The sequence below is a fragment of the Salinisphaera sp. genome, from assembly GCF_002729955.1.
Taxonomy (GTDB): Bacteria; Pseudomonadota; Gammaproteobacteria; order Nevskiales; family Salinisphaeraceae; genus Salinisphaera.
In genome coordinates this window covers 1-57,183 of sequence record NZ_PBYA01000026.1, presented here as the reverse complement: position 1 = coordinate 57,183, position 57,183 = coordinate 1, and the positions used below count along the sequence as shown (strand labels likewise).

General features: G+C 64.7%; 53 protein-coding genes (1 of these 53 only partly in view). 31 read left to right on the top strand and 22 right to left on the bottom strand.

Translation table 11 applies throughout. The features are described 5' to 3' along the window. Positions 1 to 504 carry the 3' portion of an MBL fold metallo-hydrolase gene (locus CMN27_RS06395; RefSeq protein ID WP_293624941.1) on the top strand. The gene continues 372 nt to the left of window position 1, outside the view, so only the last 504 of its 876 coding nucleotides appear in the window; its start codon lies off the left edge, out of view; the stop codon is at positions 502 to 504. A 25-nt stretch (positions 505 to 529) separates the two neighbouring features. Here CMN27_RS06395 and CMN27_RS06390 read toward each other — a convergent pair whose 3' ends face one another. After that, positions 530 to 2,410, bottom strand: a complete 1,881-nt coding sequence (locus tag CMN27_RS06390; RefSeq protein WP_293624939.1) for a DUF3413 domain-containing protein — start codon at positions 2,408 to 2,410, stop codon at positions 530 to 532. A 212-nt stretch (positions 2,411 to 2,622) separates the two neighbouring features. On the opposite strand from CMN27_RS06390, the gene CMN27_RS06385 reads away from it, so the two are divergent. Both CMN27_RS06385 and CMN27_RS06380 read left to right on the top strand, forming a co-directional pair. Next, positions 2,623 to 3,309, top strand: a complete 687-nt coding sequence (locus tag CMN27_RS06385) for a TIGR00153 family protein (RefSeq protein ID WP_293624937.1) — start codon at positions 2,623 to 2,625, stop codon at positions 3,307 to 3,309. 39 nt (positions 3,310 to 3,348) lie between these two features. After that, a complete protein-coding gene (locus CMN27_RS06380) occupies positions 3,349 to 4,614 on the top strand; it encodes an inorganic phosphate transporter (protein ID WP_293624935.1) in 1,266 nt (421 codons plus the stop codon). A gap of 39 nt (positions 4,615 to 4,653) precedes the next feature. On the opposite strand, the gene CMN27_RS06375 is transcribed toward CMN27_RS06380, so the two are convergent. Both CMN27_RS06375 and CMN27_RS06370 read right to left on the bottom strand, forming a co-directional pair. Beyond that, the gene (locus CMN27_RS06375) at positions 4,654 to 5,616 is read right to left on the bottom strand and encodes an alpha/beta fold hydrolase (RefSeq protein WP_293624933.1); all 963 of its coding nucleotides are present in this window, start codon (positions 5,614 to 5,616) and stop codon (positions 4,654 to 4,656) included. Next, positions 5,616 to 6,647: a YihY/virulence factor BrkB family protein gene (locus tag CMN27_RS06370; RefSeq protein WP_293624931.1), complete on the bottom strand. Its 1,032-nt coding sequence runs from the start codon at positions 6,645 to 6,647 to the stop codon at positions 5,616 to 5,618. Before CMN27_RS06370 ends, CMN27_RS06375 begins: the two co-directional genes overlap by 1 nt. A gap of 150 nt (positions 6,648 to 6,797) precedes the next feature. On the opposite strand from CMN27_RS06370, the gene CMN27_RS06365 reads away from it, so the two are divergent. Beyond that, complete coding sequence (locus CMN27_RS06365) at positions 6,798 to 7,247, top strand: YbaN family protein (RefSeq protein ID WP_293624991.1); 450 nt, start codon at positions 6,798 to 6,800, stop codon at positions 7,245 to 7,247. Here CMN27_RS06365 and CMN27_RS06360 read toward each other — a convergent pair. After that, positions 7,180 to 8,169, bottom strand: a complete 990-nt coding sequence (locus tag CMN27_RS06360) for a hypothetical protein (RefSeq protein ID WP_293624930.1) — start codon at positions 8,167 to 8,169, stop codon at positions 7,180 to 7,182. The two genes, CMN27_RS06365 and CMN27_RS06360, sit on opposite strands and share 68 nt — an antisense overlap. A gap of 165 nt (positions 8,170 to 8,334) precedes the next feature. Here CMN27_RS06360 and CMN27_RS06355 point away from each other — a divergent pair, with 165 nt between their 5' ends. The 3 genes from CMN27_RS06355 to CMN27_RS06345 all read left to right on the top strand — a co-directional run bounded on the left by CMN27_RS06355 (position 8,335) and on the right by CMN27_RS06345 (position 12,142). Beyond that, complete coding sequence (locus CMN27_RS06355; protein WP_293624928.1) at positions 8,335 to 8,640, top strand: carboxymuconolactone decarboxylase family protein; 306 nt, start codon at positions 8,335 to 8,337, stop codon at positions 8,638 to 8,640. 234 nt (positions 8,641 to 8,874) lie between these two features. Then, positions 8,875 to 10,683 (top strand): chloride channel protein, encoded by a 1,809-nt coding sequence (locus tag CMN27_RS06350; RefSeq protein WP_293624927.1) that lies wholly within the window; start codon positions 8,875 to 8,877, stop codon positions 10,681 to 10,683. 139 nt (positions 10,684 to 10,822) lie between these two features. Then, entirely contained in the window at positions 10,823 to 12,142 is a 1,320-nt protein-coding gene (locus tag CMN27_RS06345; RefSeq protein WP_366515413.1) for an NCS2 family permease, read from the top strand. Here the strand turns inward: CMN27_RS06345 and CMN27_RS06340 are convergent. Further along, entirely contained in the window at positions 12,116 to 12,922 is an 807-nt protein-coding gene (locus tag CMN27_RS06340; protein ID WP_293624923.1) for an alpha/beta fold hydrolase, read from the bottom strand. The two genes, CMN27_RS06345 and CMN27_RS06340, sit on opposite strands and share 27 nt — an antisense overlap. On the opposite strand from CMN27_RS06340, the gene CMN27_RS06335 reads away from it, so the two are divergent. Next, the gene (locus tag CMN27_RS06335) at positions 12,917 to 13,273 is read left to right on the top strand and encodes a MerR family transcriptional regulator (RefSeq protein ID WP_293624921.1); all 357 of its coding nucleotides are present in this window, start codon (positions 12,917 to 12,919) and stop codon (positions 13,271 to 13,273) included. The genes CMN27_RS06340 and CMN27_RS06335 overlap by 6 nt on opposite strands. Here the strand turns inward: CMN27_RS06335 and CMN27_RS06330 are convergent. Further along, the gene (locus CMN27_RS06330) at positions 13,270 to 14,385 is read right to left on the bottom strand and encodes an AI-2E family transporter (RefSeq protein WP_293624919.1); all 1,116 of its coding nucleotides are present in this window, start codon (positions 14,383 to 14,385) and stop codon (positions 13,270 to 13,272) included. The two genes, CMN27_RS06335 and CMN27_RS06330, sit on opposite strands and share 4 nt — an antisense overlap. A gap of 216 nt (positions 14,386 to 14,601) precedes the next feature. Here CMN27_RS06330 and CMN27_RS06325 point away from each other — a divergent pair, with 216 nt between their 5' ends. The 3 genes from CMN27_RS06325 (at position 14,602) to CMN27_RS06315 (ending at position 17,805) form a co-directional block, all read left to right on the top strand. Next, a complete protein-coding gene (locus CMN27_RS06325; protein ID WP_293624918.1) occupies positions 14,602 to 15,318 on the top strand; it encodes a c-type cytochrome in 717 nt (238 codons plus the stop codon). Positions 15,319 to 15,323: 5 nt separating this feature from the next. Then, on the top strand, positions 15,324 to 16,529 hold the full coding sequence (locus tag CMN27_RS06320; RefSeq protein WP_293624917.1) for a cytochrome c: 1,206 nt from the start codon (positions 15,324 to 15,326) through the stop codon (positions 16,527 to 16,529). A gap of 85 nt (positions 16,530 to 16,614) precedes the next feature. Continuing rightward, positions 16,615 to 17,805 carry a heparan-alpha-glucosaminide N-acetyltransferase domain-containing protein gene (locus tag CMN27_RS06315; protein WP_293624916.1) on the top strand — a complete coding sequence of 397 codons (1,191 nt, stop codon included), beginning with the start codon at positions 16,615 to 16,617 and terminating at the stop codon, positions 17,803 to 17,805. A 54-nt stretch (positions 17,806 to 17,859) separates the two neighbouring features. Here CMN27_RS06315 and CMN27_RS06310 read toward each other — a convergent pair whose 3' ends face one another. Continuing rightward, positions 17,860 to 19,554 (bottom strand): 2-isopropylmalate synthase, encoded by a 1,695-nt coding sequence (locus CMN27_RS06310; RefSeq protein ID WP_293624915.1) that lies wholly within the window; start codon positions 19,552 to 19,554, stop codon positions 17,860 to 17,862. Positions 19,555 to 19,720: 166 nt separating this feature from the next. On the opposite strand from CMN27_RS06310, the gene CMN27_RS06305 reads away from it, so the two are divergent. From CMN27_RS06305 to CMN27_RS06295, 3 genes are all read left to right on the top strand, one after another. Beyond that, complete coding sequence (locus tag CMN27_RS06305) at positions 19,721 to 20,206, top strand: Lrp/AsnC family transcriptional regulator (RefSeq protein WP_293624914.1); 486 nt, start codon at positions 19,721 to 19,723, stop codon at positions 20,204 to 20,206. Positions 20,207 to 20,325: 119 nt separating this feature from the next. Beyond that, the gene (locus CMN27_RS06300) at positions 20,326 to 20,466 is read left to right on the top strand and encodes an entericidin A/B family lipoprotein (RefSeq protein ID WP_293624913.1); all 141 of its coding nucleotides are present in this window, start codon (positions 20,326 to 20,328) and stop codon (positions 20,464 to 20,466) included. 132 nt (positions 20,467 to 20,598) lie between these two features. Then, a complete protein-coding gene (locus CMN27_RS06295) occupies positions 20,599 to 20,892 on the top strand; it encodes a hypothetical protein (RefSeq protein ID WP_293624912.1) in 294 nt (97 codons plus the stop codon). Between the two features lie 13 nt (positions 20,893 to 20,905). On the opposite strand, the gene CMN27_RS06290 is transcribed toward CMN27_RS06295, so the two are convergent. Then, complete coding sequence (locus CMN27_RS06290; protein ID WP_293624911.1) at positions 20,906 to 22,174, bottom strand: GGDEF domain-containing protein; 1,269 nt, start codon at positions 22,172 to 22,174, stop codon at positions 20,906 to 20,908. A 123-nt stretch (positions 22,175 to 22,297) separates the two neighbouring features. Here CMN27_RS06290 and CMN27_RS06285 point away from each other — a divergent pair, with 123 nt between their 5' ends. Continuing rightward, entirely contained in the window at positions 22,298 to 23,050 is a 753-nt protein-coding gene (locus CMN27_RS06285) for an SDR family oxidoreductase (RefSeq protein WP_293624910.1), read from the top strand. A 195-nt stretch (positions 23,051 to 23,245) separates the two neighbouring features. Then, positions 23,246 to 24,349, top strand: a complete 1,104-nt coding sequence (locus CMN27_RS06280) for a PA0069 family radical SAM protein (protein ID WP_293624909.1) — start codon at positions 23,246 to 23,248, stop codon at positions 24,347 to 24,349. 21 nt (positions 24,350 to 24,370) lie between these two features. Here CMN27_RS06280 and CMN27_RS06275 read toward each other — a convergent pair whose 3' ends face one another. Continuing rightward, positions 24,371 to 25,321: an alpha/beta hydrolase gene (locus tag CMN27_RS06275; RefSeq protein WP_293624908.1), complete on the bottom strand. Its 951-nt coding sequence runs from the start codon at positions 25,319 to 25,321 to the stop codon at positions 24,371 to 24,373. 350 nt (positions 25,322 to 25,671) lie between these two features. Next, on the bottom strand, positions 25,672 to 25,860 hold the full coding sequence (locus CMN27_RS06270) for a hypothetical protein (protein ID WP_293624907.1): 189 nt from the start codon (positions 25,858 to 25,860) through the stop codon (positions 25,672 to 25,674). Between CMN27_RS06270 and CMN27_RS06265 the strand changes: the two genes are divergently transcribed. Together CMN27_RS06265 and CMN27_RS06260 are read left to right on the top strand one after the other, a co-directional pair. Next, on the top strand, positions 25,859 to 26,245 hold the full coding sequence (locus tag CMN27_RS06265) for a DnaJ family domain-containing protein (RefSeq protein WP_293624906.1): 387 nt from the start codon (positions 25,859 to 25,861) through the stop codon (positions 26,243 to 26,245). The genes CMN27_RS06270 and CMN27_RS06265 overlap by 2 nt on opposite strands. Then, positions 26,242 to 26,757, top strand: coding sequence for a GNAT family N-acetyltransferase (locus tag CMN27_RS06260; RefSeq protein ID WP_293624905.1), 516 nt, complete (start codon positions 26,242 to 26,244; stop codon positions 26,755 to 26,757). The genes CMN27_RS06265 and CMN27_RS06260 overlap by 4 nt, the downstream gene beginning before the upstream one ends. A 49-nt stretch (positions 26,758 to 26,806) precedes the next feature. Here CMN27_RS06260 and CMN27_RS06255 read toward each other — a convergent pair whose 3' ends face one another. Beyond that, positions 26,807 to 28,072, bottom strand: coding sequence for an SH3 domain-containing protein (locus CMN27_RS06255; RefSeq protein WP_293624904.1), 1,266 nt, complete (start codon positions 28,070 to 28,072; stop codon positions 26,807 to 26,809). 311 nt (positions 28,073 to 28,383) lie between these two features. Beyond that, complete coding sequence (locus CMN27_RS06250) at positions 28,384 to 30,285, bottom strand: AMP-binding protein (protein WP_293624903.1); 1,902 nt, start codon at positions 30,283 to 30,285, stop codon at positions 28,384 to 28,386. 166 nt (positions 30,286 to 30,451) lie between these two features. Between CMN27_RS06250 and CMN27_RS06245 the strand changes: the two genes are divergently transcribed. The 5 genes from CMN27_RS06245 to CMN27_RS06225 are packed head-to-tail and all read left to right on the top strand — an operon-like array spanning position 30,452 to position 35,729. Next, positions 30,452 to 32,629, top strand: coding sequence for an ABC transporter substrate-binding protein (locus CMN27_RS06245; protein ID WP_293624902.1), 2,178 nt, complete (start codon positions 30,452 to 30,454; stop codon positions 32,627 to 32,629). Continuing rightward, the gene (locus CMN27_RS06240; protein ID WP_293624901.1) at positions 32,629 to 33,603 is read left to right on the top strand and encodes an ABC transporter permease; all 975 of its coding nucleotides are present in this window, start codon (positions 32,629 to 32,631) and stop codon (positions 33,601 to 33,603) included. Before CMN27_RS06245 ends, CMN27_RS06240 begins: the two co-directional genes overlap by 1 nt. Positions 33,604 to 33,660: 57 nt before the next feature. Next, positions 33,661 to 33,939: a type II toxin-antitoxin system RelE/ParE family toxin gene (locus CMN27_RS06235; RefSeq protein WP_293624900.1), complete on the top strand. Its 279-nt coding sequence runs from the start codon at positions 33,661 to 33,663 to the stop codon at positions 33,937 to 33,939. Further along, entirely contained in the window at positions 33,939 to 34,232 is a 294-nt protein-coding gene (locus tag CMN27_RS06230; RefSeq protein ID WP_293624899.1) for a HigA family addiction module antitoxin, read from the top strand. Before CMN27_RS06235 ends, CMN27_RS06230 begins: the two co-directional genes overlap by 1 nt. Before the next feature lie 33 nt (positions 34,233 to 34,265). After that, positions 34,266 to 35,729, top strand: a complete 1,464-nt coding sequence (locus tag CMN27_RS06225; RefSeq protein WP_366515412.1) for an ABC transporter permease — start codon at positions 34,266 to 34,268, stop codon at positions 35,727 to 35,729. A 30-nt stretch (positions 35,730 to 35,759) separates the two neighbouring features. Here CMN27_RS06225 and CMN27_RS06220 read toward each other — a convergent pair whose 3' ends face one another. After that, a complete protein-coding gene (locus CMN27_RS06220) occupies positions 35,760 to 36,638 on the bottom strand; it encodes a sulfite exporter TauE/SafE family protein (protein WP_293624897.1) in 879 nt (292 codons plus the stop codon). A 187-nt stretch (positions 36,639 to 36,825) separates the two neighbouring features. On the opposite strand from CMN27_RS06220, the gene CMN27_RS06215 reads away from it, so the two are divergent. Both CMN27_RS06215 and CMN27_RS06210 read left to right on the top strand, forming a co-directional pair. Beyond that, entirely contained in the window at positions 36,826 to 37,464 is a 639-nt protein-coding gene (locus tag CMN27_RS06215) for a hypothetical protein (protein ID WP_293624896.1), read from the top strand. Between the two features lie 276 nt (positions 37,465 to 37,740). Further along, positions 37,741 to 39,756, top strand: coding sequence for a dipeptide ABC transporter ATP-binding protein (locus tag CMN27_RS06210; protein ID WP_293624895.1), 2,016 nt, complete (start codon positions 37,741 to 37,743; stop codon positions 39,754 to 39,756). Between the two features lie 18 nt (positions 39,757 to 39,774). On the opposite strand, the gene CMN27_RS06205 is transcribed toward CMN27_RS06210, so the two are convergent. From CMN27_RS06205 to CMN27_RS06190, 4 genes are all read right to left on the bottom strand, one after another. Continuing rightward, entirely contained in the window at positions 39,775 to 40,926 is a 1,152-nt protein-coding gene (locus CMN27_RS06205) for a TAXI family TRAP transporter solute-binding subunit (RefSeq protein ID WP_293624894.1), read from the bottom strand. Positions 40,927 to 41,016: 90 nt separating this feature from the next. Continuing rightward, a complete protein-coding gene (locus CMN27_RS06200; RefSeq protein WP_293624893.1) occupies positions 41,017 to 42,186 on the bottom strand; it encodes an acyl-CoA dehydrogenase in 1,170 nt (389 codons plus the stop codon). 122 nt (positions 42,187 to 42,308) lie between these two features. Next, entirely contained in the window at positions 42,309 to 43,526 is a 1,218-nt protein-coding gene (locus CMN27_RS06195; protein ID WP_293624892.1) for a CaiB/BaiF CoA-transferase family protein, read from the bottom strand. Further along, positions 43,517 to 45,247, bottom strand: a complete 1,731-nt coding sequence (locus CMN27_RS06190) for an acyl-CoA dehydrogenase family protein (protein ID WP_293624891.1) — start codon at positions 45,245 to 45,247, stop codon at positions 43,517 to 43,519. The genes CMN27_RS06195 and CMN27_RS06190 overlap by 10 nt, the downstream gene beginning before the upstream one ends. Positions 45,248 to 45,356: 109 nt before the next feature. Between CMN27_RS06190 and CMN27_RS06185 the strand changes: the two genes are divergently transcribed. Next, a complete protein-coding gene (locus CMN27_RS06185) occupies positions 45,357 to 46,235 on the top strand; it encodes a LysR family transcriptional regulator (protein WP_293624890.1) in 879 nt (292 codons plus the stop codon). Between the two features lie 72 nt (positions 46,236 to 46,307). Here CMN27_RS06185 and CMN27_RS06180 read toward each other — a convergent pair whose 3' ends face one another. Together CMN27_RS06180 and CMN27_RS06175 are read right to left on the bottom strand one after the other, a co-directional pair. Further along, complete coding sequence (locus tag CMN27_RS06180) at positions 46,308 to 48,545, bottom strand: PhoX family phosphatase (RefSeq protein WP_293624889.1); 2,238 nt, start codon at positions 48,543 to 48,545, stop codon at positions 46,308 to 46,310. A 292-nt stretch (positions 48,546 to 48,837) separates the two neighbouring features. Continuing rightward, entirely contained in the window at positions 48,838 to 49,365 is a 528-nt protein-coding gene (locus tag CMN27_RS06175) for an O-acetyl-ADP-ribose deacetylase (RefSeq protein WP_293624888.1), read from the bottom strand. A 64-nt stretch (positions 49,366 to 49,429) separates the two neighbouring features. Between CMN27_RS06175 and CMN27_RS06170 the strand changes: the two genes are divergently transcribed. Then, positions 49,430 to 50,755 carry a DUF2254 domain-containing protein gene (locus tag CMN27_RS06170; protein WP_293624887.1) on the top strand — a complete coding sequence of 442 codons (1,326 nt, stop codon included), beginning with the start codon at positions 49,430 to 49,432 and terminating at the stop codon, positions 50,753 to 50,755. Between the two features lie 66 nt (positions 50,756 to 50,821). Beyond that, the gene (locus tag CMN27_RS06165) at positions 50,822 to 53,029 is read left to right on the top strand and encodes a S9 family peptidase (protein ID WP_293624886.1); all 2,208 of its coding nucleotides are present in this window, start codon (positions 50,822 to 50,824) and stop codon (positions 53,027 to 53,029) included. Positions 53,030 to 53,170: 141 nt separating this feature from the next. Here CMN27_RS06165 and CMN27_RS06160 read toward each other — a convergent pair whose 3' ends face one another. Next, entirely contained in the window at positions 53,171 to 53,668 is a 498-nt protein-coding gene (locus tag CMN27_RS06160; protein WP_293624885.1) for a metallophosphoesterase family protein, read from the bottom strand. A 103-nt stretch (positions 53,669 to 53,771) separates the two neighbouring features. On the opposite strand from CMN27_RS06160, the gene CMN27_RS06155 reads away from it, so the two are divergent. Continuing rightward, entirely contained in the window at positions 53,772 to 54,503 is a 732-nt protein-coding gene (locus CMN27_RS06155; protein ID WP_293624884.1) for a ParA family protein, read from the top strand. Positions 54,504 to 54,512: 9 nt separating this feature from the next. Here the strand turns inward: CMN27_RS06155 and CMN27_RS06150 are convergent, their stop codons facing one another. Next, a complete protein-coding gene (locus tag CMN27_RS06150) occupies positions 54,513 to 55,418 on the bottom strand; it encodes a haloalkane dehalogenase (protein ID WP_293624883.1) in 906 nt (301 codons plus the stop codon). 158 nt (positions 55,419 to 55,576) lie between these two features. Here CMN27_RS06150 and CMN27_RS06145 point away from each other — a divergent pair, with 158 nt between their 5' ends. Both CMN27_RS06145 and CMN27_RS06140 read left to right on the top strand, forming a co-directional pair. Then, positions 55,577 to 55,960 carry a DUF3015 family protein gene (locus tag CMN27_RS06145; protein ID WP_293624882.1) on the top strand — a complete coding sequence of 128 codons (384 nt, stop codon included), beginning with the start codon at positions 55,577 to 55,579 and terminating at the stop codon, positions 55,958 to 55,960. A 58-nt stretch (positions 55,961 to 56,018) separates the two neighbouring features. Further along, positions 56,019 to 56,876, top strand: a complete 858-nt coding sequence (locus tag CMN27_RS06140) for a superoxide dismutase family protein (RefSeq protein WP_293624881.1) — start codon at positions 56,019 to 56,021, stop codon at positions 56,874 to 56,876. 94 nt (positions 56,877 to 56,970) lie between these two features. Here CMN27_RS06140 and CMN27_RS06135 read toward each other — a convergent pair. Further along, the coding region (locus CMN27_RS06135) for an OST-HTH/LOTUS domain-containing protein (protein WP_293624880.1) at positions 56,971 to 57,183 on the bottom strand (213 nt) is incomplete at its 5' end.

The window sequence follows — 57,183 nt, the reverse complement described above, 5'->3', positions numbered from 1 at the left end:
GGCGACGACAATCCGGCCTTTCCCCGGGCCGAGGTGCTCGTGCCGGCCGGCGAGCTGGCGTTTTGGCGCGGCGCGGTGCCGGACGATGCCGGTGACATGCTCCGTAGTCATTTCGCCAACGCCCGGCGCGTGTTCGATGCCTGTGCGGCGAATCTGCGCGCGATCGAAACCGACGAAATCCGGCCCGGCGTGACGCGTTATCCGCTGCCCGGCCATACGCCGGATCACAGCGGTTATCGCATCGAATCCAACGGCGAGCATCTGCTCATTGCGGCCGATATCGTGCACCTGCCGCAGATCCAGTTCCCGCGCCCGGATGCGCAGGTGATGTTCGATATCGACCCTGAACAGGCGGTGCGCTCGCGCCAGGCGCTATTCGCCAAAGTCGCGGCGAGCGGCGAGCTGATCGCCGGCCACCATATCGACTTTCCCGGCATCGGCCACTTGGTGGCCGACGGCGCGGGTTATCGCTTTCTGCCGCACGTGTGGTCGCCGTTCGTTTGAGACGAGCCGGCGGCGGGCACGGCAGCTAATCCGTATCCCGAAACCGGGTCATCTGTTCCAGCGTGGCCTGAATGGCGGCCGGTGAGGGGCCGTCTTCGCGGGGGCGGTAGTCGCGGTCGAGCGCTTCGGGGCGGCCGATGGCCGGGAAGTCGATGAAGCCGTTTTCGGTCATCGCTGCATGGCCGCGGTACTGGGCCATGATCATCGGCAGGCGCTCGGCCGGTTCGAACAGGTCGTGGCCGGTGCTGGTGGCGTCGTAGGCGTTGGTTACGCCCAAGGCGTGCTCAAGCAGCGTGGGGGCGACATCGAGGCTGCTGGTCAGGTATTCGGTCCGGGTGCCGGGCTCGGTGCGGCCGGGCCAGTGCACGATCATCGGCACCTGCGTCTGGTAGCGGCTGTAGTCGCCGTTGTGGCCCCAGTAGTTCAGGCCCAGGTCGTTGAACTCCTGGCCGTGATCGCCGGTGATGACGACGATGGTGTCGTCCATCAGGCCCTTCGCTTCCAGCGTATCCAGCGTTTTGCCGACGAGGCCGTCCACGAAGTGCACGGAGTTGCGATACAAGTTGTGCAGGCCGGTGGGGTCGGTGTCTTCATCCAGCGATAGGTAGTTGACGCTGTCCCAGCTGGGCTGGAACGGGCGCGGGGCGTCGTCCGGCAGATCGTAGGCGTGCGGCGAGTCGTAGAACACCATGCCGAAGAAGGGTTGTTCGGCGTTCGGATCGCGTTTTTGCAGGTAGTCGATGAAGTCGCGGTTGGCGTCGATATCCCGCGTGGGCGAGTCGTTGCCTTCGGATTCCATACGCAGCTGCTTCATGCCGGAGAAGATGGTGCGATGAAATTCGGGCGAGGACAGCGGCGCGCTGCGAAAGATGCCGAAGTCGTAGCCCAGATCGAGCATACGGCTGACCAGCACCGGCCGGGTGTTCGTTTGCAGCATGCTGTGCCAGTAGGTGCCGGGAATGCCGTAGAAGAGCGTGAACATGCCAATACGCGTGGCGTTGCCGCCGCTGTAGTGGTTCATGAAGCGCTGATTGTTCGCCGCGAAACGCGCCATATGCGGCGATACCTGTTCGTTCATGGCATCGAAACGCCAGGAGTCGATGACGATGAACACGATGTTCTTCGGCTGGCCCGGCTTGGTGGTTTGCAGCGGCACCCGCGGGTAGTCGATGGAGCCATCGAGGGCGGTATCGCCGCCCCAGCTGGCCTCGGCCACGTCGAAGCCGCGTTCTTCGAGAAAATCCTTGGCGGTGAGCGGCTCGTAGCCTGGCAGCAGGCGCGTCTGGCGCGTCACGTTGCCGTCGCCCATGGCATCGGCATAGGCATGAAACAGGTTGGTGGCCAGCAGCAGTGCCACGCATGCCGTGGCCACGCCGTAGCCGAAGCGGCGCTCGCGGGTGGCCGCGACCAGCCGCCATACCGCCCAGCCCACGCCCCAGAGCGCGACGGCCACGCCCAGGCCGATGAGGGCGACCTGGATCTTCATCGCCAGCGAGAATTCAAAGGTTTCTTCCGAGGCGCCGGAGAAGAACAGCGACACCAGCGCGCCGTTCAGATGAAACCGGTATTGCTGGAATACCAGCGTATCCACCAGCAGCAGGCAGGTGAGCACCACCCCCACCGCCCAGGCCAGCGGCACGATGAGGTGCCGATAGGGCAACAGCAGGGCGAGCAGCATGACCGGCAACAGGCCGATGAGCGCGACCGACAGGAAATGTGCAAAGAACATCGCCACGCCGAAGCTGCGGGCCACCCCGCCGCTGGCCAGATCACCCACATCGAGATAGCGCAGGGCCACCAGCGACAGCACGAGGGTATAGGCAATCATGAGCCAGCCGAGCCAGCGCAATAGCGCGCCGCGCCCGGCGCCGGATGGAACGGGGTTGAGCATCGGGTACGAGTTCATCTGCAAAGTCGTGGAAGGATATCGGACATATATCAGCGCAAACGTTCCGCGCTACGACGTTATAAAGCGCAGGACATAAGGCCTCAGGACGTCGCGGGGCCGGTCGCCGCAAGCGCTCGTGGCGCGACGATGATGACGCAGGTCACCGGCGCCTGTCTTACGACTGACATACTGTGCGCCGAGCATGAACCGTCGCCGCATCCGGAGCCCGTATGGATCCCACCAAGAACAGCCCGTTTCCCAGCCTGTTCGGCAAGTCGCCGTTCGGGGCGCTGACCGAGCATATGCGCCAGGTGGAAAAAGGCTCATCGCTGCTGATGGAATTCATCGAGCGGAGCCAGGCCGGAGACTGGGACGCGGCCGAGGCGCTGCATCAGCAGATCAACGACTGCGAGCACGAGGCCGACGATCTCAAGGATCGTATCCGGCTCAACCTGCCGAGCACGCTGTTCATGCCGATCTCGCGCGCCGACCTGCTGGTGCTGGTCGAAGCGCAGGACAAGATCGTCAACAAGATCAAGGATATATCCGGCCTGATGACGGGTCGGCGCATGCAGTTCCCGGATGCGCTTCAGGCGCCCATTCGGGCCTATCTGGAAACCACGCATGCCAGCGTGGCGCAGGCGCGCAAGGTGCTCGAGGAACTGGGCGAACTGCTGGACTCGGGCTTCGGGCGCAGCGTGGGCGAGCTCATCGCCGACATGGTCGCCGAGCTGGGCCGGCTGGAAAACACCTCGGACGAGCAGCAGGTGGCCATCCGTCGCCAGCTGCTGCCGCTGGAAAGCGAACTGCCGCCGTTGGAGATGATGTTCATCTACCGGGTGATCGATGCGATCGGCTCGGTGGCGGATCGCGCCGAGCGCGCCGGCTCGCGCCTGCAGATTCTTGCCACCCGCTAAACACTTTCGGGCCCACGCCCTCGTTACAAGGATCGCCTGATGTCGATCATCGCCCAGAACGCCGAATTATTCCTGATTCTGGCGTGCGTTTTCGGTTTCTTCATGGCGTGGGGCATCGGCGCGAACGATGTGGCCAATGCCATGGGCACGTCGGTCGGCTCGGGGGCGATCACCATCACCCAGGCGGTGATCATTGCCGGCATCTTCGAGTTTTTAGGCGCGTGGCTGGCGGGTGGCGAAGTCACCCAGACCATCAGCGGCGGGCTGATCCGGCCGGAGGTATTCGCCGATACGCCGCAACTACTGGTCTACGGCATGCTCGCGGCGCTGCTCGGTGCGGGCTGTTTCCTGCTGCTGACATCCACCCTGGGCATGCCGGTATCCACCGGTCAGTCGATCGTGGGCGGTATTCTCGGCTTCGCCCTGGTCTCGGTGGGTACGGAGCCGGTGAACTGGGCAGAAATCGGCAAAATCGTGGCCAGCTGGATCGCCTCGCCGATCATCGCCGGCACGCTGGCCTTCCTGCTGTTCGAGTCGATACGCCGGCTGGTACTCAACCACGACAACCCGGCCGAGGGCGCGCGCCGCTATATCCCGTTCTATGTGTTTCTGGCCGGCTTCGTGATCTGTCTGGTCACGCTGGTGAAGGGCTTGAGCCATGTGGGCCTGGAACTGTCGACGCCGATGAGCATTCTCGGCGCGGTGGTGCTGGGCATCGGTGCGGCGGTAATCAGCCGGCTGTTGCTCAACCGCGTACAGCTGCTCGACACGCACCAGCGCTCTGATCGTTATCGCAACGTGGAGCGGGTGTTCGGCTTCGCCCAGGTGTTCACGGCCGCCACCATGGCGTTCGCGCACGGCTCCAACGACGTGGCCAATGCTGTCGGCCCGGTCGCGGCCATCATCAACGTGCTGAACAATCCGGGCCAGATCGGCGGCGAATCGGAGCTGGCCAGCTGGGTGCTGGTGCTCGGCGGCGTGGGCATCGTGTTCGGGCTGGCGACCTACGGCCACCGCGTAATTCGCACCATTGGCGCCAAGATCACCTCGCTCACCCCCACCCGCGGGTTTTCGGCGGAGCTTGCCGCGGCCACCACGGTCGTGCTGGCCACCTGGTTCGGTATTCCGGTATCCACCACCCAGACCCTGGTCGGTGGCGTGCTCGGCGTGGGCCTGGCCCGCGGCATTCGCGCGCTGGACCTGAGCGTCCTCGGCCGCGTATTCCTTGGCTGGCTGCTCACCCTGCCCGGCGCGGCGCTGTTCACCGCGGTGTTCTATTTCATCCTGCGTGCCGTGTTCGGCTAGGCAAGCGGCACGTCTTCGGGCGCTAGCGACAGGCCCGGGTCAGTCCGTGGCCAGCGGGCTGGCCAGAAACGCGCTCACACGATCGAACAGCTGGGGCGCACGACGCTCCAGCAACAAAAAATGGGTGCCGCGGCCGATTTCGTCGTACTGCTTGTAGGCGCTGCCCAGCCGGTCGTAGAGGCCCAGCCCATCTTCGCGAATCGCGGTGGCGTCCTGGCTGGCCCGAATCACCAGCGTGGGCACGTCGATATCGCCGGCTTCATAGCGGGCGCGGCCGTTGAAGGCTTCCCACAGGTCCACGAGAACGCCGTTGGGCGCGCGTACATAATCGGCCGGTTCGTCGCGCAGCATCTGCTCGTACCAGCGATCGAGAATCGCCGGGTCACGCCAACTGTCCGGATCCTCGACGGTGATTTCCGCATCCCAGCGTTCGCGGGCCTGCTCGATGTTTTCCGTGCGGTAGGCGCCCAGCGGGCGAAGGCGGTGGGGGTTGTCGCGATCCTCCAGGGCGTTGATGCGATCAAGCCGCTCGCAGCTGTAGACGGGGGCGAACAACACGAGTCGGTTGATGGTGCCCGGGCGGCTGGCGGCATACATGCCGGTGGTCATCGTGCCCCATGACCAGCCCACCAGGTCCACGGTCTCCAGGCCGGTGCGCTCGCGAATGGTGGCGATGGCATCGGCAATATCGGCCACCGCGCTTTCTGCCCGTGCAAACGGCGGATTGTCCTGGGCGGGTGCATCCAGCACCGGGCTGCGGGTGGAGGCGCCGTAGCCGCGTACGTCCAGCGCATAGGCGCTATAGCCGTCGGCTACGGCATGCTCGAGCCAGCTGCTGGTAGGCACGTCGAACATCACCCCAGGATAGGTCGCACCGTGCACGAACAGCACGGCCTTGGCCGGGGCATCGCTGGCGGGCGCATCCGCCCGCTTTTCGCGCAGATGGATACGCTCGTCGGGCGCCTCGGAACTGGCAATGAACAGATCTTCGCAGCGTGTCATCAGCCCGGCCCCGGTTTCTTGTCTTCAAAATCGATATCGTCGGCGCGCTTGGCGATATTGTCGGCCACGAAAGCGCCGCGCTCGCCCATCGGCTTGCCGCCGGAAGTGGTGGTGTCGTGCGCGGTCTGAAACTCCAGCTGGGCGTTGAGCTCGCCGCCCATGAGCATGATCAGCACGGTGATATACATCCAGGTGAGCACCACCACCACGGCCCCGAGCGAGCCGTAGGTGGCCGAATAGGTGTTGGAAAACGATACATACACCGAGAACGCGAGCGAACCGAGAATCCAGAACACGGTCACGATGGCCGCGCCGATGAATACCCAGCGCCATTTCGGCGGGCGACGACTGGGCGCATAGCGATACAGCCCGGCGATGCCGGTCATGAGCACCAGCGCCGCGCCGCCCAGACCCAGACCACGGCCGACCGCCACCATCCAGTCGCCAAACCCCAGGGCGGCGAACAGCAGCGGCACGCCGGCGGCCATGATCGCGACCGCGCTCAGCCCCAGTACGATGGCAAAGGTCAGCGCTAGCGAGACAGCGATCTTGACGAAGAAATTACGGGTTTCGCGCTCGGCATAGACCACGTTGAGCGCGATCATCAGCGCCGTGGTGCCCTTGCGTGCGCTCCACAGCGCCAGGCCCAGGGTGAAGAACGCGGCCAGCCCGAGCGAGGCCTGCGGCTTGGCGGCGATCTGCGTCATCTGGCCGGTGACCGTGGCGATCACATCCGGCGGCACCACCTCATCGAGCTGGTTGAGCTGCTCGACCACGCCGGCCGGGTCCAGAAACAGTCCGTAGATGGCCACGAACGCGGCAATACCAGGAAAGATCGCCAGCAGCCCGTAGAACGAGACCCCGGCGGCGATGATCGACAGATTATTGTCGTTGAAGGCGTGATAGACGCGCATGGCCACGTCGCGCCAGCCCTTGAAGGGAATATCCACGGGCGTGGACGCACGCCGGCCACGCCCGTCGGCGGGCGGTTGCTCCTGCGACGAAAGCTGCTCGGCATTATGACGGTGCACCATGTTCTCCCTGACCTCGATACCTGCCAAACACGAACGACGCGACCCGGACCGGCCCTGCGTCAGCATGACAGCGCCGATACACGCGGCGTAGCATCGCGCCATGCCTCGCCCCAGCCGCTACTCTAACCCAACGCTGCCGTGGTCACGATGCTTGAGCGCATGACGCTCAAGCAGTATCTGCTGGTCGCCGCGGCCGCGCTGCTGTTCGTACTCGGCCTGCTCGGGGTGTTCCTGCCGCTGCTGCCCACCACGCCGTTCATGCTCGCCGCCGTGGCGCTGGCCTCCCGCGGCTCGCCGCGCTTCGCGGCCTGGATACGGGCCAACCGCTATGCCGGGCCGGCCATCGTCAACTGGGAACGCGAACGAGCGCTCACGCTGCGTACCAAGCTCACCGCCCTGGCGATGATTGCCGCCAGCGTGGCCATCGTCTGGTGGCATATCGATTACCGGCCGTTGGCGATCGGCGTCACCCTGGGGCTGGCCTGTGTCGCCACCTTTCTGGCCACGCGGCCGACGCCCCGGCCGCAGGCTAGTCGAAGCGCAGGCTCTCGAGCATCGCCTGAATCCGGTCGCGATAACGGCCCGGAGCACCGCTGACCGTCGCGGTGACCTGATACTGGCGCTGCTCGCCGATGCGATACAGCCAGTGGGACACCGTATCGCCCATTTCACTCTGCGTGCTGTAGTGCAGCGCCTCGTAATCGCCGACCCGGCGGGTGTCGGCGCTGGGGGCGCCGTCGGCACGCACCGCTTCGGCGTATTCGGCCAGGGTCGCAATACCGGGCCGATGATCGCGAATGACGGTGAGCACAAAACCGTCGCTGATCTCGCTGGCGGCGGCATTGTCCGGGCCCAGCACCTTGAACGACACGCTGTCGGCGCCGTCACGTGATACCTGCGCGCCCTTCGGCCGTTCGATGGAAAAACCCAGCTCGGGGTTGCGATAGCGGGCCTCGGCATCGGTTTCTTCCGGGTCGGCCGCTGCCGCCGATACCGGCACGAAGCTCGACAGAATGGTATCGCTGACCGCCTCGGAGGCGCCGTCGACCACCATCACGGCGGCGCGCTCATCGGCCAGCGCGATCGCCTTGACCGCGCGTTGTGCGCCCGGCTCCTCCTGTACGAGCACCACGCTGCCGTCGGTATTGCGGGTTTCGCTGGCCGCACTCGGGTCGTCGAGCGCGTTCATGGCCAGCGCCCGTAGCGAACGCCCGCCCAGCGCCGTGGTGGATACGCGCAGGCTCAAACCGTGGCCCTGCAACAGCCGGGTATCGTTGTTGCCTTCTGCTTCGGCCGGCTCCAGTGCGCGCGGGTAGTCGAAGGCATAGCCGGCGCCGGCATCACGATAGTGGGCGAAGTTGTCGGAAGCGACGGGCTGCTCGGCCACGAGGCCGGACTCGCTCTGGGCCGCGGCCAGTACCACCCCGGCCGTGCATGCCAGCATCAGCAGCACGAGCGCGCCGATCCGGATGACGGGACGGTTGATCTTGCCCTGGTATCGCATGGCGTCGTTTCCCATTCGAGAGTGCCTTATCAACGACACCCGAGCGGCGCCAAGGTTTCCCCGCGAACACGACCTTGGTTGCGTTGACAGTCTCGTCGCGGCGCGCGCAGGGTCGATTGCGACGGTGCCAGAACCCAAGCAACAAGCCGGCACCGCCCCTAATCGATACCGGAGGAGAGCATGTACGACCGCAAGAATCTGGAACGCCTCGGCCAGCTCGACAGCGGCGCGCCCCAGGGCATGGACGCATTCTGGGCATTCGACAAGGCCGCCTTCGCCGAGGGCGCGATCGATGCCAAGACCAAGCAACTCATCGCCCTCGCCGTGGCCATGACCACCCAGTGCCCCTATTGCCTGGAACTGCATACCCAGGCGGCACGCGATGCCGGCGCCAGCGATGCCGAACTCAGCGAAACCGCGGTAGTGGCAGCGGCCATCCGTGCCGGCGGCGCGATCACCCATGCCACGCATATGTTCGACAAGTAGAAAAGCGCCACGAACAGGCTCGGCGGCGACCGCCATGGACGCCGCCGAGCCCGTGCACATGCCGAACACAGGCCGTGCGAGGCTTCGGATGAGGCCGCGGTTGCTGTATACTCCACACACCTCAGGACGGCCGCCAAACGGCATGCCCAGCGAAGCGGGCCACCCACGCCCGCTTCATGCGCGACACCCGTCGCCGCGGCGGCCGACTCGACGCTCAGCAAAGCAGGGATTGCATTGGCCCGGTCGCGCACTATCGAACGTTCCAGCCTCGTACTCAGCCTGCTGGCCGTGTGCGTGGGTGTGGCCGCCGGCTACGGCGCCTCGATATTCCGCGACCTGATCGCCGTATTCCACAACCTTGCCTTCTTCGGCGAGCTGTCGCGCCTCTACGACGCCAACGAACATACCGCGGCAAGCCCGTTCGGGGCCTGGATCATCATCGTGCCCATGCTGGGCTCGGTGGCGGTGACCTTTCTGGTGCAGAACTTCGCCCCCGAGGCCAAGGGCCACGGCGTACCCGAAGTCATCGACGCCATCTATTACAAGGGCGGGGTCATCCGCCCGAGTGTGGCCGGGGTGAAGGCGCTCGCCTCTTCCATTTCCATTGCCACCGGCGGCGCGGTGGGGCGGGAAGGCCCGATCATCCAGATCGGCTCGGCGCTGGGTTCGAGTATTGGCCAGGTCACGCTGTTACGGGAATGGCAGCGCAATACGCTGATCGCGGCCGGCGCGGCCGCCGGCATTGCGGCCACCTTCAACGCCCCGCTGGGCGGTCTGCTGTTCGCGATCGAAATCATCCTGCCGGAAACCTCCGGGCGTACGCTCATCCCGGTGGCCCTGGCCACGGGCGCGGCTTCGTTCGTGGGCCGGGCGCTGTTCGGCAACACACCGTCCTTCGATATTCCGGCGCTGGCCAACCAGGCGCTCGATTTGAACTCGCCGGAACTGTTCGGCGTGTATGTGGTGTTCGGCATCCTCATGGGGCTGGCCGCGCTGGTGTTCACGCGCAGCATCTATGTGTTCGAGGGGCTGTTCGAACGCATGCCGGGCAACAATTATTCGCGCCACCTCATCGGCATGGGGCTGGTGGGCGTGATGATGTATGCCTTCATGTCGCTCACCGGCGAGTACTACGTCGAGGGCGTAGGCTATGCCACGATCCAGGATATTCTGGAAAACGCGCTCACCTCGCCCTGGCTGTTGCTGCTGTTATTCGTGGGCAAGCTGCTGGCCACCTCGCTGACGCTGGGCTCGGGTGCCTCCGGCGGCGTGTTTTCGCCCGCGCTTTATCTGGGTGCGACGCTGGGCGGCGCCTTTGCGGTGGCCATGCAGCATCTCACGCCCTGGTTCGAGCTCGATGTGGCCACCATGGCCGTGCTGGGCATGGCCGCGGTGGTGGCCAGCTCCACGGGTGCGGCGCTGACCGCGATCGTGATCATCTTCGAGATGACGCGCGACTATCACGTGATCATTCCCATGATCATCGTGGTGTCGATTGCCTACTACGTCCGCCAGTTCCTGATGGCGGACACGATCTATACCTTCAAGCTCTCGCGGCGCAATCACCCGGTCCCGGCCTCGCTGGAAACCAATCTGTTCATGCTGCAGAAGGCGTCCGAGTTCGCCGACCCGCGCGTGATCCGGGTGGGCAACAACCGCGGGCTTGCGGAAATTCGCCGTCGCTTCAAGCGCTTCGGCCGCCAGGCCCCGAACGTGCTCGTGCTCGACGCCGAGCAGAAAATTCAGGCGATCTTTTCCACCCGGCGGCATTACCGGCTCACCCGACGCGCCAGGATTCGCAGCTGGGCCGACGAACATATGGAAACCGACTACATCGTCGCCGCGGCCGATGACATGGTCTTCGATATCGTCGGCCGTCTGCGCGCGGCGAAGTGCGAGGTGGCATTGATCACCCCCGACGGCCGGATGGATCACCCGCGCGAGGTCGAAGGCGTGCTCACGCTCTCGGACGTGGCCCGCAGCAGTCGTCTGGCCCGCCAGATGGAGCGGCGTCGACCACGCGGCGAAGCCGGGCAGCCCTAAGCCGGGATCGCTGGCGCCGGGCGTCCGCGCGCCACTGGGTTATAGCGCCGGGGCCAGGCCGGCATGTTTTTTGTATCATGCGCGCCCTATCAAGATATCAACGGCCCTAGGCCCCAGCGCAGGATCCGCCGTGAACGCGATTGCCCGCTATTTCGATTTCGACGCCCTCGACACGAACTGGCGCAAGGAAACCGTCGCGGGGCTGACCACGTTCCTGTCGATGGCCTATATCCTGTTCGTGAACCCGGCCGTGTTGTCGTTGGCCTCGGTTCCGGAGGCCGCGGGCCTGGGCATGCCGCGCGATGCGGTATTCACCGCCACCGCCGTGGCCGCGGCCTTCGGCTCGCTGGTGATGGGGCTGCTGGCGCGCTATCCGATCGCCCAGGCGCCGGGCATGGGCCTGAACGCCTTCTTTGCCTTCTCGGTGGTGCTCGGCATGGGCATCGAATGGCAGACCGCGCTGGCCGGCACGTTCGTCTCGGGTCTGATCTTCATGGCCCTGACCGTCTCACGGCTGCGCGAACGGGTGATCGACGCTATCCCCGACGAACTCAAGCATGCCGTGGCGGCCGGCATCGGCCTGTTCATCGCCTTCATCGGGTTGACCAATGCCGGCATCATCGTCAACGACGATGCCCTGCTGGTGGGCCTGGCCCCGCTGACCGACCCGCAGACGCTGCTAGCCATCTTCGGTTTGCTGGCCACCGTCATTCTGATGACGCTGCGCCTGACCAGCGCGATCTTTCTGGGCATGGCGCTTACGGCCGTGGTGGGCATGCTCACCGGCCTGATCGACCTGCCCGACCATATCGTCAGCCCGGTGCCGGATATCAGCCCGGTGGCCGGGGCGGCCATATCCCGCCTGCCCGACCTGTTCACGCCGCAGATGGCGGTGGTCATCGGCACCATGCTGTTCGTGGATTTCTTCGATTCGGCCGGCACCCTCATGGGCGTAGCCCGCCAGGCCGGGCTGATCGTCGACAACAAGCTGCCGCGTGCCGGCCGTGCCCTGTTCGCCGATGCGCTTGCCACCAGCGCGAGCGGGCTCATCGGCACCTCGTCGACGACGGCCTATATCGAATCGGCCTCGGGCGTGGCTGCGGGTGGGCGCAGCGGTTTCACCGCCGTGGTCGTGGGCGTGCTGTTCCTGCTGGCGCTGTTCTTTTCGCCGCTGCTGGCGGTGGTGACCCAGGCAGTAACCGCACCGGCGCTGATCGTAGTCGGCGTGCTTATGGCCGCATCGCTACGCCATATCGCCTGGGATCGCTTCGAAACGGCGGTGCCGGCGTTTCTGACCGTGCTGCTGATGCCGCTGACCTATTCCATTGCCACCGGCATCGCGCTTGGCTTCATCGTCTACCCGATCACCATGGCCGCGGCCCGCCGCCACCGCGAGATCCACCCGCTGATGCTCGCCCTTGCAGTGATTTTTCTAGGGTACTTCGTGTTCCTGCGCTGATGCCGGTTCGCGCGTATCGGCCGTCCGTTCCTGCGACGCGATCATATTCAACACCGTAGTCAGCACCACGGGCAGGCGCGTGTAGCCGTCGCGGCCGAGAAAATGCCCACCGGTCGGTTCCAGCAAAAAAGGGGCCTGCAGCCGTTCGGCCAGCGCCATACTGTGCATAAACGCCACGATCGGATCGTCGCGGGCGGATATCACCTGCTGCTGGTCGACAGCGGCGTGTATCGCTTCGAAATCGACCGGCGCTGCAACAAAGGCGTCGAGCTGCGGCAGTGCCGGCAATGGCTCGGCGAATGCCGATACCAACACCAGGCCTGCCCAGTGCGCGCCTGCCGGGTCAGCATCGATACGCCGCTGTAACGCCGCCAGCAGTGCGATCCCACCCAGACTATGGGCCACGAAATAGACCGGGCGTTGCATATCGCGGGTCAGCTGATCGAGCCGTTCGGCCCAGGCCCGGGGCTCAGGGGTGGCGGAATCAGGCAAGGCAATGCGACGGGCTTCGATTCCGCGATCGGCCAACGCGTTTTCGAGCCAGCCAAACCAGTGATCGGCCGGTGTGGCCGCATAGCCGTGAATGATGAAAACCAACGGCTCTGCCGCTCGGTCACTAGCGGCGGGCGCCGCTATCACGACGGGCGCAAAGGCGCCCAATAACAGCATGCACAGGCATTTGAACGAACGAGACATGACGACGATCCATCGTGTGATTGACGAACCGATCCTGCGGCCTGACAGTGCTGTTAAGGTCAATACCCATCGAATGCCATGCATATCGGCGAGTTCGCCAAGCGCAGCGGTATCAGCGAGCGGATGCTGCGCTATTACGAAAGCCGCGGCGTGCTCACGCCCCGGCGCAGTGACGCCGGCTACCGCCAGTACAGCGAGGCCGATCTGCAGCAGGCAACGCTCGTGCGCCAGCTCAACGAGGCCGGCCTCAAACTCGACAGCGTCGCGCTACTGCTGCCGTGCCTGGTCGACGACGCGCCGCATTTCGACCCCTGTGATCGCGTGCGCGCCACACTGGCGAACGAGTTGAGCGCGCTCGACCAAAAGCTCGACGCGCTACAACAAAGCCGTGCACGCCTCGCGCGACTGGTCGACCAGGTCAAAAACGCGGTCTAGCGCCCGAGCAGGCGTCCAACGGGGCGCAGTTCCTCGATGTGGTCGCAGGTGACCTTGCATACCACCAGCAACGGCACTGCCATGAGCATGCCGGCCACACCCCACAGCCAGCCCCAGAAGAACAGGGCAAAGAACACCATCAAGGGGCTCATCTCGAAACGCTGGCCGTGGATGGCCGGGGTGACGAAATTGCCTTCGAGCACGTTGAGCGCGAATACGGCCGCGGGGGCGGCGAGCACGTGGCCGAGCGTATCGAAGGTGGCGAATGAGGCCAGCGTGATCGCGGCCAGCGAGATCGCGGCGCCGGCATAGGGGGCGAAATTGAGTACGCCCACGAGCACGCCCCAGAGCATGGGATCGGACAGGCCGATCAGCCACAGCACCAGGGCAACGCTGGCGCCCAGCAAGATGTTGATCGCGGTGACAGTGAGCAGATAGCGGCTGATATCACTCTGCAGATGCCGCACGATACGTACCGCATTGCGCCGACTTCGCCCTGTTCGCGTCATGATCAGCAGTTTTCGGAACACGAAACCGCGCCCGCAGAGCATGAAGTAGAGCATGATCAGGGTCATGAACAGGATGCCGCCCGTCCACTGCAGGTTGGTCACGATCTGGTCGCGCAGGGTCTCGTCGTTGATGCTGATGGTCTGGCCCTGATTGGCGGCCTTGCCGATCATCTTGGTCGCGGCCTTCTTGATCTCCTCGGTGCTTTCGTTCATGTCCTGGATCTGCTGCTGCAGCTGGGACGTCTTTTCCTCGAAGGAGGTGAACGCCTCGGGCGCGTGCTTGATCCAGTATTGCGCCGGGCCCATGAGCATGTAGCAGCCGTAGGCGACGATGGCCGCGAAGCTGCCGATGAGCAGCAGGGCACTGATCCAGCGCGGGATATAGAACCGCTGCATGCGGGTAACCACCGGGCCGAGCAGCAGGTTGAAGATCAGCGCGAGCGCGACCGGTATGAAGATGAAACGCGCGAAATACAGCGTATAGAGCAGCAGGATGACCAGAATCGCGGTCATGATGAACGAGCGAATCTGGATCGGTCGTTCGAACAGGCGCATTACGTCATGTTCGCGCGGCTGCTTTTCATCTTCGTGCGTTTCGGCCATGCATACTCCTATCGGCACGCGGCGGGGTTGTTGAAGCGCGCTTGCCGACGAACCGTAAGGGGCACCCCGATTACGCGCTATCCGTATCGCTGCGTATGGCGTGCATCTTGCAGCTACCGGCGGACTTTAACGCGACACGACTTGGTCGTTACGGCATCTCGGCCGATAATGGGCCCGAATACCCTGCCGCCCTCTCGATCCAAGGATGCCGCAACCGTGCCCGCAACAAGGTTTTTTCTGATCGGCGCCCTGCTCGGCGGGCTGATATGCCTGACCACGAGCGCTGTTGCCCACGACGCGGCCCACCATGACCCCATGGCCGAGCGCCTGGAAGCCTGCACCGCCTGCCACGAATCCCAGGGTGTCGAGCTTGAAGACGGCTATGTGCCGAGAATTCATGGCAAACCGGCCGGCTATCTCTACAACCAGCTGGTGAACTATCAGGACTACCGGCGGCGCAACCGCAGCATGAACCATATGGTGGCGCATCTTTCGCACGAATATCTCTACGAGATCGCCGACTATTTCGCCGACCAGCATGCGCCCTATCCCGCGCCGGCGGCCGCGCCACAGCCTGCGCTGGCCGAGCGCGGCGAGCAGCTGGTGCGCGAGGGCGACGAACAGGCGGGCGTGCCGGCCTGTGCGGCCTGCCACGGCGAGCATCTGACCGGCGTGCAACCCAATACCCCGGGGCTGATCGGACTGCCGCGCCAGTACATCATGGCCCAGCTCGGCGCCTGGCAGGTGGGCACGCGCCATGCGGCCGCGCCCGATTGCATGGCGAAGATAACCCAGCGCCTGAACGGGCGCGATGTGGAGGCCGTGGCAGCCTGGCTGGCGGCCCAGCCGATCCCCGAGGATACCCGGCCGGTGGCAAACGCCGTGGTCGATCCGCCGCTGGAATGCGGCAGCGTTCCGGCACCGGAGTCCTGATCGTGTTGAGCAAGCGTATTTTTGTGCAGGCAGCCCTGGTCTTTGCACTCGTAGCCGGCGCGGCGAACGCGGCCGATCAGGCCACGGTCGAGCGCGGCGAGTATCTGGCCCGGCTGGGCAACTGTGCGGGCTGTCATACCGCGCCGGGCGGCGCCGACTATGCCGGCGGGCTGGCGCTGGCCAGCGATTACGGCACCTTCATCACCCCCAATATCACGCCCGACAAGGAAACCGGCATCGGCGACTGGAGCGCCGACGATTTCTACAACGCCCTGCACAACGGCGAACGCGCCGACGGCTCGCCGATGTATCCGGCCTGTCCGTACCCGAACTACACCCATGTGCCGCGTGCCGACATCGATGCCATCCATGCCTATTTGCAGAGCGTGCCGGCGGTCGAGCAACGCCATGGTCCGCATGAGCTGGGCTTTCCCTATCGCTATCGCAGCCTGCTCAACGTCTGGCAGATGCTGTATTTCGAGGCCGGCGAAATCGAAAACGACCCAGAACAGAGCCGCGACTGGAACCGCGGCCGCGAACTGGTTCAGGGGCTTGGGCATTGCGATGCCTGCCATCGCGCAAGGGCACGCCTGGGCGCGAGCAACGATGACGAAGACGCCCCGGGTGCGATGATTCACGGCTGGTATGCGCCGCCGCTGGCCGACCCGGCCCAGGCCGGCCTGCAGCATTTCGAGCTCGCCGAAGCCGCCGCCTTTTTGCAAAGCGGCAAACGCGAACATGCGGCCATGATGGGGCCGATGGCCGATGTCGTCTTCGAAAGCCTGCAGTACATGCACGACGACGACGCCCGAGCCATGGCGACTTATCTGAAATCGATTCCCGAGGTCTCGGTGGATTCGCCGCTGCGCCTGATCCGCATGAGCGACAACGGCCGGCGCCAGGCCATGGGCGAGGGTCGAAAGATCTATGCCGATCGCTGTGCCGGCTGTCACGGGGACGATGGCGAGGGCCGCGAAGGCGCGCCGGCGCTGGCCGGCAACCGGGTGGTGACCATGGATAACCCGATCAACGCCGCCAACATGATCCGCCAGGGCGGTTTTGCTGCCGCGACCGAGGGCAATCCGCGCCCGCACGGCATGCCGCCGTTCTACGATCTGGACGGGCGCGATCTGGCCGCGGTTATGACCTATATCCGGGGTAGCTGGGGCAACGATGCGGCACCGGTGACGGCCACCAACCTCGAACGCTGAGCGCGGGCGGCGTCGTCGCTTGCGTCAAACCGGGCACGGCGGCTCGCGATGATATAACATCGCGCTTTTTCGACGAGAAGCGCTCATGAATCAGACGGTTGGCGCCGCCCACGCCACAGGGTTCGACACCCCGGCCCGAGCCACGACAGGGGCACGGATCCAGTCCATCGACGCCCTGCGCGGGCTCGTGATGCTGCTGATGCTGGTCGACCACGCCCGCGAGTTCTTCTTTTTGCATGCGCAGGTGTCGGACCCGATGAACGTCGACGAGGTCACGCCAGCGCTTTATTTCTCGCGCCTGGCGGCGCATCTGTGTGCGCCGGTGTTCGTGGCATTGACCGGCCTTTCGGCCTGGCTATACGGCGCCCAGCGCAGCCGCGCAGCGGTGAGCGCGTTTTTGTTCAAGCGCGGGCTGTTTCTGGTGGTGCTGGAACTCACGCTGGTCAGCTTTGCGTGGACGTTCGCCCTGCCGCCGGAAAAACTCTATCTGCAGGTGATCTGGGCGATCGGCCTGAGCATGATCGCGCTGGCCGCGCTCGTGCACCTGCCTCGCGGCGTGCTCGCCGCCGTGGGCGCCGTCATCGTACTGGGCCATAACCTGCTCGACCCGATCGCCTTCGCCCCCGACGAGTTCGGCTATGTGTTCTGGACGATCCTGCACGATCGCGGCCTGATCGATCTGCCGCTGGGCATCGCGGCCCAGACCTCCTACCCGCTGCTGCCCTGGATCGGCGTGATCGCGCTGGGCTATAGCGTGGGGCCGTGGTTCGCCAGGGACCGCGACCCGATCACCCGGGCGCGCCTGCTCTGGGCCACAGGTCTCGGACTACTGGCGGCGTTCGTCGTGCTACGCCTTCTTAACGGCTACGGCGAACCCGTACCCTGGCAGGCCGGCGATACCGGGCTGCGCACGGCGATGTCGTTCTTCAACCTGACCAAATACCCGCCCTCGGCAGACTTCGTGCTGTTCACCCTGGGCATCGGCACGCTGTTACTGGCCGCGCTGGAGCGCGTGCCCGCCGGCACGGCCCGCATGCTGGCCGTCTTTGGCGGCGCACCGCTGTTTTTCTACCTGCTGCATCTCTACGTGCTGCACCTGCTCAACCTGGGTGCGCTGGCGTACTTCGGGTCCAATCAGGGCAGTCTGTTCAGCGTGGCGAACATGGGCCATGTGTGGCTGATCGCCCTGCTGCTGGCGCCGCCGCTGGGCCTGGCCTGTGCCTGGTTCGGCCGGCTCAAACGGCGTTCGCCGCAGCCGTGGATGCGCTACCTCTAGGCACAAAAAAGCCGCCACAGGCAATCGGCCCGTGGCGGCTTTTTTAAATGCGGCCTAGCTGGCCAGGGCCGTAAGCCCGCCACGCTGGCCGGTTTCGTCTTCTTCCCGCGAGAGGTTGAGCGCGGCAATGATCGCCTTGAGCGCGGCACTCACGGTATCGCTGTCTTCGGCGACCGCGGGGATACGCAGCGTGTCCTTGCGCAGCTGTACGAAGGCAATGGCATCGGCATCGCTGCCGGCCGAGAGCGCATGCTCGGAATAGTCCGCCACCGCGATCTCTTCGCCGGTATGGCCATGCCAGGCATCGATGAAAGCCGACAGCGGGCCGTTGCCGTGGCCCTGCAGCTCGATACGCTGACGCCCGTCGGAAAGGGTGACGTCGAGCGTCTGGCCGTCCTCACCACGGCGCAGGCCGTAGTCGACCAGCGTCAGGGGCTCCTGACGAGAGAAATTCTCGAACAGCAGTTCGCGAATCCGGCCGCTGGACAGCTCGCCGGAGACGCGTTCGCTTTCGGCCTGCACATGCGGGGCGAGCGAGAGCATCATCCAGCGCGGCAGGCTGATGCCGAAATCACGCTCCAGCAGGAAGGCCATGCCGCCCTTGCCGGACTGGCTGTTCACCCGGATCACGGCCTGATAGTCGCGGCCGATATCGCGCGGGTCGATAGGCAGATAAGCCACCTGCCAGTGTTCGTCCTCGCCCTGTTTGCGCAACGATTTGCGGATGGCGTCCTGATGGCTGCCGGAGAAGGCGGTATAGACCAGCTCGCCCACCCAGGGGTGGCGCGGATGCAGGGGAATGCCCGTGCATTCGTGCACCACGCGGATGATCTCGTCCGGATCGCTCAGGTCCAGCTCGGGGTCGATGCCCTGGCCATAGAGATTCATGGCCAGAATCACGATATCCATATTGCCGGTGCGCTCGCCGTTGCCCAGCAGCGTGCCTTCCACGCGTTCCGCGCCGGCCAGCATGGCCAGTTCTGCCGCGGCCACCGCGCCGCCGCGATCGTTATGCGTATGCACCGACACGATCACGCTGTCGCGATTCTTGATGTGCTGGCAGAAGTACTCGATCTGGTCGGCATGATGATGCGGGCCGGCCAGTTCGACGGTATTCGGCAGGTTGAAGATGATCTTGTCGTCGGGCGTGGGCTGCCAGACGTCCATGACCGCTTCGCAGATCCGTACCGAGAACTCGACCTCGGTGGAGGAAAAGCTTTCCGGCGAATATTCCAGCCGCCAGTGCACGCCGGGCCGCTTCTGCGCGTTTTCCTTGACCCGCTGGGTGCCCTTGACGGCGATATCGATAATGCCGTCCTCGTCCATCTCGAACACGCGCTCGCGCTGCACCGTGGAGGTGGAGTTGTAGAGATGGATGATGGCCTTGTCCACGCCTTCCAGCGATTCGAAGGTGCGGTCGATCAGGTGATCGCGCGACTGCGTGAGCGCTGCGATGGTCACGTCGTCGGGGATCTGATCCTCGTCGATCAACCAGCGCACGAAGTCGTAGTCCGGCTGACTGGCCGAGGGAAAGCCGACCATGATTTCCTTGATGCCGACATCCACCAGCAGCTTCCACAGCCGTTGCTTCTGTTCGACCGTCATCGGCTCGAGCAGGGCCTGGTTGCCGTCGCGCAGGTCTTCGCTCACCCAGATGGGCGCTTTTTCCAGATCGCGATCCGGCCAGGTGCGGTTGAAGGCCGGCACCCGGGGGGCTGCGCGATATTTGCGGTGATCGAAACGGCTCATGATCGTCCTCGGCTGGTCGAGTTGGCTTTGCGGCATCCATGCGATGTCGCCTAGCCATAGTTTAACGCGCCCGCTCGGGCACAGGATTGCCAATAACGCCCGTTTCTCGCTCGTTACGCAATTTTCTGCTAATAATTACGAGAGAAGCATTATTGGATTGCGTTAAATGAAAACTGTTAGCGAGCACGTCGAACTGGACCGGTTCGATCGCCAGATCGTGGAACTGCTGCAGGCCGATGGCCGGATCAGCAATCAGGCCCTGGCCGAGGCGGTGAACCTGTCGCCCTCGCCCTGCCTGCGTCGGGTGCGTGCGCTCGAGGAGGCCGGCGTGATAACCGGCTATCACGCCCGGGTGAACGACCGCGCCCTGGGCTACGGCCTGTCTGCGCTGTTGCTCATTTCCATGGACAAGCACACGCCGGAACGCTTCGAGCATTTCGAGGCGCAGGTCGCGGCCCTGCCCCAGGTCCAGGAATGCCTGCTCATCACCGGCCAGGAGGCCGATTACCAGCTGCGTATCGCGGTGGCCGATATGGACGATTACCAGCGCCTGCTGCTGGAACACATCACCCGTATCGAAGGCGTATCCGGCGTGCATTCGAGCTTTGTACTGCGGCGCGTGTTGCACGACCGGGTGCTGCCGCCGCGCTAACCGGCGCCGCGCTGCCGGCAAACACGAAAACCCTGGTTTCCCGACCCGCCCATGGCCTATATTCAGGGGTGTCGAACCGAGGTTCGTACCGCCTATTTCGCACCCAAGGAACGCTATCCATGAATCGCTCCAAAATCGCGGCCGTACTGGCCCTGACCGTGTTTTCCCTGGCCCTGATCAGTGGTTGCAGCAACACCATGCGAGGCGCCGGGCAGGACATCGAAAAAGCCGGCCAGGAAGTTCAGAAAGCCTCGGACTGATCCGCAGGCGGTTGGCCGCAGGGGCCAGCCCCGCACGTCGGGCCCCTGCGGCCAACCGATGCGCCGGCCGCCGCGGCGTTACCGGTACACTGGGCGGATTGATCTCATTTCCTGCCACCGGCCTGCATACGCATGGATAGCGACAATCTGTTCCACTGGATCGGCGAAAAGCTCGGCGCCGTCATCCGTTTCATCGTCGACGCCCTGGGTTGGCTGTTCGACAACCTTTACGGCGCGATCGACAGCTTCGTGCAGGGGCTGACCGGCGCCCTGGGCATCAACGCCTCCATTTTCAGCCTGCTGATCCTAGTGATCGGCCTGGCCATGCTCGCCTCCTCGGTGCGTGCGGCCATTCGCCGGCGCGTGGTGGCGGCCGTGGTCTGGGCCGTGCTCGGCGTGGTGGTACTGACCTGGCTTATCTATTGACGCGTACGCCGCCTTACGCCTGAGGCGGCTGAAAAGGCCGGGAGTTGTCGTCGTAGCAGGTATGACACATCCGGTTTCGGCCTGCGCTCTTGGCGGTATAGAGCATGCGATCGGCCTCACGCAGCACCAGCTCCAGCGGGGTATGGGCATGGGCCGCGCTGACATGGCACAGCCCGACGCTGGCGGTGATGTGATCGGCAGTCGGCGAGCGATGATGCTCGATACGTTCTTTTTCGATCGCTGCGCATAGCGCGTTCGCCATCGCCCGCGCGCTTTCGGCGTCGCAACCCATCCACAACAGCACGAATTCCTCGCCGCCGTAGCGCCCACACACATCCATGGGGCGGCGCGCATGGTCGGCCAGTACGTCCGCGACCCGCTGCAGTGCCCGGTCGCCGCGCTGGTGGCCATAGTGGTTGTTGTACGCGCCGAAGGCATCCACATCGAGTATGACCAGGGCGTAATCGATCTGCTCGCGGCGTGCATGGGCCTGCCCATCTTCCAGCACGTCCTCGAGCGCATGCCGATTGAGCAAACCGGTCAACCGATCCAGCCGTGATACATAGTGCAGCAGGGTGGCATTCAACCACGTCCAGCGGATGGTGTGTTCCGACGCATACCCGGCGACCAGGGCTGCCAGAAACAGCAGTCCGGTCGCGAACAGATCGTAGTGGCTCGCGGACATGAGCGCGACCGCCGTGAGCTCGACCCAGGCCGTAACCAGACCAACGCCCAGCAGCACGGGCACCTGCGCCCAGAACGGTATGCGCGAAAGACACAGCATGGCGATCGCGCTCACCCCGACCAGTTCCAGCGGCAGCTCGAAACCCAGCTTCGAATCGACCACGCGCTGGGCGAGCAAACCGGCCGATACGGTCACGAACAACAGCAAAACCCCGACATCCATGGCCCGGGTCGCCGGTTGGCGCAGACAAAGAAAGATACAGACCAAACCCATGGGCACCATGGCGCCGAACTGGATCAGCCGGGTCGGCAACCAGAGGTCGGGCGGCAGGTTCAGCCAGGCGACATCGATGAACGCGGAGGTGAGCACGCCCAGTAGGGCGAACGCCACCAGACTTGCCCGGCTGAACTGCCCGGAGACACGCAGATACGCTCGAAACGCCGGCTCGAGCTCCGGCATGAAGCGCAGGCTGCGAAAGCCGCGATCAATCTGACGCTGAAGCAGCCGGGTGGGCGGCGTATCGTTACGCTCGATGGCGCCGGCCGACAAATCCGACCCGGCATTCAGTTTGTAATAGTCTTTCGCGAGCGATGTCATGCTAACCCTGCGTGCGTTTACGCGTTGTGGCCTCGCACAGTCGCGCGCTGGCGCCGTACCCATGCATCGAGTCCGCCGGCTAGCGTAGTACTAACGGCTGTCCTTTCGAAAACTGGAATATCCATGGCGAAGATCTGTCTCGTTCAGGGCGCCGGGCGCGGGCTTGGCCTTGCCTTCGTTCGCCGGCTTCTGGCCGACGACGACGTCGCCCGGGTAATCGCGACCGCGCGCGCTCCGGATAGCCATCCCGCCCTGGCGGAACTGGCCCAGCAGCACGGCGAGCGCCTGCAGACCTGCGCGCTCGACCTGGCCGACGATACAAGCATCGCCGCGGCTCGCGAACAGGTGGGCACGCTCACGAGCCGGCTCGATCTGCTGCTCACCTGCGGCGGCATCCTGCATGAAGGCGAGCGGATGTGGCCCGAAAAGAAGCTGGCCGATATCAACCCGGACAATCTGGCCCGCGCGTTCACGGTAAACGCCGCGGGCCCGATTCTGATGATCAAGCATTTTCATGACCTGCTCATCCACGGCGAGCGCGCCATCATCGCCAGCCTGTCGGCCCGGGTGGGCTCGATTTCCGACAACGGCTACGGCGGCTGGTATGCCTATCGCGCCAGCAAGGCCGCCCAGAACCAGTTCACCCGCACCGCCGCGATCGAACTGCGCCGGCGCTCCAGGCAGCTGATCTGCGTCGGTCTGCATCCGGGCACGGTCGATACCAGCCTGTCGGAACCCTTTCAGCGCAACGTACCGGAAAAGCAGCTGCAAACGGCAGAAACGGCGGCGACGCATTTACTCGACGTCATCGGCCAACTCACCCCCGAAGACAGCGGCCTGTTGTTCGACTGGGCCGGCAATGTGATCGCACCCTAGCGATACCCGTCGTTTTGTCTTTCATCAATCAAACCGGTCCGCGAACGCGCGGCGCGCGAACAGCAAACAATCCGACCTCGTGAGATCTGTCTTTCGTCTTATTTGCGCGTCTTCGCGTTCATTGGCGGGCTACCGACTTGCTTAGCCAACGGCGTGTCATACATGACCAAACGCCCCTTGCCGACAAAACTGTTCATGCATACAGTGTTCAGCATGCCGCATCGCCCGATTCATCACAAAGGCCGGGGCGCCTTGACCAACCCGGTTTCGCGCTTTGCCAGCGCCCGCGCGGAGGACTTCGACGACGGCTGGGCCACGCTCGACTTCGAAGATATCGAGCGCCCGCCCTCTCGTCTTCATCGCGATCCCGCGCGGCGGGTGATCAGCCGCAACAGCTCGCCGGACGTGCCGTTTGATGCCTCCATCAACCCCTACAAGGGCTGCAGCCATGGCTGTATCTATTGCTTTGCGCGGCCAACCCACGAATATCTCGACCATTCCGCCGGCCTCGAATTCGAAACCGAGATCTACTACAAGGCCGATGCCGCACAACGCTTCGAAGCCGAACTGCGCGAGCCAAATTATCGCTGTGAGCCGATCACCCTGGGCGCCAATACCGACCCCTACCAGCCGGACGAAAAACAGCTGGGCGTCACCCGCGCGCTGCTGAAGGTGGCGCTGCGCTACAACCAGCCGCTATCGATCATCACCAAGGGCAGCCTGATCGATCGCGATCTGGACCTGCTCACGGCCCTGGCCGAGCGCAATCTGGTGAGCGTGATGATGAGCCTGACCAGCCTCGACCCCGCCATCAAGCGCAGCCTCGAACCGCGTGCGGCCGGGCCAAAGCAGCGCCTGCGCTCGATACGGGCGCTCGCCGAGGCGGGCGTGCCCGTGGGCATGCTGGTCGCGCCGGTGATTCCGGCCATCACCGACCACGAACTCGAAGCGCTGATCGAGCATGGCGCAGCGGCCGGCGCCCAGACCGCCGGCTATGTGCTGCTTCGCCTGCCCCACGGCGTGGCCGATCTGTTTCGCGAATGGCTGGAAACCCACTACCCGCAACGCGCGTCGCACGTAATGAGCCTGGTCCAGCAGATGCACGGCGGGCGCGACTACGATTCGAACTGGGGTACGCGCATGCGCGGCACCGGCGTCCACGCCCAGCTACTGGCCAAGCGATTCGAACTGGCCTGCCGACGGGCCGGCATCGGCGCCCGCCGGCGTATCCCACTCGACAGCAGCCGCTTCGCATGCCCGCCCGCCACCGGCGATCAGGCCGTCTTCGATTTCGGCTGATGCGCTCGGCGTCACACCCGGCTAGGCCGGGCGTTGGTCGTGATCACCGTGTACCAGCTCGGCAATCCAGTCCACGAACACCGGCAGCAGCCGCGGCGGCAGGTCGTGGCCCATGCCTTCGACCTCCTCGTAGCGCACGTTGGGCAGATGCCGGGCGGTATCGCGGCCGTGCTTGACCGGCAGCAACGGATCGGCCTTGCCATGAATGACCAGCGCCGGCTGGGTAATCTCGCCCAGCATTTCCACCCGCGACGGCGCGGCCATCACCGCCAGCATCTGGCGCCCGCTGCCGGCCGGGCGATAGCTGCGCTTGACGTTGCGCCGGATCTCGCTGGCCCAGTCTTCCAGGCTACGCCCGTAGTCGGGGCTGCCGATCATGCGCATGGTTCTGGCCATATGCCGGGCGACGGTATCCGGGTCGTTGTTGCGCGGCGCCTTGCCCAGCCGCATGAGTACCTTCAGACGCCCGCGTGGCAGCCGCCGGGCCCCGGATGTGGACATGATCGACGTCAGGGTGAGCACGCGTTCGGGATGGCGGGCGGTAACCAGCTGCGCGATCATGCCGCCCATCGAGGCACCCACCAAATGCGCCTGCTCGATACCGAGCACGTCCATGAGCGCCACCGTATCGGCGGCCATGTCGTCGAGCGTATAGGCGGTACGAATACGCCGGCCGAACAACGACTTGATGAACGCGGCGCGCGCGCCGTCGTAGCGCGGGCCCCGGCTGCCGAGCTGACTCGAAAGGCCGATATCCCGGTTGTCGAAACGAATCACGCGCAGGCCCGTATCCGCCAGCGCGCGGCAGAAGGCATCCGGCCAGCCGGTCAGCTGGGTACCCAGGCCCATGATGAGCAACAACGCGGGGTGCTCGTCGCGGCCGAACTGCTCGTAGGCCAGCTCCAGCCCATTGGCCTCGACGCGATCGCTGAAGTCGGCGCCGTCGAGCGCCGGGGCGAGAAATTCCGTCATCAAAATATCCTTGCCGTCATGTCGCTCGCCAGCGGCACGACCACCGCAGCGAAAACCCGCATTTTACGAAACTGGCGGCGGCCGGCCAGTACAGGCCGCCCACCATCGGCAACTGTGCCAGACGATCGCGACGCCGTAATCCACCGAGCGAGGCCTTCGTTGCTCAAGAGCAACCACAGATTTCACCGATTACGCAGATGAGAAAGAGCGCGGCGCGTGCGCCCGACAGCGAACGATCGCCATGTCCTGTCTTCGATCTGCGTGATCTGCGTCGATCTGCGGACCTGTGCTTACCGCGAGTGCCACCCAAGCCAAGGCGCCAATGCGGTCGATCGCCCACCACGGTCGAATCAACAAATCGGCGTAATCAGCGTAATCTGTGGATAGTCGGCTTTCAGCAGCCGTTTTTGCGTATTCGCGTTTACTGGCGTGAATTCGTGATCCGTTTTCCGGCTTTGAAGACAGATCGCTTGCAAGACGGGGCATCGGTCATCGAGCCTCGTTGCTGAGCCGTTCACGAAAGACAGAAGAATCGCCATGAGCCTGCTCGACCGCCTCGCCGATGCGCATATCGAAGCCGCCGCCGAACGTGGCGAGTTCGACAATCTCGAAGGCGCCGGCAAGCCGCTGCCTCGCGACGACGCGCGCGATGTACCGCCTGAGCTACGGGCCGGCTATCGCCTGCTCAAGAACGCCGGCTACGTGCCGCCGGAAATCGAGGCCTGGCGCGAAATTCGGGATATCGAGGATCTGCTGCGCAGCGCGCGCAGCGATGACGACCCGGCACAACGCTTGCGACGACGCCTGCGCTGGCTGGAAACACGGCTACGCGAAACCCGGCGCGGCCGGGCGCTGCTGGCCGACCCGCATTACGCCAACGCGGTACGCGACCGACTGACCCAAGACAGCGACCCCAAACCATGACCCACTGCCTTTTGAAACCGGCCACCGGCGCCGCCGACCACCAGCACCTGGGCGAGCTCGCGCACCGTATCTGGCACCAGCATTACCCCGGCATCATCAGCCGCGAGCAGATCGACTACATGCTTGCCTCCCAGTACACCGTCCACGCGCTCGCCGACCAGCAGGCCCAGGGCACGCGTTTCGTGCTCGCCTGGGTCGGCGACACGCCGGCGGGCTTTGCTGCCGTCTCTCCCGACGAACAGGCCGGCGATATCGCCTGGCTCGACAAACTCTACCTCCTTGCCGAAAACCGCGGTCAGGGCATCGGCGGGCAGCTCATCGGCTGGGCTAGAGAGACCGCAGGCACACTCGATGCCCGCGCGCTGTGCCTGCGCGTGAACCGCGATAACGCGGCCTCGGTTGCCATGTACCGGCATGCCGGCTTCGAAATCGAGCGCGAGGACGTCAAGTCGATCGGCAACGGCTTCGTGATGGACGACTACGTGATGCGCCTGCCGCTGGACGGCAGATAGCACGCTCACAGGCGCGAACGCCCTTCATCAAACGCGTGGCCGGCCGTGCTCAGCCGCCGCCGGTGCCCACGTCGGCCGGGGTTTCACGCGCTGCGCTGCTTTGGGCCCGGGCTTGTGCTTCGGCTTCGGCCCGAGCCTGAGCTTCGGCCTGGGCCTGGGCGGCTTCCCGCGCGTTGGCCGCATCGTCGGAGGCGAGCACGAAGGCGCCGACCCAGCCGGCCGCATCGCCGTCGGCGCGTTCGACACGCCGCCAGCCCGGGCGCTGTTCCAATACTTTGACGGAGGTGCCATAGGCCAGACGATCGCGTACCGAGGCGTCGGTGCTGGGTTCGTCGCGCAGCTCGGCCGAACCGCTGGCGACCGTATACCAGGGCCCCTCGGGCGCCGCCGACTGGCGGGCGTTCGCACGCTGTTCGCCTTCGGCAGCCGGCGTGTCGTCCTGGCCGGTTGCAGACGGGCCGCCGCCGGCGTTCGTCGGCGCCCGGGCCGAGGCCGTATCGGCGGCGGCCTGTGCATCGGCAGGCGCTTCCGGCTCGGCCTCGGCGACGTTGGCCGACGCTTCGCTTCGGGTTCGGTCGATGGTGATCAATCGATCCGCGATCCAGCCGATGCTGTCGTAATCCACGAACCAGACCCGCGACCAGCCCGCACGCTGGTCCAGAAGTACGCCGGTATCTTCCCGGCTGACCTGATCGATGATCTGGGATTGCATCGACGGCCCGGCGCGCAGGTTGACCAGACCGGCCATTACCCGGGCCTGGGGCAGGCGCATGGCCAGCCCATTGAGGTTGTTGCGCGCTTCCGGATTGCTTTGCGCGGCCCGGCTGAACCAGCGCACGGCCCGCGCGCGATCGCGCGGCATGCCCTGGCCTTCGAGATACATCAGGGCAAGGTTGTTCTGTGCGGGCGCGAAATCCTTGCGGGCCGCCTTCTCATACCACTCACGCGCGGCACCGATATCGCGCTGCACGCCGTCGCCGGATTGCAGCATGCGCGCCAGGTTGTACTGGGCCTGCACGTTGCCCTGCTCGGCAGCGGCCTCAAACCAGCGCCGTGCCGTTTCACGATCGAGCGGGCGCCCGAGGCCGTTGCCATAGAGCAGAGCCAGATTGAACTGCGCCCGCGCATCGCCGCCTTCGGCCAGCGGCGCCCACAGGTCGTGCGCCGTATCGTAGTCGCCCCGCTGATAGGCGGTGATGGCATCCGAGAAATCGTCGCCGAAGGCCGGCGCGCTCGCCGCGAGCCCGAGCATGATCGCGGTTCGTATCGCGGCCCGTATCAACCGGCCGTGCCATGCGCTGCGTGTGTATTTCATAGATTGCGTATCGTTATCTGCCATTGTCGGCCACGGCATCCCCGGCGCGAAGTTGCCCCCAGCCACCGCGAACCGGCACCCCGGGCCCGAGCGGGCATGCCCTGGTACCGTCATCGGCCACAACCCCGACTTCTGCAACAGGCCGGGGCGCAGCCAGCCTATTGCAGCATCACCTGATGACGGCAGGAACACGGCAGTCGATGCTTTCGAACGCCGCAAGGCATCTGCCCGCATGCGCTACGGTAGCGCATGCGCCCGGGCGCGGCATCTCAGCCCCCGGCGCCCCGCAGCCTGGGCAGGGTTTGTCGCGGTCAGCCCGCGCCGCGCCTGGCGTAGCCGATATGGCCCAGCTGGGTTTCGATTTCGGTGAGAATCGCCGGGTCGTCGATGGTGGCCGGGGCCGTCCAGTCCTTGCCGTCGGCGATTTCGCGCAGGGTCGCGCGTACCACCTTGCCGGATCGTGTCTTGGGCAGGCGCTCGACGATCGCCACGTGCCGAAACGCTGCGACCGGGCCAATCTGTTCGCGCACGATCGCCACCAGTTCGGCGACGATCTCCTCGGCTGCACGCGTGGCACTAGATTTGAGCACGACCATGGCAACCGGCAGCTGGCCCTTGTCGGCATCGGCTGCGCCTACCACGGCGGCTTCGGCCACATCGGCATGGGCCGCGATGACTTCCTCGATCATGCCCGTGGACAGGCGATGCCCGGCGACGTTGATGATGTCGTCCACCCGGCTCATTACCCACAGATTGCCGTGGCTGTCGAAATAGCCCGCATCGCCCGAGCGGTAATAGCCTTCGAACGTCTCCAGATACGACGATTTGTAGCGTTCGTCGTTCTGCCACAGCGTGGGGAAACAGCCCGGCGGCAGCGGCAGCTTTACGCAGATATCGCCCATTTCGCCGTTGGGCATCTCTTCACCGTCGGCGCCGAGCACGCGAATATCGTAGCCGGGCACCGGCCGCCCGGCGGAGCCGGACGGCACGTCGAGCTGTTCGAGACCCAGCGGGTTCGCACTCATCGGCCAGGCGGTTTCCGTCTGCCACCAGTGGTCTACGACGGGCACGTCGAGCTTCTCTCCGGCCCAGGCCGCGGTATCCGGATCGGTATGTTCGCCGGCCAGAAACAGCGCGCGCAGGCTGGATACGTCGTACTGTGCGGCCAGCTCGCCGTTGGGGTCGACCTTCTTGATCGCCCGGAAAGCCGTGGGCGCGGTGAAGAACACGTCCACCCCGTGTTCGGCAATCACCCGAAAGAACGCGCCGGCGTCGGGGGTGCCCACCGGCTTGCCTTCGTACATCACCGACGTGCAGCCCAGCAGCAGCGGCGCATAGACGATATAGGAATGGCCGACCACCCAGCCGACATCGGAGGCGGTCCAGAACACGTCGTCCTGGCTCAGCCCGTAGACCGCACGCATGGAATAGTGCATGGCCACGGCATGGCCGCCGTTATCGCGCACCACGCCCTTGGGCTTACCCGTGGTGCCGGAGGTATAGAGGATGTACAGCGGATCGGTGGCGGCCACCGGCACGCAGTCCGCCGGCTCGGCCACGGCGAGCGCGTCGACCCAGTCGATATCGCGCTCCGGCGTGAGTGCGCAGCGCCGGGTTTCCCGCTGGAAGATCACGCAGCGTTCGACGACATGCTCGGCCAGCTCCAGGCCGCGGTCCAGCAACGGCTTGTATTCGACCACGCGCGTGGGTTCGATACCGCAGGAGGCCGAGAGCACGAGCTTGGGCTTGGCGTCGTCGATACGCTTGGCCAGTTCCGCGCCGGCAAAGCCGCCGAACACCACCGAATGCACCGCACCGATGCGCGCACAGGCGAGCATGGCGATGACCGCTTCGGGGATCATCGGCATATAGATGATCACCCGATCGCCCTTGACCACGCCCTGGCCGCGCAGCACGCCGGCGAACTTGGCCACCGCATCGCGCAGCTGCTCGTAGCTGTAGCGCTGCTGCGACTGGGTGACCGGGCTGTCGTGGATGAGGGCAATGACGTCGCCGCGTCCGGCTTCGACGTGGCGATCCAGGCAGTTGTCGGCGGTATTGAGTTCGCCGTCGGCATACCAGCGATAGAACGGCGCGCGGCTGGCGTCGAGGATCTGCTGCGGCGCGCGCGTCCAGCGAATCGCCTGCGCGGCTTCGCGCCAGAAGCCTTCGGGGTCACGCTGGGCCTGTTCGAACTCGGCCTGATAGGTCATGCCACACTCCTCGATCGCAAGTCGTTTCGTTATTCGATCCAATGTGCCAGCGCGGTTGGCGCCGCCTCCATACGACGAAGGTGGGGCGCGTGCCGACGAAACGACTTGGGACGTGTTTCGCGATCGTCTACATTGGCGGGATGCGCTCTTCGCGAACCCTGATCGAATGTCCCGCCTGAACGGCCTGCGGCTGCTTGTCGCTGTACTCGTCGTGCTCGCTACCGGCGCCTGCAACGGCCCCTGGAACAACCCCTATCCGGATGCCGATCGCGACAGCGATATCTACTACAGCTCGTTTCGCGAGCCGCCGCGTCATCTCGACCCGGCCCGCTCCTATGCCACCGACGAGGCCAGCTTTACCGGCGCCATCTACGAACCGCCCTTGCAGTATCACTATCTCAAGCGGCCCTATACGCTGATTCCGGCCACCGCGACAGCGGTGCCCGAGCCGCAATATCTCGACGCCGACGACAACCCGCTGCCCGCGGATACGCCGGCCGCCGAAGTGGCCACCAGCGTCTATACCCTCGATATCCGCCCCGGCATTCGCTACCAGCCGCATCCGGCGTTCGCGAAAAAGGCCGACGGCAGCCCCCGCTACGCCGATCTGAGCGCGGCCGACATGGTGGGCATCACCCGTCCGGCGGATTTCGAACACCAGGGCACGCGCGAGCTGCGTGCCGGCGATTACGTCCACGAAATCAAGCGTCTGGCCAGGCCGGAAGTGAATTCACCCATCTTCGGGCTGATGAGCGCGCATATCGTGGGGCTGGCCGAACTGCGCGAACGCCTGGAGGCGGCGCGTGCCGAGCTGGCGCCGGGCGAGTCGCTGGATCTGACCGCCTTCGATTTCGACGGCGCCCGGGTGATCGACGACCATCGCTACGAAATCCGCGTGCATGGCGTCTATCCGCAGCTGCGTTACTGGCTGGCGCTGGCCTTCTTTGCGCCCGTACCGCCCGAGGTGACCCGCTTCTACGACCAGCCCGGACTGAAGTCGCGCAACATCAGTCTGGATACGTTTCCGGTCGGCACCGGCGCCTACATGCTCACCGAGAACAACCCCAACCAGCGTATGGTTCTGGAAGCCAATCCGAACTTTCATGGCCAGCGCTACCCCAGCGAAGGCGAAGACGGCGACCGTGCAGCCGGGCTGCTGGCGGATGCCGGCAAGCAACTGCCCTTCATCAAGCGCGCCGTGTATTCGCGCGAGCAGGAATCCATCCCCTACTGGAACAAGTTCCTGCAGGGCTATTACGACGTCTCCGGCATCAGCGACGATGCCTTCGGCCAGGCCATCAATATCGACGCTGAAGGCAATCCGAACCTCACCGCCACCATGGCCGACCGGGGCATGTCGCTGGCCACGACGGTGCTACCCGGCATCTTTTATCTCGGCTTCAATCTGAACGACGACGTGGTCGGCGGGCTGGATGAATCCGGGCGCAAGCTGCGCCAGGCGATCTCCATCGCTATCGATATGGAAAGCTATATCCCGCTGTTTCTAAACGGCCGCGGCATCGTCGCCCAGGGCCCGATCCCGCCCGGGCTGTTCGGCTATCAGGACGGCAAGGCCGGCATGAACCCGGTGGTCTACGACTGGGTGGAGGGCGAGGCCGTACGCAAACCCCTCGATACCGCCCGGCGGCTGCTCGCCGAGGCGGGGTATCCCAATGGCATCGACCCGAAGACCGGCCAGTCGCTGCTGGTGAATATCGACACGCCCGCCACGGGGCCGGACTTCAAGACCCAGATGGACTGGATGCGCCAGCAGTTCGACAAGCTCGGCATCCAGCTGGTGGTCCGCGCAACCACCTGGCCGCGCTTTCAGAAGAAGATCGCCGAGGGCAACGTCCAGATCTATTTCGGCAGCGGCTGGATGGCCGACTATCCGGACCCGGAGAATTTCCTCTCGCAGCTCTACGGTCCCAACGGCACCGCCGAGCACGCCGGCTCGAACTATGCCAACTATTCAAACGACGAATACGACCGGCTGTTTCGCCAGATGCGGGTGATGGAGAACAGCCCCGAGCGCCAGGCGATCATCGAGCGCATGCTCACGATCCTGCGCCGCGACGCGCCCTGGCAATGGGGGTATTTCCCGCGGCAATACGCGCTCTACCACCAGTGGCTACACAACACCAAGCCCAACGGCATGATCCAGAGCTCGTTGAAATACCTGCGTCTGGACGGCGCGCTTCGTGCCGAAAAACGCCGCGAATGGAATCAGCCGGTGCTCTGGCCTGTTGCTGCCGGCGTCGCGCTGCTGGTCGTTCTGCTGCTACCCGCCGTGTGGATCTACCGGCGCCGTGAGCATAGCGCCCTGCGCCGGAGGCCACGCTGATGCTGGCCTATATCGTTCGCCGTGCGCTCTATGCCATCCCGGTGCTCATCGGGGTGAACCTGATCACCTTCCTGCTGTTCTTCGTGGTCAACACGCCCGACGATATCGCCCGCATGCAGCTGGGCTTCAAGCGGGTCACGCCCGAGGCCATCGAAAACTGGAAAGCCACCCACGGCTACGATCTGCCCTATCTCTACAACGAACAGGCCGATGGGCTCGATAGCTTTACCGAGACGCTGTTCTTTCAGAAATCGGTGAAGGTGCTCGCCTTCGATTTCGGCCGTTCGGACGCGGGGCGCTCGATCTCCTCGGACATTCTCGAACGCATGGGCCCGAGCCTGGCACTGGCCGTGCCCACGCTGATCGTCGGCATGCTGGTGAACATCACCTTCGGGCTTTTGCTGGTGTTCTTTCGCTCCACGGCCATCGACTGGGGCGGCGTAGTGCTGTGCGTGGTGCTGATGTCGATCTCGCCGTTGTTCTACATCATCGCGGGCCAGTATGTGGCCGGCAAGCTCATGAATCTGGTGCCCATTTCCGGCTTCGATGCCGGTTGGGACATGGCCAAGTTCCTGGTGCTGCCGGTGATCATCGGCGTGGTGTCGGGCATCGGCTCCGGTACGCGTTGGTATCGCACCATCTTCATGGAGGAATACGGCAAGGAGTATGTGCGTACCGCCCGCGCCAAGGGCCTGTCCGACCTGCGGATTCTGTTCGTGCACGTGCTCAAGAACGGCATGATCCCCATTCTCACCGGCGTGGTCGTACTGCTGCCGCTGCTGTTCATGGGCAGCCTGATCATGGAGTCGTTCTTCGGAATTCCGGGGCTGGGCAGCTATACCATCGAAGCCATCAACAATCAGGACTTCGCCATCGTGCGGGCCATGGTGTTCCTCGGCTCGGTGCTTTATATCGTCGGCCTGTTGCTCACCGATATCAGCTATACGCTGTTCGATCCGCGAATTCGGTTATGAGATCAAGACGGCAGCATATTAATTGTTGCGCGTTGCGCAACACGCTAAAATGATGCCGTGATCAAATCTTTTCGACATAAAGGATTGAAGCGATACTTCGAAACCGGGTCGAAGGCCGGCATACAGCCGGATCATGCCAAGCGCTTACGAATGCAACTCGCCGCGTTGGATACCGCGCAGACGATCGATGATATGGATATCCCTGGTTTCAAGCTGCATTCGCTTACGGGAAAGGGCACTGATCGATGGTCGGTATGGGTCAGCGGCAACTGGCGCCTCACTTTCGAATTTCGTGACGGACACGCCCACGTACTGAATTACGAGGATTATCACTGATGACCATGCACAACCCTCCGCACCCCGGCGAATTCATCCGTGATGTCTACATGCAGCCATTCGGCATCACGGGGCGTACGCTGGCGAGCAAACTCGGCGTGTCGCCGTCCACACTCAATCGCGTACTCAGGGGAACGAGCGGGATCAGCTCCGAGATGGCACTGCGGCTATCGAAAGCGCTGGGTCGTTCGCCCGAAAGCTGGATGGCATTACAGGATCAGTACGAGCTTTGGCAGGCGAGACGTAGGATCGACCTGGATACCGTCGAGAAAATCGAGTTCGATGCGGCCTGATCGCCTGACCGCTGCTATTTTTTACCGGCATAGCTGAAGACCTTGTACGTCCTGCTCTACACCGACGCGCTGATCTACCTGCTGCTGATTGCGATCGCGGTATTCGTGGTATGTGCGGCGCGCAGCAAGCCGTTGCGGGTGCCGTGGCTGCGGGTGTTTGCCCGGCCGGTTGGGATGGTCACGCTGGTGATATTGCTGGCCTACACGGCCATCGGCGTGCTCGACAGCATCCACTACCGGCCGACGGTGACCAACGAGGCCGGCGAAACCCGCGTTTCGGGCGAGGTCGTGAGCGTGCTCGATACGATCGCCGCGCCGTTGATCGAACACACCGAATACACCTATTCGGCGCCGTTCGCCCTGCATTCCTACGTGCAGCAGGTGGTGACTGCCGCCGATGGCAGCAAGGCCCAGGTCTATCCGCGTCTGGCTCATGCGGGCACATCGCTCAACGACAGCGGCCTGACCCGCGGTGAGGATATCGCCCGCCGTGCGGCCCGGGGCGCGGGCTGGGGTCTGGCGGTGTGGCTGGCGCTGTGCGTGCCGTTGATCGGACTGATTGCCGCCCATCAACGCCTCTCGCCGGCCACGGTGGCGCGCGACATCGCGACCGATAACACGCCGCTGGCCTGGCGGGCGGCATTGATCGCCATGGCGGTGCTTGCCGTAGTCGTGGGCGTGACCGCTTGCCTGGCGGGCGAATACCACGTACTGGGCACCGACAAGGTGGGCCAGGACGTGCTCTATCAGGCAATCAAGAGTACCCGCACGGGCCTGGCCATCGGCACGCTCACCACGCTGGTAATGCTGCCCTTCGCCCTGCTGCTGGGCACGCTCGCCGGCTACTTTCGTGGCTGGGTGGATGACGTCATCCAGTATCTCTACACGACGCTGTCATCGATCCCGGGCGTGCTGCTCATCGCCGCCGCGGTACTGATGATGCAGGTCTATATGGAGAACCATGCCGAGGCCTTCGGCTCGACCACGGCACGCGCCGACCTGCGGCTGCTGTTCCTGTGCCTGATTCTTGGCATCACCAGCTGGACGGGGCTGTGCCGGCTGCTGCGCGCCGAGGTACGCAAGCTCTCGGAACTGGATTACGTGAGCGCGGCACGCGGGCTGGGCACGTCGCCGATGCGCATTCTGGGCCGGCATATGCTGCCCAACGTGATGCATATCGTGCTCATTCAGGTGGTACTGGATTTCTCGGCCTTGGTGCTGGCCGAAGCCGTGCTTAGCTATATCGGCGTGGGTGTGGACCCGACCATGAACAGCTGGGGCAACATGATCAACGCCGCGCGCCTGGAAATGGCGCGCGACCCGATCGTCTGGTGGCGCCTGGGCGGGGCCTTCGTATTCATGCTTGTGCTGGTACTGGCCGCCAATCTGTTCGCGGACGTCGTACGCGATGCCTTCGACCCGCGCCTGCGCGGCGCCGAAGGCGGGCGTGCCGTCAAGCGCCGGGCACCGGCCGAGCCGGCCGGCGGCGCCCGCTAGCCGCGCCGAGCTATTGCCCGCGGCTGCCGCTCAGCCAGCCGCCTCGGCGAGGGTTGTTGCACGGCGATGCTGGCGTACGACATAGGCCACGAGCGCGGCCCACAGCACGAGGCCACCCAGCAGCAGCGAATTCACCAGCGCCGTATCGACGCCGAGCGAGGCCAGCACGGTACGTCCATTGGTGAGAATGATCGCCCCGCCGACGATCGCCGCCAGCACCTGAGCGGGCAGATGGCGTACGAGTGCGGCGGCGATGGGCGCCGCGATCAGCCCGCTTAAGGCAAAGATCGCCACCCACGACCAGTTGATGCCATGCAGGCCGAGCACGGCCAGAAAGCCCAGCGAGCCGGCCAGGGTGACCGCGAACTCGCTGGCATCGACGGTGCCGACCACCCGCCGCGGTTCCATACCGGCATGGGCCATGAGCGTGGGCGTGGCGATCGGGCCCCAACCACCGCCGCCCACGCTGTCGAAAAAACCGGCCACGATCGACAGCGGCACGGTCTTCCAGTGCGATAGCAACCTCTTCTCGCGCGTTTTGCGCAGGCCCAGCACCACCGATGCCGTCACATAGACGCCCAGCAACAACAAAAAGGCGGATACGAACGGCTTGATCAGATCGCCCGATATCGAGCCCAGAAACAGCGCACCGACGAAGGCGCCGATCGCGCCCGGCACCACCATGCGCTTGAGCAGGGCAACATCGACGTTGCCAAACCGGTAATGGGCCGTGCCGGAGGCGGCCGTGGTCGCGATCTCGGCAAAATGAATCGACGCCGAAGCCACCGCCGGGCTGATACCGAGCGCGATCAGCATGGTCGACGACGTCAGCCCATAGCCCATGCCGAGCGAGCCGTCGACGAGTTGCGCAACGAAACCCGCAATACCGAACAATATAAGTTTTTGCACCCGAAACGCCGGACGATGGGATCAGGATGCGAACTCTATCCGGACCGAGCCTCGACAAAAAAGAATATTAATTGAAATACAAATCACTTTTTCGTCTATGGGGAGCTGCCCTGACTGTTTGGGTAGCGCCTGGTGCTGGCCCATGACCTGTAGGGTGGCCGTTTAAAATCGTATCGAGCCAGCGAACATGTGGGATTTCATCAGCACCCATGGCCAGGTGCTCACCCTGTGCGTGACAGCGGCCACGCTCGTGGTATGGACCGTTTACGGCCAGCTGCTGGCCAAGGGACTGTATCGCAGTCAGCTGCCGCGCCTGTTCCTGAAGCAGGCTGATGGCCAGAGCCTGCACTCGCGCTGCTATCTGGCCAACATGGGGCTCGAATCCGCCTATCTGCGCTCGGTGTTCATCGATATGCAGACCGCCGACGGCCAGGCACGGGGTACCGTCAACGCCTACCGGCCAGCAAGCGACGAGCAAGCCTGCGGCGGGGATATGCGCACCGGCATACTCGGCCCCCTGCCGGCCAATACCCATATCAACCTCGGTCGCTTCAGCGATCTGCTCCAGGCCAGCGCTTTCGATGCGGATTGGGGCACGGCCCAAGACTCGAGCCCGGCCTCGGCGGCCATACAAGGGTTCACGATTACGGCCGTTTTGAATTACGGCCCCAATGAACGTTTCATCGGCGCGGTACGCGACTTCGATATCGACGACGCCGGCGAACGCGTGATCCCGTCCTCGACCGGTACGCGCCAACTCAAAGGCCGCCGTGCCGCGCGGCGTCTCAAATCCGCAGTGCGCGAGATCATGCGAAGCGATTACTGACGCCCTGGCGGCGGCCGCAGGTAATTGACCCTGCCCAAACCGGTTAAGTCGATGGACGATTCCCCCGGTTGATGACGCGCGCGTACGAACGCGTGGGCGCCACAGCCAACGGTGGTGAAGCCACTGGCGGACACGACGGGCCGGGGCCGGCGTTTCTTTCGATGGCGTTGAAAACAGCTGACGTGGTCAGCTGTCGCGGTGCCGGATTGATATGTGGCAGGGCGCGCACAGGTGCTGGCGGTTTCGTTTTTCCACCGCCGATGATTTACTCAGCGAATGACATCCAATCCCCCGCTGCTCGAAGTCGAGGCGCTGCGTACCCATCTGGACACGCCGGCCGGCGTACTGCGTGCGGTCGATGCCGTGAGCTTTGCCATCGCACCCGGCGAAACCCTGGCCCTGCTGGGCGAATCCGGCTGCGGCAAGTCGATGACGGCGCTATCGCTGATGGGGCTGACGCCCAAGACCAACACCCGCCTGCTGGACGGTACGGTACGCCTGGGCGGCGAGGATCTGCTGAGCCTGTCGGAAGCGGCCATGCGCGAACGCCGCGGCGCGCGTATCGGCATGGTGTTTCAGGAACCGATGAGCGCGCTCAACCCGGTGCTCACCGTCGGCCAGCAGATTGGCGAGGCGCTGGCCACCCATGCCGGCTTGCGCGGCAGGGCGCGACGCGAACGCGGCCTGGCCCTGCTCGAGGAAGTCGGCATGCCGGACCCGGCGGCACGCTGGGATGCCTATCCGCACGAGCTCTCGGGCGGGCTCAAGCAGCGCGTGGTGATCGCCATCGCACTCGCCGGCGAGCCGGATGTGCTCATCGCCGACGAACCCACGACCGCGCTCGATGTGACCATTCAGGCTCAGATTCTGGCGCTGCTCGGCCGCCTGCAGCGCGAACGCGGCATGGCGTTGCTGCTGATCACCCACGATCTGGCCGTGGTCAACGAGGTGGCCGATCGTGTGGCGGTGATGTATGCCGGGCATATCGTGGAGCTTGCCGAGCGCGAGACGCTGTTCGCCGCGCCGCGCCACCCCTACACGCGCAAACTGTTTGCCTCGCTGCCCGGTGCGGCCCAGCGCGGGCGCCCACTCGCCGCCATCCCGGGCACCGTGCCGCCGCTCACATCCGATCTGCCGGCCTGTCGGTTTGCCGATCGCTGCGAATACGCCTGGGCGGCCTGCCGTACCAGCGCGCCCTCCTGGCAGACCGATGCCGGCGCGCGGGTTCGCTGCCATCTCTACGATTCAAACTATCGCGGTGAACCCTTACCGGCCGCGCCTGCCGTAGCCGATACCACGGCCGAGGAGGCCAAGGGCGACGCAGAACCCGAAACGCTGCTCGAAGCCCGCGATGTGGCCGTGCATTTTCCGATCACCCAAGGCGTATTCAAACGCACCGTCGGCCATGTGCGCGCGGTCGACGGCATATCGCTAGACGTGAAACGCGGGCGCACGCTGGCCCTGGTCGGCGAATCCGGCTGTGGCAAGACGACCCTCGGGCGTGCACTCGCCCGGCTGATCGAACCGACCGCCGGCACGCTACGCTTCGGCGGCGACGATCTGGCGGCCCTGTCCGGCAGGCGGCTGCGCGCTGCGCGCCGGCATCTGCAGATGATCTTTCAGGATCCGTTCTCGGCCATGAACCCGCGCATGCTGGTCGGCGAGATCATCGCCGAAGGGCTCGTTGCCCAGAAGATCGGCCAGAACAGCGCCGATCGACGCCGTATTGCCAGCGAGCTGCTGGCCGACGTCGGCCTGCCGGCCGCGGCGCTCGATCGCTATCCGCACGAATTCTCGGGCGGACAGCGCCAGCGTATCTGTATCGCCCGGGCGCTGGCGCTCGAACCGGACCTGCTGATCTGCGACGAGCCGACCAGCGCGCTGGATGTATCCGTTCAGGCGCAGGTGCTCAACCTGCTCAAACGCCTGCAGGCCGAGCGCAATCTCGCCTATCTGTTCATTACCCACGACATGGCGGTGGTGAGCTATCTGGCCGATGACATCGCGGTGATGTATCTCGGCGAAATCGTCGAACGCGGCCCGGCCGCCGAGTTGCTCTCAGCGCCCAAGCACCCGTACACACAGGCCCTGCTGTCGGCCATGCCGCGCGTCGACAACCGCCATCGCGGCGAACGCATCCATCTGGCGGGCAATCTGCCTTCGCCCGCCAATCCGCCGCCTGGCTGTCGGTTCCATCCGCGTTGTGCGCACGTCATGGATCGCTGCAAACGCGAGTCGCCACAGGCCCGCGCGTTCGGTACCGACCACAGCGCGCGCTGTCATCTGTACTGAGGCCGGGCTGCGACGAGACTACAAGCCCTCGATGGCCTGTTCGCGCCGAGCCTGCCAGAGCTTTTCAAACGCCGCGTCGCTTTGCCCCTGGCCCTCGGCCACGGCCTCCTTCCAGGCTGCGCGCAGCGCTTTCAGGCGCGCCAGGCGTTGGTCGTTCCATTGCTGCATCTCGTCGGTCCAAATGCCTTTTTCCTTGAGATACCGGATCGCGCCCGGATGAAACGGCACATCGATGGGCGGCGTGCCGGCGCGATCCAGCGCCCAGCGTTTCATCGCCGCGGTGGCATTCTTGTATTCGGGAAAGGCCTGATCCAGCGCCTTGAGATAGTTGTAGACGAAATCCTCATCGGCATCCGCGGGCACCACCATCATCGGATAGCGATAGGCCAGAATATCGACGGGGTGCTCCTTGCCGATGCCGCCGCCGATGGTTTCCTGGTAAGGCTGAAAGAACGGTGCGACCTTCTGCAGCCGCGCCCAACCGGCTTCGTTATCGGGCGACAGTTCCAACCAGCGGATACCGCGCGGCGATTCGGCGAGTTCGTAGGTCTGGCTGGTGGTGGGCGTGGTACAGGCCGCGTCCGCCTTGCCCTGGGCGAGCGAACTCATCGTCGCGCTATAGGTCGGGAACATGATCGCGTCGACATCGTCGCGGGTCAGCCCGGCAAAGGCCAGAAACGCATCGCATTTGAGATTGGTCGACGGGTTACCGGCGGTATAGGCCACGCGCTGGCCCTTGAGCTGTTGCAGGGTTTCGATACCGGCATCGCGCGCGGTGAACACGCCGAACGAGGACGGACGCCCGGCGATTACGCGCAGATTTTGCGGGCCCCAGCGTCGGGCGGCGAAATCGGCCACGCCCTCGGAGGCGAAAAACGTTTCCGTGGCCAGAAAACCGACCTGGGCCCGGCCGCGCAACAACGGCTCGAGCCGACCCACGGCGGAGCCGGAAGGCTGAATACGAATCCGGGTGCCATAGTCCTTGCCAAAGGCATCGGCAATCGCCGAGGCCTCGGCATAGCCGGCCGAACCGATATCGTAGGACGACCAGGTCATGGTCGCCGGCAGCTGCGGCGCGTCATCGGCCACGGCATTCGAAAGCGGCATGAGCCCGCAGGCGGCCACCCCGAGACCCGCAATCGCAGAACGTAGCAATACGCTGATGGACATGATGATTTCTCCTCCTGATTGTTTATGGGCGGCGAACGTTCTGTTCGTCGCGATCGGCGCAAACGAGGCCGGCGCCGACGGCCCGGCCGTTCAGCCGAAGGCCTGAATGCCGGTCTGGGCGCGGCCCAGAATCAGCGCATGCACGTCGTGCGTGCCTTCGTAGGTATTCACGGCTTCCAGGTTCATCACGTGACGGATCACGTGATATTCGTCGGAAATGCCGTTACCGCCGTGCATGTCGCGTGCCTGGCGCGCGATATCCAGCGCCTTGCCACAGTTGTTGCGCTTCATCAGCGACACCATCTCGGGCGACCAGTTGCCTTCGTCCATCAGACGGCCCAGACGCAGACAGCCCTGCAGCCCGAGCGTGATCTCGGTCTGCATGTCGGCAAGCTTTTTCTGGATCAGCTGGGTGGCGGCCAGCGGACGCTTGAACTGCTTGCGATCGAGCGTATAGCTGCGTGCGGCATGCCAGCAGAATTCGGCCGCGCCCATCGCGCCCCAGGAAATGCCGTAACGGGCCTTGTTCAGACAGGCGAACGGGCCTTTAAGGCCTTCCACGTCGAGCCGGTTTTCTTCCGGCACGAAGCAGTCGGAGAGCATGATCTGACCCGTGGCCGAGGCCCGCAGCGAGAACTTGCCTTCCAGCTTGGGCGTTTCCATGCCGCCGAAGTCACGTTCGACCACGAAGCCGTTGATCTTGCCGTCGAGGTTTGCCCATACAACCGCCACGTCGGCGATCGGCGAGTTCGTGATCCAGTTCTTGGCGCCGTTCAGGACATAGCCACCGTCGACCTTCTTGGCCTTGGTGCTCATGGAGCCGGGATCGGAGCCATGGTCGGGTTCGGTCAGCCCGAAGCAGCCGACCCATTCACCGCCGGCGAGCTTGGGCAGGTATTTCTCGCGCAGGGCTTCGCTGCCGAAGGTATAGATCGGGAACATCACCAGCGAGGACTGAACGCTCATCGCCGAGCGATAGCCGGAGTCCACGGATTCAACTTCGCGCGCCAGCAGGCCGTAGCAGACATGGTTCAGGCCGGCGCCGCCGTACTGTTCGGGAATGGTGGCGCCCAGCATGCCGAGATCACCGAGCTCGTTCATGATCTCGCGATGAAAGATCTCGTGGCGGTTGGCCTCGAGCACGCGCGGCATGAGGCTGTGCTGGCAATAGTCATGACCGGCTTCGCGAATCATGCGCTCGTCTTCGGTCAGTTGGGCGTCGAGATGCAGTACGTCATCCCATTTGAAATCGAAGCTCATTCGTTCACTCCTCTCGAATCGGCGCACCGCTCATCCGGCGCACGCTTTTATCGTTATCGTCGCGCCGCCCTCGACGCGGTTCGTGGTCCGGCGCCATGGCGTCGACGGTGAGTCGAACCCACCTAAATCTTGACCACCCCGGCCTCAATGAGCCGCTGCTGGGTCGCCTCGTCGATACCCAGCGACGTGAGCACCGCACGACTGTCACCGCCCAGGTTCGGCGGCGGCCGTCGATAGGTCGCGGGCGTGCGCGAAAGCTTGATCGGCGAAGCCGTGCCGCGATATTCACCGATCTCGGCGACCAGTTCGCGATGCCGCGTATGCGGATGATTCACCACCGCCGCCACGTCCTGAACCGGCCCGCAGGGCACGCCCGCACCGATCAGCCGCGGCGCCAGTTCGGCGGCGCCATGCGCGGCCAGCCGCGCCTCAAGCGCCTGCTTGAGTTCGTGGCGGTGCGCACAGCGACAGCGGTTGTCGGCAAAACGCGGATCGTTAGCAAGCTCGGGCGTGCCGAGCAGTTCGCACAGCCTGGCGAACTGACCGTTGTTGCCTACCGCCAGAAAGATCGGGTCCGCGCCGGTGGCGTAAGTGTCGTAGGGCGCGATGTTCGGATGTGCATTGCCACTGCGCGCCGGCACCTTCGCATTGGCGAAATAGTTGGCCAGATGCGGATGCAGCACCGACACGCCGCAGTCGTAGAGCGATACGTCCAGCGACTGCCCGCGTCCACTGTCGCGGCGTTCGTGCAACGCCATCAGGATGCCGAGCGCAGCGTTGAGGCCGGTGACCATGTCCACGATGGGCACACCCACACGCAGCGGCTCGCCGGCGGCCTCGCCGTTGACGCTCATCAACCCGCCCATGGCCTGAATCACCGCGTCGTAACCAGGCAGGCCGCCCATCGGTCCGCTCGCCCCGAAGCCGGAAATGGCACAGTGCACGAGCGCGGGAAAGCGCTTGGCAAGCACGTCATCGTAGCCCAGGCCCCAGCGTTCGAGGGTGCCCGGCTTGAAGTTCTCGACGAACACGTCGGCGTCTTCGAGCAGGGCCAACAGGATCTCGCGGCCGTTGTCGGTCGCCAAATCGATCGCCACGCCCTGCTTGTTGCGATTCAGCCCCGAGAAATACGCCGCCACGCCCTCGATGAAGGGCGGCCCCCAGGTACGCGTTTCATCCCCGCCCGGGGGTTCGAGCTTGATCACGTCGGCGCCGTGATCGGCCAGGATCTGGGTACAGAACGGCCCGCCCAGAACCCGGCTGAGATCCACGACTTTCAGCCCGTGCAACGCGCCATCGCGCGCCGCCTCGCTTTGCTCGCCTGCGTTGCTCACGGGCACAGCGCGAGCGCCTGGTCGAGCGAAAGCGGCGTTTCATCGAGCAGCGCGCGCTGTATATCGGCATCGGCGCCGGCCGCCATGGGCGCGAGCGGATCGGCCGGCTGCAGTTTGTAGCGCACGACCAGCAGCGCAAGCGCGAGCCGGCGGGCGGCGCCCGCTTGCGCGCCTTCCCAGGCCAGAAACACCGCACTGCACAGGTTGTAGAGCGCGCCGGCAACCTGGCGCACGATCTCGTCGTCTTTTTGTTCGGCAGTCTCGGCCACGAGACGGGCCACGCGATCGATGATCGGCGTGAATGTCGCGCGCGCGCGTTCCGGCATCCCAGCCCCGGCCATCAGCGCGTGCAGATATTCGATCAGCGGGTCGAGGGTTTGCTGGCGGCGCACCGCGCGCATCACATCGAGGGCGACGATATTGCTCGTGCCTTCCCAGATCGAGCCCAGATGCGCGTCGCGCAGCAGCTTGGCTTCGGGCCATTCCTCGATATAGCCGACGCCGCCGCGGACCTCCATGGCATCGCCGATCGCCTTGCGCGAATCCCGGGTTGCACGGAACTTGATCAACGGCGTGAGAATGCGCACGAGCCTGGCGGCTGTTTCGTCGCCGTGATCGGCCTTATCCAGGCACCGGCTGATATGCATGAACATCGAACGCGCCTGTTCGGCGGGAAGCATGATCTTGAGCAGCTGGCGCTGCATGAGCGGCATGTCGATCAGCCGTTGGCCGAAGGCCTGCCGATGGCGGGCGACATGCAGCGCTTCCGAGAGCGCGCGGCGCATCAGGCCCGCCGCGCGCACGCCGTTGGATAGCCGCGACATGTTCATCATGTCCGCGATCTGCTGGAAACCGCGGCCGATATCGCCAATCAGATACGCCGTAGCATCGTCGAGCACGATTTCGCCGCTGGCCATCGAGCGGGTGCCCAGCTTGTCCTTGAGACGCACGATGCGATAGCTGTTGCGCGTGCCGTCGTCGCGAGTTTTCGGCAATAGAAACAATCCGATACCCGCCATGCCCTCGGGGGCGTCGTCGGCCCGGGCCAGCACCATGGCCAGATCCGCATCCGCATTCGAGCAGAACCACTTGTCGCCGCGCAGACGCCAATCGCCATCGTCGCCGCGTGTCGCACGGGTGGTGATACGCGCAATATCCGAACCCGCGGCCTGTTCGGTCATGAACATCGCACCCTGATAGAGCGTGTCCATGTCGCGGGCGGTCAGATACGGCAGATATTTGTCCACCAGCGCGGCACCGCCGAACTTGCGCAGCGTACGGGTGAGCGAATCGGTCATGCTCACCGGGCAGCAAAGGCCGAATTCGGCCTGGACGAACAGGTAGGTCAACGCATACTTGATCAGCGAAGGGCGCTTGCCATCGGTATGGCTGAGCGCGGCCAGACCCAGCTCGCCATAGGCCACGCCTTCGAGCGCGGTATAGCTGGGGTGTTTTTCGATGGACTGAGCGTCTTCGCCGCGTCGGTTGCGATGCACGAGCACCGGCGGGTTCTTGTCGGCCGCCATGGCCCAATCGTCGAGTTCACCTGCCGCGCGCGCCCCCAGATCGACGAGCTGCGGTTCGAGTTCCGTATAGGTTGCATCGCCCAGATACACCCGCAGCACACGGGCGAGGTCCGGATCGCGCTCGAACAGGCTCAGCCCCCGGGCGTCGGGGATGTTGCTTTGGGAAACCGTCTCGTGCGACGCGGTGGCAGAGGTCGACATGGCGCATTCTCGTGTGAGCTTGACTGCAGACTAGGGCGCGCTTTCGATAGACGTCCAATACAATTGATGTCCTGTTCGATAAACAGTGCTTATTGCTAATATCGCTGTTATGGATCTCAAACAACTGCGTTATTTCGTGGCCGTGGCCCGCGAACTGCATTTCGGCCGTGCCGCCCGCCGGCTGCATATCTCGCAGCCGGCGCTGAGTTTCGATATCAAGAAATTCGAGCAACAGCTAGGCGTGACGCTGCTTGAGCGCAACAGCAAACGCGTGGCCCTGACCGATGCCGGCACGCTGTTGTTGACCGAGGCCGAACATCTGCTCGCCCATGCGGCCGATGCCGAACAGCTCGTACGCCGCTCGGCCCAGCGTCTGAGCGGCCGGCTGCGGGTGGGCTTCGTCAATTCGATGCTGTTTCGCGGCCTGCCAGAGGCGATCGAACGCTTCGGACGCGATCATGCCGATATCGATATCGTGCTCAAGGAGCTCAACAGCGAAGAACAGACCGCCGCCCTGCTGGGCCAGCGTATCGATATGGGTTGTGCCCACGGGATTCGCCACAGCGACGAGATCCGCAGCCAGTTGCTGCTGCGCGAATCCTTTCTGTGCTGTCTGCCACGTAGCCACCGGCTTGCCAGCACTGGCCCCCTCGAACTGACGTGCCTGGCCGACGAACCGTTCATCCTGTTTCCGCGCGCGGTTTCGCCGCACTATCACGACCGCATCGTCGCGCTATGCGTGGAAGCCGGTTTCAGTCCGCAGATTCGCCACGAAGCACGACTGTGGCAAACCGTAGTCACAATGGTGGAAAAAGGTATGGGCATCGCGCTGGTTCCGGCGCCGCTGGTGCACGCCGCGCGGGATGCGGCCTGTTTTCGGCCGTTGGCCGGCAATGCGGGCATGTCGGAGATTCATCTGCTGCGCCGTAGCGGTATTCAGAACCCGCTCGCCGATGCCTTTTCTGCCTGTCTGGCCGAGGCCACATAACGGTTTCACGTGGAGCAGACAAAAAAAGGCCGCCCGCGGGCGGCCCTTTGTCGGCAGACAAACGACGTTACGTCAGACCGCGATCTGACCGCCGTCTGCCTTCTGAATCACCACCGTCGACGCACGCGGGCGCACATCGCCGGTGGGTTCGACCGTGGCATCCGGCGTATTGCTGCCATTGTCATCAATCGGCCAGTTGCTGGGGTGCTGGATGTTGATGAACAGCGCCGTCTTGTCGGGCGTCGCGAAGATGCCGGTGACTTCACAGCCGTTCGGGCCGACCGCGAAGCGCTTGAGCTGGGCCTGGTTGCCTTCGTGAATCACCGAGGCGTTATCGCCCTTGCTCAGCCCCTGTGGGACGACGGCAAGCACTTGGTCGTTGGTGTACTGGGTACCGCTGTCGGTTTCGATCCAGAGAATGCCCTGGCCGTCGCCGCGGTCGTCGTACCAGAGGCCGTCGCAGCTGGAGAAGAAATTCTGCTCCGACAGGCTCGACAGGTTCTGGTCGTCGCTGGTCGGCACCTTACCGAACACGAAGACGTCCCAGTCGAAAGTGGTTTCGCCCGGCGACGGCTCGACCCAGCGAATGACCTGGCCATCGCTGTTGCCAGCACGTGGGTTGGCCGCGTTGACCGGCGCCTGACCGTAAGAGGCGCCCGGCTCCTCAATCGAATCACCGTTCGAGACGGTCGCACGCTGCCCTTCAGGCAGGCGATCCGAATTGTTGGTCAGGGTCATGTAGACCTCGCCCGATACCGGATCCACGGTGCCCCATTCGGGACGGTCCATGGGCGTGGCCCCCATGAGATCAGCCGCGTCGCAGGTATGGATGATGATGCCGGCACGATCGCCCGCCTCAAGACCCAGGGCGCTGGCCAGCGTCTGGCCGGCATAGCGGCTACCGGCAGAGACCGGCACGATCGTATCCGGCTCGAGTTCCAACCATTCGCCCGTGCCATCGGCGTTGAACTTGGCAGCATAAAGCGTGCCTTCGTTCATATACTTGGCGCCGATCGCCAGACGATCGGTCGTGGCACCCGCCATGTTGGCGTCCGCCGGATTCCATTTCGCGTCGGAGACGAACTTGTAGATGTATTCGTTGCGCGAATCGTGGCCGGAGTAGAACACCACGGGCTCGCCTTCGACGAGCTTGCCCGGCCAGCAGCCTTCATGACGGAAACGACCCAGCGCGGTGCGCTTGACCGGCCGCGAAGTCGCATCATAGGGGTCGATTTCTACGATATAGCCGAAGGTACGCGGCTCATTGCGATAGTCGGCGGACGCAGTTTCGCCCGTGGGTGTGGCGTTGAAGCGAGCGAATTCGCCGTTGTTTTCCGTCGCATCCCCGGCCGAGGTCTCCCAGTCATACCGGGTGCCGCCCTGGCCAATGCCCAGGCGATTGTCGTCTGCCTCGCGGCCGCTGTCCTTGCGGAAGATGGCCGGCCAGTTTTCTTCGCAGGTCAAATAGGTGCCCCAGGGGGTAAAGCCGTTGGCACAGTTATTGTTGGTGCCGCGGGTAGTCCTGCCCGTGTTGTCATAGGCGGTCACGACATACTGGCTGCCGGCCACCGGGCCTTCCAGATCGCAGGGGGTGGCGCTGGTTACACGGCGGTTGTACTGCGAGTTGCGTACCACGTCCCAGACGCGGTTTTCGTCGCGGCGCAGCTCCACCACGGTTACGCCGTGGGCATTGATTTCAGTGCGCGATTCGTTTGCCGGGCGCGGATTTTCGCTGGGGCCACCCTGGGGCGCCCAGAGCGCGCCCTGATCGATGTATTCGTTGTTCAGCGCCATGATGAAGTTCGACGACGCCGTATCATCGGAAATCGGGAAATGATACATCCCGTCGTGGTGCATGCCCACGCTGTTGGCCTGAATTTCCGGGGTGAACGCCAGGCTCTGGCTCCAGGCCTGCCCGTTGTTGTTGATCGGCGTGCCCCAGGGCATGACCACCTGGGCGGTATAACCGCTGGTCGCCGTGGCGGCGGCGGTGCCCGCGGTCAGCGCCGCACTTCCATTTTTCTGCGAGGCATTTGCGCTCGGTACGACCACGGCGTCCTGCTTGGAGCCGGCGACCGCTTCGAACGCGAGCATCATGGCCGCGGCGCGATCGTCTTCGCTGACCGACCGGTTGTCGTTGTCGTCGTCGCTGCAGGCGGTCAGGCCGAAGCCGGCGAGCATGCTCACTGCCGCAACGTTCAGCCCGCCGCGCATGATGCTGCGGCGGGATACGCGCCGTTCCAGCACGGAGGAGAACGGTTCGTTCTCGCTGTCGTTCAATAGCCGATGGTCTTCGATTTCTTCGCTCATGGTCCGCCCTCGGTGGTGGTGGTCAATCTTGTTTTGGCATGCGCAGACAACTGCGCCGGCACGGCTGGCGTTCGCCGGGTTTATCGCGTTGAAACGCCCGGTACGGGCGCAGGAGGGCTTCGTCGCAACACGGCGTTGCGGCCAAAGCAATCTTTCGCGAAACCCCATGACAAACGGCAACAGGCCATTTGCCACCGCACGCTAGGCGTTGGCTGTGACATCTCCATGACCACACCGGGGCGTTTTCATGACGGTTTCGTGGCCACCACAGAAAAGCGCTTGCTGAACAGGCTCAACGCCTGTCGAGCGCCTGCTCGAAGGCGGCCAGCGCATCGTCGGAAAAGAGCACGAAACGCACTCGCTTGAGGCTTTGTGCGCGTGCCGCGCAGTCGGCCACGGTGCTCACGGCAATATCGGCCGCTTCGTCGAGCGGGTAGCCGTAAATGCCGGCAGAAATGGCCGGAAAGGCGATCGATTCGGCGTTTTCCTGCTCGGCGAGCTGCATGGACAGCCGATAGCAGCTGGCCAGCTGGGCGGCCACAGGCTGGCTCTTGCTGTAGACGGGGCCGGCGCAATGCACGACGTGGTCGTTGGGCAGATCGAAGGCCGGGGTGATCACCGCCTCGCCGGCTTCGATCGGCGCCAGGGCACGACTGGCCTCGACCAGTTTCGGCCCGGCCGCGCGATGGATGGCGCCGTCCACACCGCCGCCGCCCTTGAGTTGCTTGTTGGCGGCGTTGACGATCACGCCGATATCCGGCTGCCGGGTGATATCGCCCTTGATGCATTCGATGGTCAGGCCGTGGATCTTTCGCTGCATGGTCGTTCCTGGATTCCGGTATGGTTCGTCCATCATCCCGAGCCCGGCGCTTCGAGCCAAGCCAATGGCGCAACTGATCAAATACTGGAACACCCTCAAGGGCAGCTACTGGTTCATCCCGACCGTGATGTCGATCGCCGCGGCGATCCTGTCGTTCGTGCTGACCGCGATCGACTCGCGTATCGGCGATGCCTGGGTGGCACAGATGCCGTGGATCTACAGCATTCAGGCCGACGGCGCGCGCGGGCTGCTGACCACGGTGGCCGGCTCGATGATCGGGGTGGCGGGCGTGACCTTCTCGATCACGATCGCGGCCCTGTCGTATACGACCTCCACGCTCGGCCCGCGTCTGCTGACCAACTTCATGAACGACCGCGGCAACCAGATCACCCTGGGTACGTTCGTTTCCACCTTCGTCTACTGTCTGCTATTGCTACGCGTGGTGCAGGCGGGTCATGAAAGCAACGCTGCGTTCGTGCCGCATCTGTCGCTGGCCTTCGCCGTGGGCATGGCGGTGGCCAGCCTCGCTGTGCTGATCTATTTCATCCACCACATCACCGAGTCGCTGCACGTCTCCAACGTGGTGGCCAATGTCGCCCGCGATCTCGACAGCGCGATCGACGGCTACGAGGCCCGCGTGGAGGCCGATCGCGAGAAACCGGCCGCGAACCTGCCCGCCGACTTCGACCAACAGGCCGTGGCAGTACGCGCCAACGGCGACGGCTATATCCAGAATCTCGTGTTCGGCTCGCTGGTGAACACCGCTGCACGCCACGATCTGGTGCTGCGCATCGAACGCGCCCCGGGCGATTTCGTGAGCGCCGGGCAGACCCTGCTTTGGGCCTGGCCGGCCGCACGCGTGGACGAAGACATCAGCCATGCGCTGGTGGGCGCCTATGCCTGGGGCCGCCAGCGCACCGAATCCCAGGACGTGTTCTTTCTGGTCAACGAACTGGTGGAAATCGCGGCCCGCGCGTTGTCGCCCGGCATCAACGACCCCTATACCGCCATGGGCTGTCTCGACTGGCTCAGCGGCGCGTTGCATCGGGTGGCCCGCCACGATATCTGCAGCCGGCACGGCTTCGATAGCGACGACAAGCTGCGCGTGTGGGCGCGCGGTTTCGATTTTGAAGCGCTGGCAAGCGCCATCTTCGACCAGCTGCGTGCCTATTTCGCCAGCGACCGCAACGCGGCCGTGCATATGCTGACCCGCATCGGCGACGCCGGCGAGTTCCTGCGTGGCCCCGATCAGCGCCGGCTCATGCAGAACCAGGCCGATGCCCTGCACGAGGCCGCAGTAGCCGCCATGACCAGCGAACTCGATCGTCGTGCCGTCGAACAGGCCTATCGCCGGGCCGTACGCCTGATCGACAAGCGCGACTTCGGCTGAACCCGGCTTGATTCCGTGCCGTTCGAGCCCGATGTTATCGGGTTGGCCATTTTCGAACCAAGCCGCATGACCGACGCACGCATCGATCGCCCCCGCCCAAGTCAGCCCCCGGTCGCCCGCCGACGGCCGGTCAGCGAGCAGCGTCATGGCGTGACGCTGGTAGACGACTATGCCTGGCTGCGCGACGAGCACTGGCGCGAGGCGATGCATGATCCGTCGTTGCTGCATGCCGATATCGCGGCCTATCTGCAGGCGGAAAACGACTATACCGATGCGCATATGGCGCCGCTGTCGTCGTTTCGCCAGCGGCTGGTCGCGGAACTGCGGGCTCGAATCGCCGAGCGCGATACCAGCGTGCCCACCCCGGACGGCGACTGGTACTACTACGTGCGTTTTCGCGAGGCCGGCCAGCACCCGATCTTCTGTCGAGCGCCGCGCGCCGGCAACGACGACCGGCCTGCCGATGCCCCCATGCCCGAGGATGGCCTGGACAACGAACAGATCCTGCTCGACGGCGACGCCGAGGCTCGAGGCCGGGCCTATTTCAGCCTGGGCGCGGTCAACCACAGCCGCGACCATCGCCTGCTGGCCTTTGCCCTGGACGAACGCGGCTCGGAAGCCTTTACGCTGCACGTGCGCGATATCGAAACCCAGCGTGAAGTTCAGCCGCCGATTCCCAACACCACCGGCAACCTGATGTGGTCCGCCGACAGCGCCACCCTGTTCTTCACCACGCTCGACGACAACCACCGCCCCTGCAAGGTCTGGCGGCTGGCGCTCGGCGATGCGCCGGAAAGCGCGGAGCTGGTCTATGCCGAGGCCGACCCGGGCTTTTTCGTATCGGTGGATACCACCCAGAGCGATCGCTTCATCCTGATCCACGCCCACGATCATGCCACCAGCGAAACACGGGTCATCGACTCGGCCACGCCCTGGGACGCACCGCGCCTGATCGCCGAACGCGTCGAGGGCCAGGAATACAGCGTCGAAGACGACGGCGAATACTTCGTGCTCATGACCAACGCCGACGGCGCCGAAGACTTCAAGATGGTGCGCACACCCATCGCCACGCCCGCACGCGAGCACTGGCAGACAATCGTCGAGCACGTGCCGGGCCGGCTGCTGCTGGATCATGTCGAATTCGCCGGGTTTCGCGTACGCATGGAACGCGCCGACGCCCTGCCGCGTATCGTCATCACCGACAAAACCAGCGGTGAGGACCATGCCATCCGCTTCGATGCCGAGGCCTACAGCCTGGGCATCGCGCCGGGCTACGAGCACGACACCTCCACGCTGCGCTTCATCTACAGCGCGCCGAATACGCCCGACGAAACCTACGACTACGACATGGCCACCCGCGAGCGCCAGCTGCGCAAGCGGCGCGCGGTGCCCAGCGGGTTCGACCCGCGGGCCTATGTCGTACGACGGCTGCATGCCACCGCAGCCGACGGGGCCCAGGTGCCGGTCACCCTCATTCACCACGTGGATACGCCGATCGACGGCAGCGCCCCCTGTCTGCTGCACGGCTACGGCGCCTACGGTATTTCCGAAGCCGCGGCGTTTTCTTCCAGCCGGTTTTCGCTGATCGATCGCGGCTTCGTGCATGCCACCGCCCACGTTCGCGGCGGCAAGGAATGCGGCTATCGCTGGTATGCCAACGGCAAGCTGGTGCACAAGCCCAATACGTTCAGCGATTTCATCGCGGTTGCCGAACATCTGGTGGCCACCGGCTACAGTGCGGCCGGCCGGCTCGTGCCACACGGCGGCAGCGCGGGCGGCATGCTGGTGGGCGCGGTGCTCAACCAGCGGCCCGATCTGTGGGGCGCGGCCATCGCCGACGTGCCGTTTGTCGACGTGCTCAATACGATGATGGACGACAGCCTGCCGCTCACGCCGCCGGAATGGCCGGAATGGGGCAACCCGCGCGACGACGTGGCCGCCTTCGAGACCATTCGCAGCTACTGCCCCTATCAGAACGTCCAGGCCCAGGCCTATCCGCCCATTCTCGCCATTGCCGGCGTATCCGACCCGCGGGTGACCTACTGGGAACCGGCCAAATGGGTCGCCAAGCTGCGTGCCCACAAGACCGACAGCAACCCGCTACTGCTCAAGACGCATATGGCCGCCGGCCACGGCGGCCTGCCCGGGCGTTTCACGGCCCTCGAAGAAACGGCGATGATCTATGCGTTCGTGCTCGATGCCTTCAATAAGGCGCAATATTCGCAAGACGACGAAGCCGGCCCCGACCCGATTCGGGCCAACGAAGTCTACTGACGGGGCGACGGGGCTGGCGTGGCGCTATCTCGAAAAGCCCAGGCCAGCTCTTTGATACGCAACATTGCGTGCCGGGCCGGTCGATCGCCATGACGGCCGCCGGCCACGCTGCCGTCGAGCCGATTATCTTAAAAGCGGTATTCAGCCGCGCTTGCCTCGGCGCTGGCCCTGCGGCTCGAACGACTGGGCCCGCACCTGCCAGCGATCCGACTCGGCGATCAGCTCGATTAAGCCGGGTCCGCCATAGGCGCGAGAACGACCGGCCGCGCCGGGGTTGAGTACCCAGGGCGTCTGGTCGGTGTCCTCCAGGCGCCGGTGGCTGTGCCCGCAAACGATGGCTCGGGCGTCGGGAAAACGTTCCCGCAGCTTGCGGTGGCGGGTTTTTGCCGGCCACTGGTGACCATGAATGACGGCAAGCGCACCGCCGGGCAGGTCGAGCACTTCGCTTTCGGGCCAGGGTGCATCGGCCGGGTCGTTGTTACCGGGCACGATCACCAGCCGGGCAGCCAGCGGCGCCATGGCCGCCTCGATGCCGTCGCCGACATCGCCGGCGTGGACCAGTACATCGGCACCGCGAACGGCATCGGCCACTTGGGGGTCGAGGTGACCGTGGGTATCGGCAATCAGGGCTATACGCATTGGGCGAGCTTAACCGGTCGTACGCAGCGGTCAATGCGTTCGCTTGCGGTTTTCAGCGGCGCACGATAGATGCGCGTCGCGTTTTCTGATTAAACTTCAGCGCATGAAAACAATCGCGCTCTACAGCCTTAAAGGCGGTGTCGGGAAGACCGCCGCTGCCGTCAATCTTGCCTACGAGGCAGCCCAGTCGGGGAAGCACGTGCTGCTCTGGGATCTGGACCCGCAGGGGGCGGCAAGCTGGTATTACGGCATCGACGAATCGCCCGAGATTTCGGCCAAGCAGGTGGTTTCCGGCAAGGAACCACTGGGGCGCTATATCAAGCCCACTGCCTACGAACGGCTGGCGATCCTGCCGGGCGATCGTGGCTATCGGGACTGGGATGCCCAGATTCATGCCGCCAAGCAGCCGCGCAAGGTGCTGGAAAGCCTGATCGACCCGTTCTCGGAAAGCTATTCGCTGCTCGTGCTCGACTGCCCGCCGGGCATCGGCGCGCTGGCCACCTCGGTGCTGCGCGCGGCCGATCGCGTGCTGGTGCCGGTGGTGCCCACGCCGCTGTCGCTGCGCGCGCTCGACGAGGTGCTCGAACACGTCGAGGATAAAAAGGTCGGCAAGACGCGGGTGATCCCCTTCTTCTCCATGGCCGATCGTCGCCGCAAGATGCATCGCGAGATGATCGAATCGCCGCCGGCGACGATGAAAAAAGCGCCGAAGACGTTCATTGACTACAGCACGCACGTCGAACAGATGGGCGCGCATCGCGCACCGATCAGCGTCTATGCGCCCCGCAGCCGGGCGGCGGAACAGTATCGCGCGCTGTACGAAGAGATCAGCTGAAGATAGCGACTAGGCGCAACCCGATGGGCCCATTTGGGCAAGCATGAATTCGGCGATTGCTTCGCCCTGATCTTCCTGAAGAAAGTGCCGCGCGCCCCGAATCGTGGTGTGCGCGGCATCGGCCGCGCCCGCCACGCGCCGGCGCAGCGCGCGATCAGCCCCCCGCGTGACCGGATCGCCGTCGGCGAAGCAGGTATGAAACGGGCGTGAAAAACGCGCCAGCGATTGCCAGGCCGCCCGGTTGGCCGGCGTGGCAGGGTCGTCGGATGTTATCGGCACGAGCCGTGGGAACGCTCGAATGCCGGCGGTATAACGCTTGTCCGGAAACGGGGCGTTGTACGCGGCGCGTTCGGCGCGCGTCAGCCAGCGTCGACTGCCCGCCTGCAGGATCGCACCCACCGGAAACACCGGGCTGTAACGCGCGAAGGCACGCCAGGCCGAGAACAGCATCGGCATGGTTTCGTCCCCGGTGGGCAGAAAGCCGTTGCCGACGAAAACCCGCGCGAACGTATCGGCATGCTCGGCGACCAGCCTGAGGCCGATCAGCGATCCCCAGTCCTGGCAGAACAGGGTCACGTCACCAAGCCCAAGCTGCTCGAACCAGGCCCAGGTCCAGGCGACATGGCGGGCATAGCTGTAGTCCGCCACGGCACCCGGCTTGTCGGAACGACCGCAGCCGATCAGGTCCGGGGCGAGTACGCGATAACCGGCGGCCGCCAACGGCGCGATCATGTGGCGATACAGATACGACCAACTCGGCTCGCCATGTAACAGCACCACGGGCCGGGCCGCGGCCGGGCCGGCTTCGACGTATGCCATGCGCAGCCCGTCCACCTCGACATAGCGGGGCCGGTAATCAAAACCGGACAGGCTTGAAAAGCGCGCATCGGGCGTTCGAAAAACCTGGCATGTCATACAAACTCCGTGAACACGGGCGCCGCCACGCGCCGGCCTGGCGACAATCCCCTATTGTGCTGGCTACGCCCAGACGATAGCGTGGCCGCATAACGATAACGGTAAGGGGGATATCCTTGATTGTCAGATTCAACCGCGCACCGGCGAGGGGCAAACACGTGCTGCCTGTCGCATTGCTGGCAGCCACAACGCTGCTGGGCGGCTGCTCGGCCGCGATCAGCACGACCGACGTGGCCGCCGAGGTAACCCGGTCGGTCGCAAAAGGCGTACTGGCCAGCAGCCGTGGCACCACTGATGCATCGGTCACCGAGCCGAACACGCCGCGCTACCAACAAACCGTGGCGTTCGTGGATTCCCAGCGCGATCCGCTGCGCCGCGAGGCCGCCGTCGGCGGTGGCGAGAACATCGCCGCACTGGCCGATCTGCTGAACACCCGCCGCGCCGAGCTGGGCGGCTGGATGCAGGCCCATTACGCCGATTTGTTCACCGACGCGCATGACGCCGAAGCCATCGTCGCGCGGCTGCACGCAAGTCTTGGCTGAACATGCTTACATGAACGCCACCCCCTCACTCCAGACATTCCCAAGGAAAGGACGGTCCATGATGAAATCCGTAGTCTCCGTTTCCGCTGCCATGCTGCTGGCCATGAGCCTGACCGCATGCGGCAACAACGACGATCAGAACAACGATGCCGCTGCCGCCGATACGGCGAACACCAGCCCCGACGCCCAGACCAATACGGCCAGCGAGAACAGCAACGACACCGCCACCGAGACCGCGCCCCAGACGGGTAACGAATCGCAGATGGGCGACGACACGATGCTGGACGGCCATCGCAACAGCCCGGCCGATGGCAGCGCCGCCAATAGCACGGCCAGTGAAGACATGCCGCGTGCGGCAGTCGCCGTACTGCACGGCACCGAGGGCAACGACGGCGTGTCGGCCACGATCCGCTTCACCCCGCAGGACGGCGGTCTGGCCTATACCACCGAAGCGGAAGGGCTCGAGCCCGGCAAGCACGGCTACCATATCCATCTCTACGGCGATTGCTCGTCGGGCGATGGCAAGTCTGCCGGTACCCACTTCAACCTGCAGGGCAGCTCCAAGAACCCGCCGGCCGATATCGACCGCATCACCGGCGACCTGGGTGATCTCGACGTTGGCGAAGACGGCACCGCCTCCGACGAGGGCATGCTCGACGGCGCTTCGCTGACCGGCGCCAAGGCGCTGATCGGCCGCGGCGTGATCATCCATGAGAAAGCCAACGATCCGAGCCAGCCGCCGATCGGCGCCGCCGGTTCGCGTCAGGCCTGTGGCGTGATCGGTATTGCCGAAGCCGACGACGCCGGCATGGATTCGAACGCCAACAGCGGCGATGCCGGCATGTCGAACGGCGAAGGCGCCACGGGTTCGAGCATGAACGACAGCGAGGCCAATCGCAGCGAATCGTCGATGTAAGCCGGCTCGGGCCGCTTGAGCCCAGCCTAGCCCGGCGTCGTTTCACGACGCCGGGTTTTTTGTTGGCCGTCTTGCGCGCCGGCCAACGTTAGCGTTAGCTGACGGCCACCTTGTAATTACCCCGTTCGGCGTCGTATTCGAGGGTGATCTGGCCGTTCTTTTCTGCCGACTGGAGCAGATCGGTGAAGCTTTTGAAGCCGTAGTAGCTTTCATTGAAGCTCGGGTAGACGCGCTTGATGGTCTGTTTGACCAGCGACCCCCAGACCGGATCGTAGTCCGACTCCAGCGACGACACGATTTCCAGCAG

Coding starts and splice junctions, on each gene's coding strand:
- CMN27_RS06390 (WP_293624939.1), bottom strand. CDS start 2,410: ATGAACTCGTACCCGATGCTCAACCCCGTTCCATCCGGCGCCGGGCGC.
- CMN27_RS06385 (WP_293624937.1), top strand. CDS start 2,623: ATGGATCCCACCAAGAACAGCCCGTTTCCCAGCCTGTTCGGCAAGTCG.
- CMN27_RS06380 (WP_293624935.1), top strand. CDS start 3,349: ATGTCGATCATCGCCCAGAACGCCGAATTATTCCTGATTCTGGCGTGC.
- CMN27_RS06375 (WP_293624933.1), bottom strand. CDS start 5,616: ATGACACGCTGCGAAGATCTGTTCATTGCCAGTTCCGAGGCGCCCGAC.
- CMN27_RS06365 (WP_293624991.1), top strand. CDS start 6,798: ATGCTTGAGCGCATGACGCTCAAGCAGTATCTGCTGGTCGCCGCGGCC.
- CMN27_RS06360 (WP_293624930.1), bottom strand. CDS start 8,169: ATGGGAAACGACGCCATGCGATACCAGGGCAAGATCAACCGTCCCGTC.
- CMN27_RS06355 (WP_293624928.1), top strand. CDS start 8,335: ATGTACGACCGCAAGAATCTGGAACGCCTCGGCCAGCTCGACAGCGGC.
- CMN27_RS06335 (WP_293624921.1), top strand. CDS start 12,917: ATGCATATCGGCGAGTTCGCCAAGCGCAGCGGTATCAGCGAGCGGATG.
- CMN27_RS06340 (WP_293624923.1), bottom strand. CDS start 12,922: ATGCATGGCATTCGATGGGTATTGACCTTAACAGCACTGTCAGGCCGC.
- CMN27_RS06330 (WP_293624919.1), bottom strand. CDS start 14,385: ATGGCCGAAACGCACGAAGATGAAAAGCAGCCGCGCGAACATGACGTA.
- CMN27_RS06315 (WP_293624916.1), top strand. CDS start 16,615: ATGAATCAGACGGTTGGCGCCGCCCACGCCACAGGGTTCGACACCCCG.
- CMN27_RS06310 (WP_293624915.1), bottom strand. CDS start 19,554: ATGAGCCGTTTCGATCACCGCAAATATCGCGCAGCCCCCCGGGTGCCG.
- CMN27_RS06305 (WP_293624914.1), top strand. CDS start 19,721: ATGAAAACTGTTAGCGAGCACGTCGAACTGGACCGGTTCGATCGCCAG.
- CMN27_RS06300 (WP_293624913.1), top strand. CDS start 20,326: ATGAATCGCTCCAAAATCGCGGCCGTACTGGCCCTGACCGTGTTTTCC.
- CMN27_RS06295 (WP_293624912.1), top strand. CDS start 20,599: ATGGATAGCGACAATCTGTTCCACTGGATCGGCGAAAAGCTCGGCGCC.
- CMN27_RS06290 (WP_293624911.1), bottom strand. CDS start 22,174: ATGACATCGCTCGCGAAAGACTATTACAAACTGAATGCCGGGTCGGAT.
- CMN27_RS06285 (WP_293624910.1), top strand. CDS start 22,298: ATGGCGAAGATCTGTCTCGTTCAGGGCGCCGGGCGCGGGCTTGGCCTT.
- CMN27_RS06280 (WP_293624909.1), top strand. CDS start 23,246: ATGCATACAGTGTTCAGCATGCCGCATCGCCCGATTCATCACAAAGGC.
- CMN27_RS06275 (WP_293624908.1), bottom strand. CDS start 25,321: ATGACGGAATTTCTCGCCCCGGCGCTCGACGGCGCCGACTTCAGCGAT.
- CMN27_RS06265 (WP_293624906.1), top strand. CDS start 25,859: ATGAGCCTGCTCGACCGCCTCGCCGATGCGCATATCGAAGCCGCCGCC.
- CMN27_RS06270 (WP_293624907.1), bottom strand. CDS start 25,860: ATGGCGATTCTTCTGTCTTTCGTGAACGGCTCAGCAACGAGGCTCGAT.
- CMN27_RS06260 (WP_293624905.1), top strand. CDS start 26,242: ATGACCCACTGCCTTTTGAAACCGGCCACCGGCGCCGCCGACCACCAG.
- CMN27_RS06255 (WP_293624904.1), bottom strand. CDS start 28,072: ATGAAATACACACGCAGCGCATGGCACGGCCGGTTGATACGGGCCGCG.
- CMN27_RS06250 (WP_293624903.1), bottom strand. CDS start 30,285: ATGACCTATCAGGCCGAGTTCGAACAGGCCCAGCGTGACCCCGAAGGC.
- CMN27_RS06245 (WP_293624902.1), top strand. CDS start 30,452: ATGTCCCGCCTGAACGGCCTGCGGCTGCTTGTCGCTGTACTCGTCGTG.
- CMN27_RS06240 (WP_293624901.1), top strand. CDS start 32,629: ATGCTGGCCTATATCGTTCGCCGTGCGCTCTATGCCATCCCGGTGCTC.
- CMN27_RS06230 (WP_293624899.1), top strand. CDS start 33,939: ATGACCATGCACAACCCTCCGCACCCCGGCGAATTCATCCGTGATGTC.
- CMN27_RS06215 (WP_293624896.1), top strand. CDS start 36,826: ATGTGGGATTTCATCAGCACCCATGGCCAGGTGCTCACCCTGTGCGTG.
- CMN27_RS06210 (WP_293624895.1), top strand. CDS start 37,741: ATGACATCCAATCCCCCGCTGCTCGAAGTCGAGGCGCTGCGTACCCAT.
- CMN27_RS06205 (WP_293624894.1), bottom strand. CDS start 40,926: ATGTCCATCAGCGTATTGCTACGTTCTGCGATTGCGGGTCTCGGGGTG.
- CMN27_RS06200 (WP_293624893.1), bottom strand. CDS start 42,186: ATGAGCTTCGATTTCAAATGGGATGACGTACTGCATCTCGACGCCCAA.
- CMN27_RS06190 (WP_293624891.1), bottom strand. CDS start 45,247: ATGTCGACCTCTGCCACCGCGTCGCACGAGACGGTTTCCCAAAGCAAC.
- CMN27_RS06185 (WP_293624890.1), top strand. CDS start 45,357: ATGGATCTCAAACAACTGCGTTATTTCGTGGCCGTGGCCCGCGAACTG.
- CMN27_RS06180 (WP_293624889.1), bottom strand. CDS start 48,545: ATGAGCGAAGAAATCGAAGACCATCGGCTATTGAACGACAGCGAGAAC.
- CMN27_RS06175 (WP_293624888.1), bottom strand. CDS start 49,365: ATGCAGCGAAAGATCCACGGCCTGACCATCGAATGCATCAAGGGCGAT.
- CMN27_RS06170 (WP_293624887.1), top strand. CDS start 49,430: ATGGCGCAACTGATCAAATACTGGAACACCCTCAAGGGCAGCTACTGG.
- CMN27_RS06165 (WP_293624886.1), top strand. CDS start 50,822: ATGACCGACGCACGCATCGATCGCCCCCGCCCAAGTCAGCCCCCGGTC.
- CMN27_RS06160 (WP_293624885.1), bottom strand. CDS start 53,668: ATGCGTATAGCCCTGATTGCCGATACCCACGGTCACCTCGACCCCCAA.
- CMN27_RS06155 (WP_293624884.1), top strand. CDS start 53,772: ATGAAAACAATCGCGCTCTACAGCCTTAAAGGCGGTGTCGGGAAGACC.
- CMN27_RS06150 (WP_293624883.1), bottom strand. CDS start 55,418: ATGACATGCCAGGTTTTTCGAACGCCCGATGCGCGCTTTTCAAGCCTG.
- CMN27_RS06140 (WP_293624881.1), top strand. CDS start 56,019: ATGATGAAATCCGTAGTCTCCGTTTCCGCTGCCATGCTGCTGGCCATG.